This window comes from Nakamurella sp. GG22, from assembly GCF_052976845.2.
In genome coordinates, this window is record NZ_JBRIIO020000024.1 from 56,618 (window position 1) to 101,089 (window position 44,472).

The 44,472-nt window shown below is 69.6% G+C and carries 43 protein-coding genes and 1 pseudogene (1 of these 44 running past the window's edge); 32 read left to right on the forward strand and 12 right to left on the reverse strand.

Annotation, left to right across the window (positions count from 1 at the left end; all coding sequences use genetic code 11):
- The 13 genes from ACVBEQ_RS21170 to ccsB form a co-directional block, all read left to right on the forward strand.
- On the forward strand, window positions 1–1,718 hold the 3' portion of the coding sequence (locus ACVBEQ_RS21170) for a class I adenylate-forming enzyme family protein (protein ID WP_447155382.1). 121 nt of this gene lie to the left of the window's left edge; the window shows 1,718 of its 1,839 coding nt (coding positions 122–1,839); the start codon falls outside the window, past its left edge; its stop codon occupies window positions 1,716–1,718.
- A 115-nt stretch (window positions 1,719–1,833) separates the two neighbouring features.
- Window positions 1,834–3,069, forward strand: coding sequence for an acyl-CoA dehydrogenase family protein (locus ACVBEQ_RS21175; RefSeq protein ID WP_447155383.1), 1,236 nt, complete (start codon window positions 1,834–1,836; stop codon window positions 3,067–3,069).
- A 1-nt stretch (window position 3,070) separates the two neighbouring features.
- Window positions 3,071–3,310 (forward strand): glutaredoxin family protein, encoded by a 240-nt coding sequence (locus ACVBEQ_RS21180; RefSeq protein WP_447155384.1) that lies wholly within the window; start codon window positions 3,071–3,073, stop codon window positions 3,308–3,310.
- Between the two features lie 203 nt (window positions 3,311–3,513).
- Window positions 3,514–4,281 carry a redox-sensing transcriptional repressor Rex gene (locus ACVBEQ_RS21185; RefSeq protein WP_447155385.1) on the forward strand — a complete coding sequence of 256 codons (768 nt, stop codon included), beginning with the start codon at window positions 3,514–3,516 and terminating at the stop codon, window positions 4,279–4,281.
- Between the two features lie 187 nt (window positions 4,282–4,468).
- A complete protein-coding gene (locus ACVBEQ_RS21190; protein WP_447155386.1) occupies window positions 4,469–5,989 on the forward strand; it encodes a bifunctional uroporphyrinogen-III C-methyltransferase/uroporphyrinogen-III synthase in 1,521 nt (506 codons plus the stop codon).
- A gap of 136 nt (window positions 5,990–6,125) precedes the next feature.
- Complete coding sequence (locus ACVBEQ_RS21195) at window positions 6,126–6,989, forward strand: hypothetical protein (RefSeq protein ID WP_447155387.1); 864 nt, start codon at window positions 6,126–6,128, stop codon at window positions 6,987–6,989.
- A 124-nt stretch (window positions 6,990–7,113) separates the two neighbouring features.
- Entirely contained in the window at window positions 7,114–7,761 is a 648-nt protein-coding gene (locus ACVBEQ_RS21200; protein WP_447155388.1) for a hypothetical protein, read from the forward strand.
- Window positions 7,758–8,297 (forward strand): hypothetical protein, encoded by a 540-nt coding sequence (locus tag ACVBEQ_RS21205; RefSeq protein ID WP_447155389.1) that lies wholly within the window; start codon window positions 7,758–7,760, stop codon window positions 8,295–8,297. Before ACVBEQ_RS21200 ends, ACVBEQ_RS21205 begins: the two co-directional genes overlap by 4 nt.
- Window positions 8,298–8,390: 93 nt before the next feature.
- A complete protein-coding gene (locus ACVBEQ_RS21210) occupies window positions 8,391–9,053 on the forward strand; it encodes a histidine phosphatase family protein (protein WP_447155390.1) in 663 nt (220 codons plus the stop codon).
- Window positions 9,053–9,688, forward strand: coding sequence for a TlpA family protein disulfide reductase (locus tag ACVBEQ_RS21215; protein ID WP_447155391.1), 636 nt, complete (start codon window positions 9,053–9,055; stop codon window positions 9,686–9,688). The genes ACVBEQ_RS21210 and ACVBEQ_RS21215 overlap by 1 nt, the downstream gene beginning before the upstream one ends.
- 12 nt (window positions 9,689–9,700) lie before the next feature.
- Window positions 9,701–10,543, forward strand: coding sequence for a cytochrome c biogenesis CcdA family protein (locus ACVBEQ_RS21220; protein ID WP_447155392.1), 843 nt, complete (start codon window positions 9,701–9,703; stop codon window positions 10,541–10,543).
- Window positions 10,540–12,303 carry a cytochrome c biogenesis protein ResB gene (gene resB, locus ACVBEQ_RS21225; protein WP_447155393.1) on the forward strand — a complete coding sequence of 588 codons (1,764 nt, stop codon included), beginning with the start codon at window positions 10,540–10,542 and terminating at the stop codon, window positions 12,301–12,303. Before ACVBEQ_RS21220 ends, resB begins: the two co-directional genes overlap by 4 nt.
- A gap of 97 nt (window positions 12,304–12,400) precedes the next feature.
- Window positions 12,401–13,513: a c-type cytochrome biogenesis protein CcsB gene (ccsB, locus tag ACVBEQ_RS21230; protein ID WP_447155394.1), complete on the forward strand. Its 1,113-nt coding sequence runs from the start codon at window positions 12,401–12,403 to the stop codon at window positions 13,511–13,513.
- Window positions 13,514–13,950: 437 nt separating this feature from the next.
- Here the strand turns inward: ccsB and ACVBEQ_RS21235 are convergent, their stop codons facing one another.
- Together ACVBEQ_RS21235 and ACVBEQ_RS21240 are read right to left on the reverse strand one after the other, a co-directional pair.
- The gene (locus ACVBEQ_RS21235; protein WP_447155395.1) at window positions 13,951–14,166 is read right to left on the reverse strand and encodes a hypothetical protein; all 216 of its coding nucleotides are present in this window, start codon (window positions 14,164–14,166) and stop codon (window positions 13,951–13,953) included.
- A gap of 349 nt (window positions 14,167–14,515) precedes the next feature.
- Window positions 14,516–14,713: a BldC family transcriptional regulator gene (locus ACVBEQ_RS21240; RefSeq protein ID WP_447155422.1), complete on the reverse strand. Its 198-nt coding sequence runs from the start codon at window positions 14,711–14,713 to the stop codon at window positions 14,516–14,518.
- 345 nt (window positions 14,714–15,058) lie between these two features.
- Here ACVBEQ_RS21240 and ACVBEQ_RS21245 point away from each other — a divergent pair, with 345 nt between their 5' ends.
- From ACVBEQ_RS21245 to menC, 5 genes are all read left to right on the forward strand, one after another.
- Window positions 15,059–15,523 carry an Lrp/AsnC family transcriptional regulator gene (locus ACVBEQ_RS21245; protein ID WP_447155396.1) on the forward strand — a complete coding sequence of 155 codons (465 nt, stop codon included), beginning with the start codon at window positions 15,059–15,061 and terminating at the stop codon, window positions 15,521–15,523.
- 68 nt (window positions 15,524–15,591) lie between these two features.
- Window positions 15,592–16,173 (forward strand): DUF4229 domain-containing protein, encoded by a 582-nt coding sequence (locus ACVBEQ_RS21250; RefSeq protein WP_447155397.1) that lies wholly within the window; start codon window positions 15,592–15,594, stop codon window positions 16,171–16,173.
- Window positions 16,174–16,251: 78 nt separating this feature from the next.
- Window positions 16,252–17,418, forward strand: coding sequence for a M20 family metallopeptidase (locus ACVBEQ_RS21255; RefSeq protein WP_447155398.1), 1,167 nt, complete (start codon window positions 16,252–16,254; stop codon window positions 17,416–17,418).
- Window positions 17,415–18,362 carry a GNAT family N-acetyltransferase gene (locus ACVBEQ_RS21260; protein ID WP_447155399.1) on the forward strand — a complete coding sequence of 316 codons (948 nt, stop codon included), beginning with the start codon at window positions 17,415–17,417 and terminating at the stop codon, window positions 18,360–18,362. The genes ACVBEQ_RS21255 and ACVBEQ_RS21260 overlap by 4 nt, the downstream gene beginning before the upstream one ends.
- A gap of 3 nt (window positions 18,363–18,365) precedes the next feature.
- Complete coding sequence (gene menC / locus ACVBEQ_RS21265) at window positions 18,366–19,514, forward strand: o-succinylbenzoate synthase (protein ID WP_447155400.1); 1,149 nt, start codon at window positions 18,366–18,368, stop codon at window positions 19,512–19,514.
- Between the two features lie 79 nt (window positions 19,515–19,593).
- Here menC and ACVBEQ_RS21270 read toward each other — a convergent pair whose 3' ends face one another.
- The 7 genes from ACVBEQ_RS21270 to ACVBEQ_RS21300 form a co-directional block, all read right to left on the reverse strand.
- Window positions 19,594–20,238 carry a hypothetical protein gene (locus ACVBEQ_RS21270; protein ID WP_447155401.1) on the reverse strand — a complete coding sequence of 215 codons (645 nt, stop codon included), beginning with the start codon at window positions 20,236–20,238 and terminating at the stop codon, window positions 19,594–19,596.
- A 71-nt stretch (window positions 20,239–20,309) separates the two neighbouring features.
- Window positions 20,310–21,188: a 1,4-dihydroxy-2-naphthoate polyprenyltransferase gene (locus ACVBEQ_RS21275; RefSeq protein ID WP_447155402.1), complete on the reverse strand. Its 879-nt coding sequence runs from the start codon at window positions 21,186–21,188 to the stop codon at window positions 20,310–20,312.
- 11 nt (window positions 21,189–21,199) lie between these two features.
- Window positions 21,200–21,772 (reverse strand): mismatch-specific DNA-glycosylase, encoded by a 573-nt coding sequence (locus ACVBEQ_RS21280; protein WP_447155423.1) that lies wholly within the window; start codon window positions 21,770–21,772, stop codon window positions 21,200–21,202.
- 173 nt (window positions 21,773–21,945) lie between these two features.
- Window positions 21,946–23,436, reverse strand: coding sequence for an AMP-binding protein (locus ACVBEQ_RS21285; protein WP_447155403.1), 1,491 nt, complete (start codon window positions 23,434–23,436; stop codon window positions 21,946–21,948).
- 6 nt (window positions 23,437–23,442) lie between these two features.
- Window positions 23,443–24,387 carry a 1,4-dihydroxy-2-naphthoyl-CoA synthase gene (locus ACVBEQ_RS21290; protein ID WP_447155404.1) on the reverse strand — a complete coding sequence of 315 codons (945 nt, stop codon included), beginning with the start codon at window positions 24,385–24,387 and terminating at the stop codon, window positions 23,443–23,445.
- 119 nt (window positions 24,388–24,506) lie between these two features.
- Window positions 24,507–25,850, reverse strand: a complete 1,344-nt coding sequence (locus ACVBEQ_RS21295) for an HNH endonuclease signature motif containing protein (protein WP_447155405.1) — start codon at window positions 25,848–25,850, stop codon at window positions 24,507–24,509.
- 119 nt (window positions 25,851–25,969) lie between these two features.
- Window positions 25,970–26,620, reverse strand: coding sequence for a TetR/AcrR family transcriptional regulator (locus ACVBEQ_RS21300; protein WP_447155406.1), 651 nt, complete (start codon window positions 26,618–26,620; stop codon window positions 25,970–25,972).
- A gap of 90 nt (window positions 26,621–26,710) precedes the next feature.
- Between ACVBEQ_RS21300 and ACVBEQ_RS21305 the strand changes: the two genes are divergently transcribed.
- The 5 genes and pseudogenes from ACVBEQ_RS21305 to menD form a co-directional block, all read left to right on the forward strand.
- Window positions 26,711–28,045: a glycosyltransferase gene (locus ACVBEQ_RS21305; protein WP_447155407.1), complete on the forward strand. Its 1,335-nt coding sequence runs from the start codon at window positions 26,711–26,713 to the stop codon at window positions 28,043–28,045.
- Window positions 28,046–28,338: 293 nt separating this feature from the next.
- Complete coding sequence (locus ACVBEQ_RS21310; RefSeq protein ID WP_447155408.1) at window positions 28,339–29,292, forward strand: NAD-dependent epimerase/dehydratase family protein; 954 nt, start codon at window positions 28,339–28,341, stop codon at window positions 29,290–29,292.
- A gap of 557 nt (window positions 29,293–29,849) precedes the next feature.
- Window positions 29,850–30,800 carry an o-succinylbenzoate synthase gene (locus ACVBEQ_RS21315; protein ID WP_447155424.1) on the forward strand — a complete coding sequence of 317 codons (951 nt, stop codon included), beginning with the start codon at window positions 29,850–29,852 and terminating at the stop codon, window positions 30,798–30,800.
- Window positions 30,801–30,902: 102 nt separating this feature from the next.
- Window positions 30,903–31,325, forward strand: coding sequence for a pyridoxamine 5'-phosphate oxidase family protein (locus ACVBEQ_RS21320; protein WP_447155409.1), 423 nt, complete (start codon window positions 30,903–30,905; stop codon window positions 31,323–31,325).
- 251 nt (window positions 31,326–31,576) lie between these two features.
- A pseudogene (gene menD / locus ACVBEQ_RS21325) lies at window positions 31,577–33,259 on the forward strand (2-succinyl-5-enolpyruvyl-6-hydroxy-3-cyclohexene-1-carboxylate synthase); the annotation flags it as partial.
- Window positions 33,260–33,376: 117 nt separating this feature from the next.
- On the opposite strand, the gene ACVBEQ_RS21330 reads toward menD, so the two are convergent.
- A complete protein-coding gene (locus tag ACVBEQ_RS21330; RefSeq protein WP_447155410.1) occupies window positions 33,377–34,027 on the reverse strand; it encodes a TetR/AcrR family transcriptional regulator in 651 nt (216 codons plus the stop codon).
- An 82-nt stretch (window positions 34,028–34,109) separates the two neighbouring features.
- Between ACVBEQ_RS21330 and ACVBEQ_RS21335 the strand changes: the two genes are divergently transcribed.
- On the forward strand, window positions 34,110–35,441 hold the full coding sequence (locus tag ACVBEQ_RS21335) for a glycosyltransferase (RefSeq protein WP_473163197.1): 1,332 nt from the start codon (window positions 34,110–34,112) through the stop codon (window positions 35,439–35,441).
- Window positions 35,442–35,526: 85 nt separating this feature from the next.
- Here the strand turns inward: ACVBEQ_RS21335 and ACVBEQ_RS21340 are convergent, their stop codons facing one another.
- Window positions 35,527–35,961, reverse strand: coding sequence for a CBS domain-containing protein (locus ACVBEQ_RS21340; protein WP_447155412.1), 435 nt, complete (start codon window positions 35,959–35,961; stop codon window positions 35,527–35,529).
- Between the two features lie 587 nt (window positions 35,962–36,548).
- Between ACVBEQ_RS21340 and ACVBEQ_RS21345 the strand changes: the two genes are divergently transcribed.
- Window positions 36,549–37,049, forward strand: coding sequence for a hypothetical protein (locus ACVBEQ_RS21345; RefSeq protein ID WP_447155413.1), 501 nt, complete (start codon window positions 36,549–36,551; stop codon window positions 37,047–37,049).
- A gap of 21 nt (window positions 37,050–37,070) precedes the next feature.
- Here ACVBEQ_RS21345 and ACVBEQ_RS21350 read toward each other — a convergent pair whose 3' ends face one another.
- Window positions 37,071–38,324, reverse strand: a complete 1,254-nt coding sequence (locus tag ACVBEQ_RS21350; RefSeq protein WP_447155414.1) for an isochorismate synthase — start codon at window positions 38,322–38,324, stop codon at window positions 37,071–37,073.
- 126 nt (window positions 38,325–38,450) lie between these two features.
- On the opposite strand from ACVBEQ_RS21350, the gene ACVBEQ_RS21355 reads away from it, so the two are divergent.
- From ACVBEQ_RS21355 to ACVBEQ_RS21385, 7 genes are all read left to right on the forward strand, one after another.
- Window positions 38,451–39,020 (forward strand): DUF3592 domain-containing protein, encoded by a 570-nt coding sequence (locus tag ACVBEQ_RS21355; RefSeq protein ID WP_447155415.1) that lies wholly within the window; start codon window positions 38,451–38,453, stop codon window positions 39,018–39,020.
- A 95-nt stretch (window positions 39,021–39,115) separates the two neighbouring features.
- The gene (locus ACVBEQ_RS21360; protein ID WP_447155416.1) at window positions 39,116–39,811 is read left to right on the forward strand and encodes a demethylmenaquinone methyltransferase; all 696 of its coding nucleotides are present in this window, start codon (window positions 39,116–39,118) and stop codon (window positions 39,809–39,811) included.
- Window positions 39,812–40,045: 234 nt separating this feature from the next.
- Window positions 40,046–41,338: a geranylgeranyl reductase family protein gene (locus ACVBEQ_RS21365; RefSeq protein ID WP_447155417.1), complete on the forward strand. Its 1,293-nt coding sequence runs from the start codon at window positions 40,046–40,048 to the stop codon at window positions 41,336–41,338.
- 48 nt (window positions 41,339–41,386) lie between these two features.
- Complete coding sequence (locus ACVBEQ_RS21370; protein ID WP_447155425.1) at window positions 41,387–41,752, forward strand: NADH-quinone oxidoreductase subunit A; 366 nt, start codon at window positions 41,387–41,389, stop codon at window positions 41,750–41,752.
- Window positions 41,753–41,940: 188 nt separating this feature from the next.
- Window positions 41,941–42,555: a NuoB/complex I 20 kDa subunit family protein gene (locus ACVBEQ_RS21375; RefSeq protein ID WP_447155418.1), complete on the forward strand. Its 615-nt coding sequence runs from the start codon at window positions 41,941–41,943 to the stop codon at window positions 42,553–42,555.
- Between the two features lie 311 nt (window positions 42,556–42,866).
- Window positions 42,867–43,547 (forward strand): NADH-quinone oxidoreductase subunit C, encoded by a 681-nt coding sequence (locus ACVBEQ_RS21380; protein ID WP_447155426.1) that lies wholly within the window; start codon window positions 42,867–42,869, stop codon window positions 43,545–43,547.
- Window positions 43,544–44,472, forward strand: a 929-nt coding sequence (locus ACVBEQ_RS21385; protein WP_447155419.1) for an NADH-quinone oxidoreductase subunit D, incomplete at its 3' end; no start/stop codon positions are given. The genes ACVBEQ_RS21380 and ACVBEQ_RS21385, both read left to right, overlap by 4 nt.

Below are 44,472 nucleotides of genomic sequence, written 5' to 3' on the forward strand. Positions count from 1 at the left end.
AGCTGGACGCGGCGGCCGACGCGGGTGTCGCGGCGCTCCGCGGACTCGGCGTCAGCGCCGGCGAGCGGGTCGTCATCGCGCTCCCGACGGGTGCGGACCTCGCCGCATCGCTCTTCGCCACCGCCCGGGCCGGGGTGATCGCAGTACCGATCGGACCGTCACGCGGCGACGTCGGGGCCTTTGCCGACCGGGTCGGGGCGATCGCGGCGATCTCCGGTGACGACGACCACGGGCTGCCGATCTCGATCGGGCCGGACCGGTTGGCGCAGTGGTGGACGGCCGAACCGGCGACGGGTCGACCCGCAACGGGCGGTGCCGAGGACCTCGCGCTGCTCGCCAGAGTGCGCGAGGACCGCGCCGTCATGCTGTCGCACCGCGCGATCCTCGCCGCGGTCCACGCGATCGGCGAGTTGGGCAGCTTGAGACTCAGCGATGGTGAACGGGTCCTGCAGGTGCTGCCGATGTACCACCTCGCCGGCTGGGTCGTCGCCTTCCTCCCGCTGACGCTCGTCGGCGGGGCGAGCGTGCTGCCGGACATCGGTTTCGATGCGCGGACGGTGGGTGTCGGCGGCGGGGCGATGCTGGACGGTGCCGGATCGTCGGCGGGCCGGCGGGCGACGGAATCGGCGCTGCAGGCGGCACACGACCACCGCGTCACGGTAATCCCCGGAGCGCCGGGTTTCTTCCATCATCTTGTCAAGGTGCCCGGCGCCGAGCGGTCGTTGTCATCGGTCCGGCTGCTGACGTCGGGCACCGCGCCGCTCGAACCCGATGACTTCACCCAGGTCAAGAGCCTGCTCGGGCAGCCGGTCTGGGAGGGCTACGGGCTGTCCGAGTCGGCGTCGGTGGTGACCAGCTCGCTCGCCACCAGCAAGCCGCACCTCGGCTCGGTCGGCAGGCCGCTGCCCGGCATCGAATTGCGGCTGATCACCCCGGAAGGCACCGACGCGGTCCCGACGGTGGGGCCGCCGACCGCCGACGAAGCGGCCGTCAGGGACAGCTTCGACGTCGCGGAAGCCCCCGACGCGGGCGAGGTCGGGCGTATCGCGATCCGCGGCGACACGCTGTTCTCGGGCTACTGGCCCGACGGCGGTGGAGGCCCGGGGGCGGACGGCTGGTTCGTCACCGGCGACATCGGTTATCTCGACGACGCGGGGGAGTTGCACCTCGTCGACCGGGCGGCGGAAACAGTGACGGTGGCGGGATTCACGGTGTACCCGCGGGAGGTGGAGGACGTGCTGGCCGGCCACCCGTACGTCTCCGAGGTCGCCGTCATCGGGTTGCCCGGCGGCGACGGGCACCAGCGGGTGGTGGCGGTCCTCGTTGCCCGACCGGGGACGCGGCCGACCCAGGATGACCTCAGCGAGTACGTCAGCGAGCGGCTGCCGCCGTTCAAGCGGCCGGGCGCCTACCACCTGGTCGAGGTGCTGCCGAGAACAGAGGTCGGCCGATTGGATCGGGCGTCCGTCCAGCGCCGGTACGCGGCGACGGTGGGCGTGCCCGATCGATCGGCGCAGCCTGCCAGGCTGGCCTCGGTACCGGCCGGCGGGGACGAGATCGCTGACGCCAGAGCAGCTTTCGACGCACCCGTCGAAACGGAGGAACCGGACGTGGCACCTGAGGAGGCCGCGGGTCTCGACGAACTCGGAACCAGGCTCCCCGGTACCGGGGACCGGGTCGAGCGTGGGGACCAGGACACCGACGAGGACCTGTTCTGACCTCCGGCGCCGGCCGCGACCGGCAGAGAGCAAGGCCGGGCGCAACGCCGGTGTTCGAGCAGAGATCCGAGCAGCGAACAGCCGCAGGACCACCATCCAGAGGAGCAACCACACCATGACCGGCACCGTCGTCGACCGCGAGTTACCCACCGCGGAGGCCGCCGACCTGCTCGAACTGACCAGGGAGCTGGTCGTCAGGGAACTCCGGCCGCGGGCGGACAAGTCCGAGGCCGCGGGCTCGTTCCCGCGCCAGCTGTTCAGCCAGCTCGGTGAGCTGGGGCTGCTCTCACTGCCCTATCCGGAGGAATTCGGCGGCGGCGGCCAACCGGCGTCGGTGTACCTGCAGGTCCTCGAGGAACTCGCACGGGGTTGGGCGACCGTCGCCCTCGGCACCAGCGTGCACGTGCTCGCCTGCAGCGCGGTCGCCGACTTCGGCAGCCGCGAACAGCAGGAGCGGTTCCTGCCCGAGATGCTCGGCGGCGGCACGATCGGGGCGTACTGCCTGTCGGAGTCGCACGCCGGCTCCGACGCCGGCGCGATGCGGACCAGGGCGGTCCGGGACGGCGGCGACTACGTGCTCACCGGCGAGAAGGCGTGGATCACCCACGGGCCGGTCGCCGACTTCCTGCTGGTAGCCGCCCGAACCGGCGACGACGGCGCCCGGGGCATCAGCACGTTCCTGGTTCCGGCTTCGGCCGAGGGGGTTAGCACCGGAGCACCCGAGCGGAAGATGGGCTTCCGGGCCTCGCCGACGACACCGGTGCTGTTCGACGGTGTGCGGGTGAGCGCCGACCGGCGGATCGGTCACGAGGGTCAGGGTTTCGGCATTGCCATGGCCGCTCTCGATGCCGGCCGGCTCGGCATCTCGGCCTGTGCGGTGGGTCTTGCCCAGGCGGCTCTCGACATCGCCGTCGACTACGCCGGGCAGCGGGTGGCCTTCGGGCGGACCATCGACGAGTTCCAGGGGGTGTCCTTCCTGTTGGCCGATGCGGCCGCCAGGATCGCCGCCGCCCGCCAGCTCTACCTGTACGCGGCCCGGCGCAAGGACGCCGGCAAGGCGTTCTCCACCGAGGCGGCGATGGCCAAACTGATCGCCACCGACATGGCGATGGCCGTGACGACCGACATGGTGCAGGTGCTCGGCGGTGCCGGATACGTCGAGGACCATCCGCTCGAGCGCTACATGCGGGAGGCGAAGGTGCTACAGATCGTCGAGGGCACCAACCAGATCCAGCGGATGGTCATCGGCCGTTCGCTGAAGCACTCCACGCTGAAACCCGCCACGTCGAAACCCGCCGCGTTGAAACAAGCCGCTTTGAAACACGCCGCAAGCCAGACGGCGAGGTCCTGAGATGACGCACCTGGTCACCGTCTACACCCGTGTCGACTGCTCGCTCTGCGCGGAGGCGATCGCCCAGGTGGAGGCGATTACCGCAGAAACCGGTGCCGAGTGGACGACCGTCGACGTCGATGCGGACCTCGACGACCGTGCCGAATACGGCGACCGGGTGCCCGTCATCCTGGTCGACGGTGTCGAGCACGGCTACTACCGCGTGGAGCCGGACCGGTTGCGCAGGGCCTTGCTCGGCTGAAACTGCCCATTCCGCACCACATGGGCCCTGACCTCCCGTGACTGCAGTCACCTTCGCGTGTGTCGTCCCAGATGGTGGGATCGAGCTCCCATCACGACTTTGTGCACGCCTTCACGAGTGGATAGGCTGCGCGCACCGGGGACCTACCACATGTGGGTCGCCACGGCGTGGGTGGGGTCCGGGTCCCACTCTGGAGGCAACGGGTGACAGCGCAGGTCGGCGGGGCTCGGGAGAGCGGCCGTGCGCGCACCATCCCGGAGGCCACCGTCGCCCGGCTCGCGGTCTACCTGCAGATCCTCACCGGACTCCTGCACGGCGACGGAGAACAACCCCTGACCGTGTCCTCGGAAGAACTCGCCGAGGCCGCAGGGGTCAACTCCGCGAAGCTCCGCAAGGACCTCTCGTTCCTCGGTTCCTACGGCATCCGGGGCGTCGGATATGACGTCGGGACGCTCATCGAGGAGATCAGCCACACCCTCGGCGCCCACCGCGCTCACCGCGTCGCGCTCGTCGGGCTCGGCAATCTCGGGCAGGCGCTCGCCGGTTATCCGGGGTTCGCGGGTCGCGGGTTCGTCATTTCTGCGCTGTTCGATTCCGACCCAGCGAGGGTCGGCAGGGACGTCGCAGGCCGCACCATCCAGCACATCGACACCGCTGTGGGCGTCTGCCGCGGCCTCGGCGTCACGATCGGCGTCATCGCGACGCCGGCCAGCGCCGCGCAGGCCGTCGCGGACACCCTGGTGTCGGCGGGTGTCCGCTCGATCCTCAACTTCGCGCCCGGAGTCCTGGCCGTGCCGGCCGACGTCGACGTCCGGCAGGTCGACCTGTCGCTCGAGCTGCAGATACTCGCCTTCCACGAATCCCGTCGCACCGGTGCCGCCGCGGACGACAGCGCGCGCAGCGACCCGCCGCAGGCCGTGCAGCCCTACCGCCCGCCAGGAATGCCGGAGGCGGTGGCGGTGACCTCATGAGCGGCGGCCGTTGGCACTCCCACCTCACCGGTTCCCACGTCACCCGTTGTGACGCAACTTATTTCCCCACAAGAAGTGGCGACCCGTCGTTGGTCGCAGCCGATCGCGGGTACTCCGTGATGGCAGTCCACTGGTCGGCGATGCAGACCCTGCACGCCGGCGCACCTCCACGCGCAAGGAGCACGTCATGACCCGTGCACGCAGAACCGTCGGCCGGATCGCGTTCGTCGGCGCCGGCCCGGGCGACCCGGGTCTGTTGACCATGCGGGCCGCAGAGGCCCTGAGAGCGGCATCCATCGTGGTGACCGACCCGGACGTCCCCACCGAGATCACCGCGCTCGCGGTCGAAGCCGAGCTCAGGCCGGCGGTCGGTGAACCGGCCGAGGTGGCGAAAACGCTCATGGCGGCGGCGAAGTCGGGTCAGAACGTCGTGCGACTGGTCGCCGGTGACGTGCTCACCGCCGATCCGGTGATCAAGGAACTGCAGGGCGTCGCCCGCAGTTCGGTGCAGTTCGACGTCATCCCCGGTCTGTCCGCGGCGGCCGTCGCGTCCTACTCCGGTATCGCGGTCGGATCGGTGCACACCATCGCCGACGTGCGGTCCACTTCGGACTGGTCCGGACTGGCCGCCGCCCCGGGGATGCTGCTGCTGCAGGCCGCAGCCGGTCATCTTGCCGACACCGCAACGCTTCTCGCCCAGTCGGGCATGGCGGGTGACACGCCGGCATCGGTCACCTGCGGAGCGACGCTGCCGACGCAGCGGACCGTTGACGGCACCCTGGCCACCCTCGACGGGATCGGCGGGGACATGGTCGGTCCGCTGGTCGTCACCGTCGGGGCGGGTACGTCGCAACGCGGTCGGCTGTCGTGGTGGGAATCGCGGGCGCTGTACGGCTGGCGGGTGTTGATCCCGCAGACCCGGGACCCCGCGGAGGGCATGCTCGACATGCTGCGGATGCACGGCGCGATCCCGCAGCGGGTGCCGACCGTCGCAGTCGAGCCGCCCCGCACGCCGGCCCAGATGGAGCGTGCGGTCAAGGGTCTCGTCGACGGCCGTTACCAGTGGGTGGTCTTCACCTCCACCAACTCGGTGCGTGCGGTCTGGGAGAAGTTCGTCGAGTTCGGGCTGGACGCGCGGGCCTTCTCGGGCGTGCGGATCGCCTGCGTGGACAGCGCTACCGGTGACGCTGTCCGGGCCCTCGGCATCATCCCGGAACTGATCTCCGACGCCCAGCAGTCCTCGGTCGGTCTGCTCGCCTCGTTCCCCGACTACGACGACGTGCTCGACCCGGTGGACCGGGTGCTGCTGCCGCGCGCGGACATCGCCACCGAGACACTCGCCGAGGGTCTCCGCGAGCGCGGCTGGGAGATCGACGACGTCACCGCCTACCGCACCGTGCGGGCGGCGCCGCCGGCCGCGCCGATCCGCGAGGCGATCAAGACCGGCGGCTTCGACGCGGTCTGCTTCACCTCCGCCTCTACCGTCCGCAACCTGGTGGGCATCGCCGGCAAGCCACACTCCCGCTCGATCGTCGCCTGTCTGGGGCCGCACACCGCCGAGACCGCGCGCGAGTTCGGGCTCCGGGTGGATGTGCAGCCGGAGGTGGCCGAGATCGGCGCGCTGATCGACTCCCTCGCCGAGCACGCGACCCGGCTCAGGGCCGAGGGTGCACTGCCGCCACCGCGGAAGTCGCCCCGGCGGCGCTGAGCTCCCCGGTCCTGCCGAACCAGCCGGCGCTCAGGTGATGGGGTCGATGGCGATCAGCGGCCCCACCTGCACGGATCGGTGATCTTTTCGGAGCGTTACCGGCAGTTTCGGCGGCCCCGCGCGCTACCGTTTGCGCATGAGTACTCCTGGCTATCCCGGTAACCCTTCCGACCAGCCCGATCAGGCCGGACCCGGCAAGCCCGGCGACCCCTTCGCGGCAGGCCCGCAGGGATATCCGGGTCAGGGTGGGTCGAGTTATCCGAGTGCGCCTGGTGGCTATCCCGGCCAGTCCGGCTACCCGTCCGCACCCGGCGGCTATCCCGCCCAGCAGGGCGGTTATCCCGCCCAGCAGGGCGGCTACCCCGGTCAGCAGGGCGGATACCCGAGCCAGCAGGGCTACCCGCCGCAGGGCGGATATCCGCCCCAGGGTGGCTATCCCGGTCCCCAACATGGGTACGGCGGTTACTCCGGCCAGTACCCCGGTGGGGTCGCGCAGGGCACGCCGCCCGTCCGGCCGATCACCGTCACCGCGGCGTTCTGGTGCTGGATCGGGACCACCGTGGTCTCGCTGATCTCGCTGATCGTCACCCTGAACAGCTCGGTGTGGGACCAGGCGCTACAGGCTGGTGTAAGGCAATCGGGAGAGACAACGATCGACGTTCAATCCCTTGTGAACGGGGTTCGCATCTTCGCGATCGTGGTGTTTCTCATCTTTGCCGCGGTGTACCTGCTGTTCGCGTTCAAGATGTACGCCGGCCGAAACTGGGCGCGCATCGTCCTCACCGTGTTTGGTGCGTTGAGTGTGTTGAGCGCGCTCACGCCGACCACGAGCTCTGTCACCGTTAATGGGGAGACCTACTCATCGATGAGCTCCGGTGCATCATCGATCGTTCCGTGGATCAGCGCGTTGATCGCCATCGCCGGCATCGTGTTGATGTACCTGCCGCAGTCCAACGAGTACTTCAAGCAGTCGAAGGCGTTCCGGCAGTACCCGCGCTGACCATTCGCTCAGCCCCAGTTGGTCCTGCCGCTCACACCACGCTGACAGGAGATCGCCCCCGGAGACGCCGCCGCCGGTTCTGACGTGCACCTGAACCCACCGGATGCCCGGTAGGTTCAGGTGCATGAGTTTCGGCTCGGGTGATCCCCGCAAGCGCCCCGGTTTGTTCGAATCGTTCCGCGCGGCCATGACGCCGCCGCCGCTGCCCGTGGACGACGGTCAACCGCTGCGGCCACCGCGCACCGTCATCGCGGCCACCGTGATGTCGATGCTCGCCGGCGTCGTCTTCCTGTTCATCGGCGGCGTCTCGTTGGCGACCACAGACGCCCAACTCGACAGTGCCGTCAAGGCCTACAACGACGCCATTGCGGAATGTGTGACGGACTTCGGCGGGATCGGTGACGCCGTCGTCGTCCCGGCCGGCGCCACCACGGACGATACGAGCCGTGCCGAGTCCTGCAAGCAGTACCGGCCGCTGACCGACGAGACGATCTCCGCGGCCAGGACGCAGAACATCATCATCAGCGTGATCATCGTCGTCATCGGGCTCATCGCCGCGGTGGGCGGCTGGTTCCTACGGTCCGGGACCGGATGGAGCCGGCTGACCGTCGCCGGCGCCGTGGTGCTGTCGATCATCGTGACCCTGTTCTTCCAGGTCTCGAACCTCTTCACGCTCGTGGCAACCCTGATCCTGATCATCGCGGTCATGCTGAGCTACATCGGCAAGGGTGGCGTCTACTTCGCGCAGCTCAAGGCCAGGCGCAAGGGGTGACTACAACGGGGGCCGGTGCCGAGAACGGGCTGATGCCGGCGCGGCCGGTCGATCCCGCGACGCCGGAACTCGCCGACGTGGCCACCCGGGTTGTGGCCCCGGGGCATGCGGCCCCCGGGCATGCGGCCCCCGGGGATGTGGCCACCGGGGCCGTTGCCACCGACGGTGTTGCCACCGAGGCTGTGGCCAAAGGAGCTGTTGTCACCGGGGCCGTTGCCACCGGGGGTGTTGGCGCCGAGGCTGTTGCGACCGAGGACGGGTCCGGACGGGCCGGCTCCGCGCTGCGGGCCGGTGTCGCTTTCGTGGCGAGCATCGCGTCCGCTGTGTCGGCGCTGCTGCTGGTACGCAACGGGATCAGGACGGACGAGTTCCCACCCTTCCTGCCCGGCACGACCGAGACGCCCATCACCCGCTACTCCGGCCCGTGGATCACCGCCGGTGCGGGGGCCGCCCTGCTCGCGGTGCTGTTCCTGCTGTTCGCGGTCGCCGACATCGTTCGCTGGTCGCGTTCACGCCCGGGAGGCACCGCGACGTGATCGGGCCGACATGGCCGTGAGCACCGAAGCCCGCCGAGCCTGGAACAATTCAAGTGTGCCCACTGCCCTGCTCGCCGCCGCCGGTCGGATCCGGTGAGCGCGACCGTCGTCCACCTGCTCCGTCACGGCAAGGTGCACAACCCCGGCAACATCCTGTACGGCCGGCTGCCCGGGTACAGGCTCGCGGCGTCCGGCCAGGCAATGGCCGCCGGGGTCTCCGATCACCTCGCCGGGGCAGACATCACCTATCTCGCTGCCTCCTCCCTGCAGCGAGCGCAGGAGACGGCGGCGCCGCTCGCCGATCGGTTCGGGCTCTCCGTCGTCACCGATGATCGGGTCATCGAAGCGGCGAACGTCTTCGAGGGCAGGGAATTCGGATTCAACCGGTACACCCTCGGCCCGCAGAGCTGGACGAAGTTCCGAGACCCCCGGCTGCCCTCGTGGGGGGAGCCCTACCTGGAGATCGCGCACCGGATGCTCGCCGCCATCTACGACGCCGTGCACGCGGCGGAAGGGCATCAGGCGGTGCTGGTTTCGCACCAGCTGCCGATCGTCACGGCCCGCCGGTATCTGCAGGGCAGCCGGCTCTGGCACGACCCCCGGCACCGCAATTGCACGGTGGCCTCGCTGACGTCGATGTCCTTCACCGATGGTGTCTTCACGGGCGTCAGCTACTCCGAACCCGTTCGGCACATCGCGGCCGTCAACGATCCGGACGTCGAGATGCTCGTGCCGCCGCCGGTCGGGCAGGCGTGATGGCGGGCGTGACCGCGGGCTCGATCGCGGACCGACAGCGCCGTCCCTGGCTGCACCGGTTCGTCGCCGCAGCGGCTGTCGCGGTGCTCGCATCGGGTGTCGCCGCGTGCAGCACCGGCAACGACGCCACCGTTTTCGGCGGCTCCTTCACCTTCGTCTCGCCGGGCGGCAAAACCGAATTCGCCTACCCGGTCGCCGAACGCGGCACGGTCGGTGAGCTGTCCGGACCGGACCTCACCGGTGACGGCACCATCGCCCTGGCCGATTACGCGGGCAAGGTCGTCGTGCTGAACTTCTGGGGATCATGGTGCGGGCCCTGCCGGGCCGAGGCTCCCGACCTCGAGGAGGCGGCGACCGCGCTCGCGGGCCAGGGGGTGCAGTTCCTCGGCGTCAATGTCAAGGACACCAGGGCGGCCGGCGCCGACTTCGTCACCAGCAAGGGCGTGTCCTACCCGTCGATCTACGACCCGTCGATGCGTACACTGCTGTCCATCCGCGGCTTCCCGACCGGATCGATCCCGTCGACGATCATCATCGACAAGCAAGGTCGGGTCGCGCACGTCTGGCTCGAGGAGATCACCGACTCCGCGCAGCTCGTCGACACGGTGTCTGCGATCGCGGCCGAGAGTGCCTGAGCGGCAACGGGAATGACGACACTGACGGACACCGTGATCTCCGGGCCGTATCTGCTCGCGGCGCTGCTAGCACTGGCGGCGGGTGCCGTCTCGTTCGCCTCGCCGTGTGTGATCCCGCTCGTTCCCGGCTACCTGGCCTACCTCGCATCCCTCGTCGGCGCGGAGGCCGCCGTCCCCGTTGTGTCGGGCGCCGGCAGCGCGTCCGGTGCCGGGCCCGGGTCTGGTTCTGGCTCCGGTGCCCGGCCCGAGGCGCGGGTGCCCATCGGCGTCCGGAGCAGGGCGGTCAGCGCCACGGCACTGTTCGTGCTCGGGTTCACCGTCGTCTTCATGGCGCAGTCCGTCGCGGTGATCGGGTTCTCCCGCGCACTGCTGGTCAACAGCGAGACGCTGATGCGGGTCGGCGGGGCGGTGACGATCGTGATGGGTTTCGTCATGCTCGGCCTGATCCGCCCGCTGCAGGCCGAACGCCGGTTGCATGTCCGGCCCAAGGGTCGGGTTCTCGGCGCGCCGTTGCTCGGCGCGGTGTTCGCCTTCGGCTGGACCGTCTGCCTCGGGCCGACACTGGTGGGCGTGCTGTCGCTCGCGAATGCGTCCGACTGGGGCGGATCGGCGTGGCGGGGGCTGTCCCTCGTGCTGTTCTACTGTGCCGGGCTCGGCATCCCGTTCCTGCTGCTCGCGTTCGGCGCCAGCTGGGCGACCAACGCGATGGGCTTCCTGCGGCGGCACAGCAGGACGATCCAGGTGATCGGAGCGGTCAGCCTGATCGTCCTCGGCACGCTGATGCTCACCGGTGTGTGGGGCACGTTCATCGCCTGGCTGCAGGGCCGCTTCGCCGGAATCGAGACGCTACTGTGACCGTCCGGGACACGACGCACGTCGGCTCCGGCGGCCTGCTCGACGCCGAGCCCGACGGAACCGCGCCCGCCGCCGACGGCTCAGCCGGCCCGCGGGTGCGACGGCAGAATTCGCTCGGCCGCGCGGGAGCGATGGTCCGGAACCTCTGGCGTCAACTCACCAGCATGCGGACCGCACTGATCCTGCTGTTCCTGCTCGCCCTCGCGTCGCTGCCCGGGGCGTTGCTGCCGCAGTGGTCGCTGAACTCGGCCAAGACCGGGCAGTACATCCTCGATCACCCGACAATCGGGCCGTGGCTCGACCGGTTCGGGTTCTTCGAGGTCTTCGCGTCCCCCTGGTACGCGGCCATCTACCTGCTGCTGTTCGTGTCGCTGATCGGGTGCCTGCTGCCGCGCACCATCGAGTTCGCCGGCCAGGTGCGGATGCCGCCGGTGGCGACCCCGCGCAACCTGTTCCGGCTGCCCCATCACTACGGCGCCGAGGTCGCGGGCTCGCCGGGCGAGGTCGCCGATCGGATCACCACGGGCCTCCGCGGCTGGCGGATCGCCCGGCGCACCGAGCAGCGGCCCGGTGCCGGGGGTGACGCCGGTGACGGGACGGTCCTCACCATCTCGGCCGAGAAAGGTTACCTGCGCGAGGTCGGCAACCTGGTCTTCCATCTGTCCCTCGTCGGCCTGCTCGTCGCAATCGCCGTCGGCAAGCTCGTCGGTTACGAAGGCTCCGTGATCGTCAACGTCGGGTCGCAGTTCTGTTCGACGTCACCGGCGTCCTACGACAACTTCCGGCCCGGACTGCTCGTCGACGGCACCCAACTCTCGCCGTTCTGCGTCGATGTCGAGCAGTTCACCGCCAGCTATACCGACGCCGGCCAGGCCAGCGGATTCCTCGCGAAGGTCCGTTCGCAGAGCGGCGCCGACGCCGGGAGCGACCGGTGGCAGTCGGCCGATCTGCAGGTGAACGACCCGCTGCGGCTGGACGGCGAGCGGCTGTACCTGCTCGGTCACGGATTCACCCCGCACTTTCGGATCACCTACCCGGACGGCACCGTCAGGGACTACTCGCAGCCGTTCGCGCCCGCCGCGAACGACCCCAACTTCACCTCCGAGGGCGCCGTCAAGGTGCTCGACCCGCCCGGCGCGACCGGTGACGAGGTCCGCAAGCAGCAGCTGGCGATCGTCGGCATCTTCGCCCCGACCGCGACGCTGCACGGCGGCATCATGACGTCGTCCTTCCCGGCCCCCGACAACCCGGGGGTCGCCGTGGACATCTACCGCGGTGACCTCGGCATGGAGGGCGGGCGCTCGCAGTCCGTCTTCTCCATCGACACCGCCCAGGTTGATCGCGGCCTGTTGACGAAACAGGCGCGGACGAACCTGACGGTCGGCGAGTCGGTGACCCTGGACGACGGCACCTCGATCACCTTCACCGGCTTCAACGAGTGGGTGTCGCTGCAGACCTCGTTCGACCCCGCGCAGGTCTGGGCTCTGGTTTTCTCCGTCACCCTGCTGGTCGGATTGATGGTGTCGCTGATCTGCAAGCGCCGGCGGGTGTGGTTCAGGTTGCGGCCCGCCGGGGGCGCGGTCCATGGTGCGGGTGCCGGCGAATCGGATCGTGCCGGCGGTGGAGTCGGGGTCCGCGCGGACCGTACCGTGGTGGAGATCGGCGGCCTGGCCCGCACCGATCAAGCCGGGTACGGCGAGGAGTTCGAGAAGCTCGCCGGCCTGGTCGAGGCACCCGACACGGCCGGTCGCCGTCGATGAGGTTCTCGATACGCGGTGGTTGGGGCGCGACGGGAGTCGCAGCCGGAGTGGGACAGCGGGCGCACGCCCGGCACGCGCAGGAAGAGGAAGCGACGTCATGAACGAAACCTGGGCACAGATCTCCGACCTTGCCTTCGAGGCGGCACTCGCCGGCTACGTCGTCGCGCTGGTCTGCTATGCCATCGAGTTCGCGTCGCGCCGCGGCGGTGACGTTCCCGCGGACCAGGTCGGGTCCGCCGTCGGCGCCCGCTCGGCCTCGGCCGCTGCAGGACGGGGGGCGACCTCCACCCTGACCCGACCCGGCGGCCCCGACCCGGCCGTCATCGGAGCGCTGCCCGCGCGCGAGCGCGCGCCGTGGGGCGAGCGGTTCGGCCGCGCCGCCGTCGTCGTCACCACGGTTGGACTGTTGGCCAACCTGCTGTCGATCGTCGCCCGCGGCATCGCCACCGGCCGGCTCCCACTCGGGAACATGTACGAGTTCACCTCGGTCATCTGCGCCGCCGCCGTGCTCTGCTGGCTCGTCGTGCTGGCCCGCACCGGCGCCCGGACGATGGGGATGTTCGTCCTGCTCCCGGTGGTCGTCCTGATGTTCGTCGCCGGCACCGTGCTCTACGTGCCGGCAGCGCCTCTGGTCCCCGCCCTGAACTCCTACTGGAAGTGGATTCACGTCACCACGGTCGCGCTCTCCTCGAGCGTGCTCATGGTCAGTGGCGCTGCCTCGGTGTTGTACCTGCTGCGTGGCCGGGTGGACCGTCGGGCGAGCGATGCGCTGGCGGTCCAAAAGCCCGCGACCGGTACTCAGACCGGGCGGGCCACCGATTCCGGGGCCCAGGTTGACGCCTCCGTTCCGGTGCTCAGCGCCCCGGCCCGCCAGTCGGTGTTCGGTCGCCTGCCGTCCACCGCGACGCTGGACCGGATCGCCTACCGCACTGCGATCGTGGCGTTTCCCGTCTACACCTTCGCGGTCATCGCCGGTGCGATGTGGGCAGAGGTGGCCTGGGGGCGGTACTGGGGCTGGGACCCGAAGGAGACCTGTGCCTTCATCACCTGGGTCATCTACGCCGCATACCTGCACGCCCGTTCGACCGCCGGATGGCGCGGGCGCCGCGCCGCCTGGATCTCGGTCGTCGGGTTCGCGTCCATCCTGTTCAACTTGTTCTTCATCAACATGGTGGTCTCGGGCCTGCACTCCTACGCCGGCCTGAATTGACCCGGGGCGCTTTGAAGGGGCACTCCCGCCGTCCGATACAGCAGCAGCCCGGCCACCCGGCCGGGCTGCTGTTTGTTGTGAGATTGTCTGCCCTTGATCGGGGCTGTCGCGGGCTGCCGCGCCGGGCGGTGCCTGCGCGGTGCGCGTAGCGGGCTTGTTTAGGCCCTTGGCCTATCGCGCTGGGCCCTTGAGACGGTGAGGCAGTGGACGGTGAGGCAGTGGACGGTGAGGCAGTGGACGGTGAGGCAGTGGACGGTGAGGCAGTGGACGGTGAGGCCCTGGAGGGTGAAGCCGTGGAGCGTGAGGCCGTGGGCCGTGCGGAAGCCTGGGCTCCGATGTGCTCGAGCCGGGCACTCTGGCAACACGGAAGCCGATGTTGTGCGTATCGCTCAGTGTTGACGTGGTCGGGCAGGTGGGATCGCCCCGCTCCGGAAAGATCAGCCCGACTTGTCCTCGCCGCGCAACTTCCGGTCGATCTCGTTGAGGAACTCCGGATCGTCGTCGGGTGCGAGGGTGCGGGTCGGACGGGACGGGCGCTGGGGCCTGCTCAGGCCGGGACCGGAAGAGTCGCCGCCAGGGGTCCGTGCGCCGATACCGCGCCAGGCCAGCGCGATCACCAGAATCGTCACGGCAATCGCCACGAGCATGTACATCGGCCACCTCCTTCTCTGCTGATCAGAGTACGCACATCCCGTGCCGATCGACTGGCCCAATGTGGGTGACTCGTTCCGCACCGGTCAAGGACGGTGCGACAGGCGGTCATCGAAGATCCACTTGGCCGGCGGCTCACAGACCGGCCGGTGATCAGAACCCTCGGACAGCGCAGCGCCCCGGATCGCCGAGGCGATCCGGGGCGCTGTGTCAGTGCTGTGGTGTCACGCGTGGTGCTGCCAGGGCCACGCCCTGCTCACCGTGCGGCAGTACCGCGCGAGCACGTTGCACGGCCGAATGGTGCAGGCCGATGCCCGTGATGCGCGCAGAGCGCACCACGCTGCAGCAAGATCAGGCTGTCGAACGCGAGGCATCGACAGTGAGGTCTGCAAGCAGAGCGCTCACCTCCGACTCGCGAAATCTGCGATGTCCACCAGGAGTCCTGATCGAACCGATACGACCGGCGGAAGCCCACCGGGTCACGGTCTTGGGATCTACCCTGAACATCAGGGCAACCTCTCCTGGGGTCAGCAACCTCTCAGAATCCATGGTCACGTGCCACCTCCTACTCGGGCCCCGACTGGCCTCGTCCGCCGGGTCGGCGTTTGTCCATTGTGCGGCATTCGATGCGATTTGTGCGGACAATCTTTGTGTACTTCCGGCTGCCGCACGACGGCCTTGGTACGTGTTGCCCGATTCTACGTTGACAAGTGCCTTAGTAGGGATCGGGTTTCGCAGACCTAGTTACCCCTGCCGAGAACCGGCTAAACACCCCAATCCGACGAGAGTTTCTTTTTTTCCTGGGGCCGGCGGGGGCCCGGGAGGTGGGTGCCGGATGTGCGCCGGTCGCGGCTACGGTTGCGTTCCGGATCCAAGGGGGAAGGCGGTGCCCAGGTGGACGCGGTGGATCGCCGGTTGGTCGACGCCCTTCGTCGGGACGGCCGCGCCAGTTACGCGGAGCTCGCGAGGCTCGTCGGGTTGTCGTCGTCAGCTGTGCACGAGCGCGTCAGCAAGTTGGAGTCGACCGGGGTGATCACCGGTTTCCGGGCGATCGTCAACCCACACACCATCGGTCTCGGCGTCACCGCGCTGGTCGGCATCGAACCGGGGGAGTACGGCCGCGACGAGCTGATTGCCGCGGCACTCGAGGCCATTCCCGAGGTCGAGAGCTGCTATGGCGTTGCCGGTGACGAGGCCTTCGTCGTCCAGGTGCGGGTTGCCAGCGTCGACCATCTGCACCGGTGCATCGGTCAGTTGCGGGCGATCGACGGGGTCGCCCGTACGAGGACGACAGTCGTGTTGGCCACCCGCTTCGAGCACCGTCCGACCGGCGACAGCGCGGTCACCGAGGAGCGGTGATCCCGGCGCTCGCCGCGCGGTGGTCCGCGCCCGGGAGCGCAGTTCGCGCGGCTCGTTACCCTGGGGCCGTGGATGCAGCAGCGAGGGGCGCGGTGCCCGACAACCCGGTGCCGAACGATCCGAGCCCGGCCGTTCCGGATCCGACGGGTGCGCGGCTGTCTGCCGACGACGGCGTTGCCACGGCTGGTCCGGCTGCAACCGGTGCAGGTGCAGGCCGCGCAGCTGCGGATGGTGTCGTTGCGGGTGATGTCGTTGCGGGCGGTGTCGACGAGGGAGTTGCTGAAAGCGGCGATCCCGGACGTGGTGATCCCGATAGTCGCACTCCCGGCGGTCGCACTCCCGGCGGTGAGAATGCCGACCGCAGCAGTCTCGGAAGCCGAGCGGGAACGTCATCGCTGTTCGGTGCGATCGCCCTCTACAGCGTCCTGCGAATCAGCCTGGTGGTCGTCCTGACCGCGGTGCTGATGATCTTCATGCCGCTGATCGTCGCCCTGATGTTCGCCATCATCGTGCAGTTGCCGCTCGCCTGGCTGTTGTTCTCCGGTCCGAGGCGCAGGGTGAACGAGGCGATCGCTCTCGCGTCACAGCAGCGGCGGGCCGAGCGGGCTCGGCTGCAGGCAGCGCTCACCGGCGACGACGTCATCGAGTGATTCCGCCGACACGGCGCGTTCTAGGCTGAGCAGCATGACTTTCGCCGCCCCGGATACCGCCGACCGGGCGCACCCGCAATGACCGCAACCCATCCGGCGGCGGTGTCCGTCCGGCTGCCTCATCTGCTTGCCGACCTCGAGGCGCTCGTCCGCTGCGAGTCACCGTCGGCCGATCTCGCGGCCGTCCGGCAGAGCGCCGACCTGATCGCCGTCATCGGCGCCGACCGGCTCGGCGTGGAGCCCGACCGGATCGAGGTGGACGGCTGCAGTCACCTGCGCTGGCGGTTCGGGCCGGGACCGAACCGGGTCGTCATCCTCGCTCACCACGACACCGTGTGGCCGCTCGGCTCGCTCGCCGGCCACCCCTGGTCGGTCGACGGCGCTGTGGTTCGCGGGCCGGGCACCGTCGACATGAAGGCTGGTCTCGTGCAGGCCCTGCACGCGCTCGGCGTGCTCATCGACCGCGATGTCCCGCTGGACGGTGTGTGCCTGCTGGTCACCGGGGACGAGGAGATCGGCTCACCGACGTCGCGCGCGCTGATCGAGGAGGAAGCCCGTGGCTGCGAGGCGTGTTTCGTCCTCGAGGGCGCGGGACCGGGTGGGTCGCTGAAGACCGGCCGCAAGGGCACGTCGCTGTACCGGGTCGACATCGCGGGCCGAGCCGCCCACGCGGGCGGGGAGCCGGAGAAAGGCATCAATTCGTCCGTCGAGCTCGCCCACGTGATCCTCGCGACGGCCGTTCTCGGGGACCGCCGGCTGGGCACCAGTGTGACGCCGACCGTCGCGGCGTCCGGCACCACCACGAACACCGTGCCGGCGGCCGCGCACCTCCAGATCGATGTGCGGGCCAGGACGGTGGCGGAGCAGTGGCGGGTGCACGAGGCGATGCAGCAGTTGCGGCCGACCCTGCCCGGTGCGGTGCTCACGGTGCACGGCGAGCCGAATCGCCCACCCATGGAGCCGACGTCGGGTGCCGCGCTGTTCGAGCGGGCACGGCTGCTGGCCCTGCGGGACGGCCTCGGGCACTTGACGGCGACGACCGTCGGCGGCGGATCGGACGGCAACTTCACCGCGGGCATCGGGGTGCCGACGCTGGACGGACTGGGCGCCGTCGGCGGCGGGGCGCACGCGGACAACGAGCACATCCTCGTCGATCATCTCGTCCCCCGAACCGCCCTGCTCGCGGCGTTGCTCGAGGATCTGCTCGTCGGGGGCCGATCGGGGAGCGGATCGGCGTCGGCATGACCCAGCAGGTCCCGGTCCGGACAGCCCGCGAGTTGCTCATCGGCGCAGCGACGACGGCTTCGGCCACCGCGGACCGGGCCGGCATCACAGTGCGTCCGCTGGAGACGCTCGAGCAGATGACCGCGGCGTGTGCGCTGCTCGGGCGGGTCTGGGGGATCGGGCCCGGGCAGGCGTTCGACCTTCAGCCGCACCTGCTCCGCGCGCTCGGGCACGGCGGCAATTATCTGGTCGGCGCGTACCGGACCGCGGACGACCGGCTCGTCGGGGCCAGTGCGGCGTTCTTCACCGAGCCACTCGGCGCGGCGATGCACTCACACATCACCGGCGTCATCCCTGGGGATGCCGGCCGCGGTGTCGGCGCCGCCCTGAAGTGGCACCAGCGGCAGTGGGCGCTGGAGCGTGGCCTGACCCGCATCACCTGGACCTTCGACCCGCTGATCGCCCGCAATTGCTTCTTCAACATCACCAGGCTCGGTGCACGCCCCGAGACGTACTTCGTCGACTTCTACGGGGCGATGGAGGACGCGTTCAACAAGGGACAGCCCAGTGACCGCATCGAGGTGGTCTGGCATCTCGGGTCGGCGACGACCTTGGACGCCGAGTCGGTGGCGCGGCAGGGGGCCGTCGGCTCGGACCCCGTCATCGGACCCCATGTCCCCGGCGCGCGGGCCGGCGGCGCCGCGGTCCTGCTCTCCGTCGGGCCGGACGGCGGTCCTGCCGCCGGACGTGGTCCCGGAGACGTCGAGACCGCGCTGATCGGGATCCCGGCCGACATCGAACGCGTTCGGCGGACGGAACCGGGCCTCGCACTGCGGTGGCGTTACGAGTTGCGTGCCGCGCTCGCCTTCCTCATGGCCGACAGATGTTGGACAGTCACAGGTTTCACCCGGGATGGTTGGTACCTGCTGGAGCGGACACCGCCCGGCGATGTGCGAAGGAGCTGATCGATGAAGATCACCGGTGTCGAACTCCGGCGGATCCGGATGCCGCTTGTCAGCCCTTTCGAGACCTCGTTCGGCGTCCAGCACGAGCGGATTGCCCTGCTGATCAGGGTGGTCGGTGAGCAGGCGGAGTACGACCGCTCGCCGATCGCCGTGCTCGGTTGGGGTGAGTGCGTCGCGATGGAGATGCCGATCTACAACTCCGAGTACATCGACGGCGCGGCCGATGTACTCCGGCGATTCCTGATCCCGCTGTTGCTCGCCGAGTGCGCCGCCGGCCGGGACGTCACCGCCGAGCTCGTGGAGCCGCTGCTCGCTCCGTTCGTCGGCCACCGGATGGCGAAGGCGGCGCTGGAGATGGCCGTCCTCGACGCACAGCTCCGCGGTACCGGCCGATCGCTCGCCTCGTACTTCGGGGCGACGCGGGCCTCGGTGCCGTCTGGTGTGTCGGTCGGGATACAGCCGTCACTCCCGGCTCTGCTCGACGTCGTCTCCGACTACCTCGCGCAGGGCTACGTGCGGATCAAGCTGAAGATCAGGCCCGGTTGGGACGTCGGCCCGGTGGAGGCGGTCCGCGAGCGGGTGGGTTCGCTCGTCGAGCTGCAGGTCGATGCCAACGCGTCCTACACCCTCGCGGATGCCCGGACCCTTCGGACGTTGGACGCGTTCGATCTGTTGCTGATCGAGCAGCCGCTCGCCGAGGACGACCTGCGCCAGCACGCCGAGTTGGCCCGGCTGATCAGCACGCCGATCTGCCTCGACGAATCCGTCGTGTCGGTTCGCGCGGCCGCGGACGCGATTGCGATGCGCGCCTGCCAGGTGATCAACATCAAGGCCGGGAGGGTGGGTGGCTACCTCGCCGCCCGACGGATGCACGACCTCTGCCGCGCCAACGGGATTCCGGTGTGGTGCGGGGGAATGCTCGAGACCGGTCTGGGACGTGCGGCGAACGTCGCACTGGCCGCACTGCCCGGATTCACCCTGACCGGGGACGTGTCCGCCTCCGATCGGTTCTTCACGAAGGACATCACCGAACCCTTCGTCCTCGACGACGGCCGGATCGACGTCCCGACCGGGCCCGGGCTGGGGGTGGAACCGATCCAGGACGCGCTGGACGAGTTCACCGTCGAAACGGAGTGGATTCAAGGCGCCTGACGGCTCGCCGTGCGCGCCACGACCGCCGCCCTCTGCCGCTTGTGAGCTTCGTCGGCGCCCTCACCGGCGCCGGCGCTGCTCAGGTCAGCGCGAGGATGCGTGGCCGCAGCCAGTCCACGGCGTTCTCCCGATCCGCGATCAGGTGTCTGGTCAGCAGCAGATGGTCCGGCGCGAGCACCCAGGCCCTCTTGGTCTGCACACCGACCACGGTGATCTTCAGGTCGAACGGCCGTGGCCGCCGCCCGAGCATGTCCGGGAGATCACGCACCAACGCGTTGAGGCCGATGGCCGGCGCCGACTGGGCGGCTCTCACCCGGGGATCGTCGTTCAGTCCGTCGGACCAGAGGCTCGCGTTGTAAAAGTGCCGCTGCATCAGCGCGCGCAGGTCCGGCACCTCTGACAACGCGACAAAAGCGGGTGGCCGAAAATCGTCGATGGCGCTCGTCCCGACCTCGAGCGCGTGCCTCCACCAGCGCGCCCACTGGCCGGCTGCGATCTCGAGATCGATGTCACGGCCGCCGAGCAGTCGCAGGCCGCCCGAACTCTGCACTTCGACGGGGCGGCGGGACCACACCGGCCAGACGTCGGCCGGTGGATCGAGGGGCGGGATCTGAGGTTCCGTCACCGGTTCGAGCCCTGCGACGTCGCGGACGTACAGCGCGATACGGAGCGCCTCCGGTTCCGCGATGGTGATCTTCCACCGCTGTGTTCCCGCGATGAACATTCACCCATGGTGCCAGCCGGGCCGTAACCGGTGCAGGGTCGGGCAGGCCCCTTCCGCCCTGTGACCGCCGTTCAGACCCAGATTTCGAGCGCGAATCCGAGCCCGAGCAGGACGGCGTAGACGAACTCCAACCGGCCGGTGGCGCCGAGTACCGGGATCAGCGCACCGCCCCGAGCGCCGCCGAGGACCTGTCGGACCGGCGGCACCGCCAGCGGCAGCGGCAGCAGCGCGAGGAAACACCACGGCGAGGTCACACCGACGGTCGCGGCGGCGACGAATGCTCCGGCGAGCATCAGGGCGAAAACCCGCCGGCTCAGCGGCTCACCGAGCAGGACTGCGAGGGTCCGTTTGCCGGCCGTGACGTCGGTGTGCACGTCACGCAGGTTGTTCGCCATCAGCAGCGCGCACGCCAACAGTCCGATTCCGATGGCCGCGATCAGCGCCCCGAGGGAGAGGTCCTCCGCCTGTACGTACGTCGTTCCCAGGACAGCAACCAGGCCGAAGAACACGAAAACGAAGATCTCGCCGAAGCCCGCGTAACCGTAAGGGCGCGGCCCGCCGGTGTAGAACCAGGCCGCCGCGACGGAGGCAACTCCGACAGGGATCAGCCACCAGGTCGTCAGGGCCGCGAGCACCAGTCCCGCGACGCCCGCAACGGCGAAACACCCGAAAGCGGCCAGCTTCACGGTGGAGGGTGTCGCGAGGCCGGAACCGACGAGCCGCAGCGGGCCGACCCGATCCGCGTCGGTGCCGCGAATGCCGTCCGAGTAGTCGTTCGAGTAGTTGACGCCGATTTGCAGCGCGAGCGATACGACAAGCGCAAGGCCGCCGCGCAACCAGGAGAAGCCACCGAGCGAGATCCCGGCGCCGGTGCCGACGAGCACGGGCGCGACCGCGGCCGGGAGTGTCCTGGGCCGGGCGGCCGAGAACCATTGCTGTGCAGTTGCCACGTGCAACGACCCTACTGTTCCGCAGCAGGTCCGCTGACAACGAGCGGAACGCCGGCCGCGACTGCCGCGGCCCGGTAGGCGGCCGCCAACGAGGCCGCGGTCTGGTGCGCGTTGAGTCCGCTGGGGTTGGGCAGCACCCAGAGCTCGGCGCCGGCGAGCGTCGACTCCTGCCGCCCCTGCTTGGCAGTGCGGTCGCCGAACGCCAGTCGGTAGGCCGAGACGCCGAGCACCGCCACGACTGCCGGTTCGTACCGCTGAACCAACGCGGTCAGCGGTCCGGCTGCCTGCCGGAGTTGATCGGCCGTGAGCTCGTCGGCCCTCGCGGTCGCGTACGGCACGAGGTTGCTGATCCCGATTCCTGCCCGCAGCAGTTCGTCCCGGTCGGCGGGCAGCAGGCCGCGGCTGGCATCGATCCGGTGGGCGGTAATGCCGGCGAGCTGCAGTGCCGGCCAGAACCGATTGCCGGGACGGGCGAAATGCGCATTCACCGCGGCCGTCCACAGACCCGGGTTGATCCCGACGAACAGCAGCTTCATGCCTGGACCGACGAGGTCGTCCACCTTGGCGCCGTGGAACGACTCCAGTTCCGCCCGGGTGAACCGGCGGGTCTGCCGTCCTGCCGCGGGCTTCCGTCCTTCGGCGGGCTTCCGTCCTTCGGCGGGCTTCCGTCCGCCGGCGGCCTGCGGTCCTGCGGCGGTATGCGGTCCTGCGGCGAGCTGCCGATCCGGACCGATGCCTGACCCCTCGAGGGCCGCCATCAGAACGCGGGGTCCTGCTGCTCAGGCGACGGCTCGACCGCGGGGCCGGGGCGGGTCAGAGGCGGTTCCTGGACACGAGGCGTGGGCTGCCGGGGCGCGAGTTCGCTGGCGTCGAGTTCCCGGGCGTCGAGCTCTGGTAGCGCGAGTTCGCGGGCGTCGAGCTCCCGGAGCGCGAGCTCGCGGGCGTCCAGCTCGCGGAGTGCCAGTTCGCGGACGGCCGACCGGTCGGGCTTGCCGGGCCCACGATGCGGCAGATGGTCGACGAGAACCAGGTGCTTCGGGGCGGCGGCCGGGCCCTGCGCGTAGACGGCGGCGGCCCGTAACGTCGCGAGGTCCGGCGTCATCCCGACTTCCGGCTGCACCACGGCGACGACGGCCGTGCCCCACTCGTCATCGGGCACACCGGTGATCATGACCTGGGCCACCCCGGCGACCCGGAACAGCACGGTTTCGATGACGGCCGGGTCCACCTTGACGCCCCCGGTGACGATGACGTCGTCGATCCGCCCGACGATCCTGAGGTGACCGGCATCGAACACCGCGAGGTCGTCGGTGACGAAGGTGCGGTTGATGTCGCCGGGCCGTTGCCAGAACGACGGGTGCCGCGGCATGTCCCGGTACCCCCGCGCCACCATCGGCCCGCTGATCGAAACCCTGCCCGGGCGGCCTTCGGCGGGGTGCGAACCGTCGGGCCGGATCCGGTCGGTGGGGCGTTCGTCGTGGTCGACACTGACTGCGACCTGATCGAGCGGCACCCCGTCGTACACGCACCCCCCGCAGGTTTCGCTCATCCCGTACGTGGTGATCACTGGAACGCCTGCCTGCCGGGCGTCGTCGACGAGCGCCCGCGGCGTCGCGGCACCGCCGACGAGCACGGCAGAGAAGGTGGCCAGCGCGGCGGTCGCTTCCGGATCGGCGAGTATGCGGTGCAGCTGGGTCGGCACGAGCGACACGAATCGACGGCCCGCGGGCATCGTCGACACCGTGCCGGTGAAGGCCTCGGTGGTGAACGGGCGGGCCGTGTCCATGATCGCCGGGGTGGTCCCTTCGGCGATCGCGCGCAGCAGCACCTGGAGTCCGGCGATGTGCTGTGCGGGCAACGTCAGCAGCCACGTGCCCGTCGGTTCGGGTGGGCGTCGAGGGCCGTTCGTCCGGTGCGGGTGTAGGCCGCCTGTGCAGGTCAGTGCACATCGGGTGGCGTCGGCGGACGCGACGAGCGCCGAGACCGGCAGCAGCGCGCCCTTCGGAGTCCCCGTCGACCCGGAGGTCGCGACGACCACCGCTGTGGGGTCGCTGGGGTCGTCCTCGATGTCCGCGAGGGCCGTCCCGCCGGCGAGTCCGGTGATCAGCCGACCGGTCTCGGCGGGCTGACCTGCCGGCACCGGCAGGATCGCATGTCCCTCACCGCGCAGTGCCGCCTGCAGCCGTGGCAACAGGTCGAACAGCTTCTCGCCGGTGGGGAACTCGAGCACTTCCAGGAGGCGGGGCATACCGGATCAGTACGCCCAGGGGTAGGGGCTGAAATCGGGGGAGCGCTTCTGCAGGAAGGAGTCTCGACCCTCGACCGCCTCGTCCGTGCCGTAGGCGAGCCGGGTCGCCTCGCCGGCGAACAATTGCTGGCCGACCATGCCGTCGTCGGTGAGATTGAACGCGTACTTCAGCATCCGCTGGGCCGTGGGCGACTTGCCGTTGATCTCCGCTGCCCACTGCAGCGCGACGGTCTCCAACTGCGCGTGCGGCACCACCTCGTTGACGGCCCCCATCGCGTGCATGTCGGCGGCGGTGTACTCGCGGCCGAGGAAAAAGATCTCCCGGGCGAACTTCTGCCCGACGAGCCGGCTGAGGTACGCCGATCCGTAACCACCGTCGAAGGATCCGACGTCGGCGTCGGTTTGCTTGAACCGCGCATGCTCCGCGCTCGCGAGGGTGAGGTCGCAGACGACGTGCAGCGAGTGCCCGCCGCCCGCCGCCCAACCGGGAACGACCGCGATGACGATCTTCGGCATGAAGCGGATCAGCCGCTGGACCTCGAGGATGTGCAGCCGTCCGGCGCGGGCAGGATCCACCGTGTCGGCGGTGTCGCCGTCCGCGTACTGGTAGCCCGAACGACCACGGATCCGCTGGTCCCCGCCGGAACAGAACGCCCAGCCACCGTCGCGGGGGCTCGGTCCGTTGCCGGTGAGCAGGACGCAGCCGACGCTGCCGGTCATCCGTGCGTGGTCGAGTGCGCGGTACAGCTCGTCGACCGTGTGCGGGCGGAACGCATTGCGCACGTCCGGCCGGTTGAATGCGATACGCACGGTTGGCAGATCGACGTCGGTGCCGGCAGCGCCGGGGCGCGGTCCGATGTGCCGGTGGTAGGTGATATCCGTGAAGTCGAAGCCATCCACCTCGCGCCAGCTGGTCGGGTCGAAGATCTCGCTGACGGGGGCTGCGCTCATGACGGTCACCTTACGAGCGGTCGCCCGGTCGTTCGATGACGGTGCACGCGAGAACGCGATCCCCGGCAGGCAGCTCACCGTTCACGGCGGGTCCCTGAGGCCCGTGCCGGCGAGCCAGGTCAGCGGCCGAAGAGGCCCTTGATGTGATGCGACGTGTTCCGCCGCGGGACCCGAGCCGGGTCGATCCACGCCGGCGGCAGGAACTCGGGTATGCCGTCGTCGGCGAATTGGATCTCCCAGTTCCCGCGGTGTACCTCACTGTGATGGTGCCGACACAACAGACAACCGTTGCGATAGCTGGTTTCTCCGTGGTCGGCCCAGAAGACCACATGGTGCGCGTCTGTCCAGGCCGGTGGTCGGTCGCAGCCCGGGAACGCGCATCCCTTGTCCCGCAGAACGAGTGCCCGGCGGATCGCGATCGGGAACAGCCGGCTCGCGGAGCCGACGTCCAGCACCTGGGAGGGCGAGCCGAGCACCGCGGGCACGATCATCGCGTCACACGCGAGTGTCCTCGCCTGCGCGCCGGTGATCGGGCCGCCGAAGTCCAGAAGCCCCATCCCGCCGGCACCGAGCGCGCGGTCGCCGCCGGGCGCTGCCCGAAGGTCGTCGAGCGTCATGGTGACCGTGATGTGCGGGCGTTCACTGCCCTGTGTCGGGGCGTCGCCGAGATCGAGATACCGCCTGAGGACCTCCAGCAGGGCATGCCCGCGGCGGGTGGCGGCCGGCCGCGGATCGGCGACACCGGCGTCGGGTCCGACCGGCGTGGACAGACCCCCGATCGCCTGGTTGACGATCTCCACCCCGAGGTCGTCCAGTTGGCCGGAGACCCTCGTCAGGCCGGTGTTCGCGTTGCGGGTGCCGAGGGAGAACTCGACGTGATCGGCGGGTGGGTCGTCATCGAAGTCCTGTCCCTCGTCGAGGGCGATGAGCACCGCTCGGGCGAACACCGCGAAGGGGGCGGGTTCGGTGATCCGGCCGTGGGCGACGAGTTGTTGCTGACACAGCAGCCGGGTCTCGTCGTCGACGCGGCCCGGCAGCTTGGCCATCGTCGTCACGATCGTTCGCGTCTGCTCGGCCCCGATCGCTCCCTCGTGTAGGGCGTCGGCGAGCAGTGGCAGCACAGGTGCGAGCTCTCCGCCGGACGGGATCTCCTGCGGAAGGACGGCAGCGGCGGTGCGGACCATCGACGCGGCGTCGCTGTGGGAGACGCCGAGGGTGTTGCGCAGCAGCGCTGCCGTCGATGCCGCGCCGTGCGTGCCGGCGAGGCGCCGGGTGTCGACTTCGCCTGCGAGGTGCACCTGTGCGGTGAAGACCAACCGGCCCAACGCTTCCAGGTCCCGCGCGAGCAACAGCAGGTCGGTGTCCGGCACCTTCCAGAACTCGGTGTCCCGCAGTTCCGTCAGCGCCTGCCGCGCGTCGCCGACAACCGCGACGGCGGCATCGAGAACGCTCACTTCGGACACGTTCGAACCGTAATCCGGGCCGTCGGCTGCCGACCGCAGCGGCGACACAATGTGGACAACCTCAGTCGCGCACGCTGGCCAGGCGGAATCCTCGGCCTCTGCCGAACGGGCGCCGGCACCTACTTGTGGGCCGGCGCCAGCAGCATGTCGGCGAGCGATCGCGAGAGCCACCGCTGGTAGTCGGCCATCCGCCAATGCCTGCGGCGGACAAGCATCTCCCAACTGGGCAGCCCGTTCATCATCCAGATGATGTCGCGCGCCTGCTCGGTCGTCATGCCATCCCGCAACGCGCCGAGCTCGGCCAATCGGCCGGCGATCCCGGTGGTACCGATGAGCCGTTCGGCGTCGGTGGTCTCGAGTAGTGCGACGAGGTCGGGGTCGCCGGCCGTGGCACCGGCGACGATGACCGCAAGGAGCGGCCCGAGGCGCTCGAACAGGGCGGTGCCGAGCGCGGTGTAGCTGTCCAGCAGCGCGCGGGGGTCGGTCAGCGCCATCATCCGCTGGACCTCCGGCCTCTGGGCGAGCGGCACGGGCGCGTCGTCGCCGACGAGGCGAACGTCGTACAGCCGCTTGAGCAGTTGTGCTTTCGAGCCGCACGAGTTGTACACGGTCTGTTTCGACACCGCGGCCGTCGCTGCGATCATCGCGAGAGTCGTTGCGGGATAACCATGCTCGAGGAACAGCTGTTCCGCTGCCGCGAGGATGCGACGCTCGGTGACGATCGCAGCCTCTTGGCGGAGGGGGCTCGAGTAGGACCGCGAGATATTCACTGGACTCCTGGTCAAATGGTTGTATCTTCAGTCTACTCAATCGGTCGGCCCGACCGGACGAACACATCCCCGACAGCCGAGAGGTGCCACGTGAGCACGTTCCTTTTCGCCAGCATTCCCGTCCCCGCGCATACCGCGAATCCGATGCCGTTCGCCGCCCGGTTGATCGAACGCGGACATCGCGTCCTCTGGTATTCCGGGTCGGCGTTTCATCGGCAACTCGCATCCATCGGGGCGGAGCCCCTGCCCTACGTCGCCGCGGAGGACTTCGGCGGCATGGATCTGACGGAGCACTGGCCGCAGTACCGGGACATGGCTCCGATCAAAGTCATTCGGCACGTGTTCGCGGAAGTCTTCGTCGGCCACGCCCCGCAGCGGGTCGCGGACATCCGCGGGATCCTCGCCGATACACACATCGACGCGATGCTCTGCGACGAATTGATGTTCGGCGTCGGCCTCGCAGGAGAGCTGGACTCCGTGCCGTGGGCGACCTTCGGGGACGGCCCGCTGCCGTTCGAGGAGCCCGACACGCCGCCCTTCGGGCCCGGGCTGCAGCCGATGCGCGGACCCATCGGTCGCATCCGCAACGCGCTGGTCCGAGCCGCCGGCCGACGGCTGATCTTCGCCGATGCCGATCGTGTGCACCGGGAGACCAGGGCGGCGTTGGGACTGCCTGCGCCGTCGAGGTTCGTCCTCGAAGAGATGTCGTCGCCGTTCCTGCACATGCAGGGCTGCACGCCCGGATTCGAGTACCCGCGCAAGGCGCTGCCCGAGCACGTGCACTGGGTTGGCGCCCTCCGTCCGGACCCGCCGGTGCACTGGGAGCCGCCGCCCTGGTGGCCCGAGGTGACGAGCACCTCGCGACCCGTCGTCGTGGTCAGCCAGGGGAGCATCCGTCCCGACCCCACCGAGTTGTTGGTGCCAAGCGTCAGGGCGCTGGCCGACGAGGATGTGCTCGTCGTGGTGACGACCGGTCAGGGCGATCCGAGTGGCCTGGTCGAAGCGTTGGGCGGGGCGCTGCCGCACAACGTCCGGGTCACCAGGTTCATCCCCTACGACCTGCTGCTGAGGCACGCGGCGGTCTTCGTCACCAACGGCGGGTACACCGGGGTGACCCTCGCACTGGCCAACGGTGTCCCGTTGGTGCAGGCCGGTACGACGGAGGAGAAGGCGGAGATCGCTGCCCGCATCCGCTACACCGGCGTGGGCGTGACCCTCGGTGCGTCACGGCCGACCGCCGAGGCCGTCCGGCGTGGCGTGCGAAAAGCGTTGGACAACAACAGCTACCGTGCCGCGGCCGGCGTGATCCGTACGGAGATGGCGGCGCACGACGCCGGCCGGGAGGGCGCCGATCTGCTCGAGCGGCTCGCGGCCACCCGCCGTCCGGTCCGGCGCAGCGAGCTCTCCGGGGCGATCACCGGTTGACCGCGTTCCGGCGGTCCGACTTCAGCACAGTTTGGCGATGACCGCCGTGGCGGGGTCTGCACAGCCGTCCCGCCGGTACGAACTGGACGTCGGTGAACGGACTTGCCGATCAGTGCCGTCAGTCGGACCGATCCCTCGCTGGCGCTGTGGCACGGGAACCCGACGGTCACGGAATGACAGTGATGGCCGCCCGCAGAGCGGGCAGGAGTGCTCACTCCGCCAGGCATCCGTTCACTGTCCGCAACCAGTATTTGGCGCGCGGACTGCAGCCGGGCCCTGATAGACAACCCGGCATGCAGATCGTGGTCACCGGCAGCGCCGGACATCTTGGCGAGGCGTTGATGAGCACCTTCACCGAGGCCGGTCACGAAGTGGTCGGGATCGACGTCCTGCCATCGCCGACGACCGAGATGCTGGGCTCCATCACCGACAGGTCCTTCGTCCGCGCCGCCCTGCGGGACGCGGATGCGGTTGTCCACGCGGCGACGTTGCACAAGCCACACGTCCGATCCCACCCGCGGCAGGCGTTCGTCGACGTCAACGTGACGGGAACGCTGGTCTTGCTCGAGGAATCGGTGACGGCGGGCGTGGGACGTTTCGTGTTCACCAGCACGACGAGCGCCTTCGGGCGTGCGCTGACCCCGGCGCCGGACGCGCCGGCCGTCTGGGTCGCCGAGGACCTGCACCCGTTGCCGCGCAACATCTACGGCGCGACCAAGGTGGCGGCCGAGGACCTGTGCGAACTGGTGCGCCGGGACCACGGTCTTCCCTGCGTCATCCTGCGCACCGCCCGGTTCTTTCCGGAACCGGACGACACCGCCGCCGTCCGCGACCGGTACTCGACGGCGAACGCGCAGCTGAACGAATTGCTGTACCGCAGGGTCGACATCGCTGACGTCGCGCGGGCACATCTGCTCGCGGTCGAGCGCGCCGACGCCGTCGGGTTCGGCCGGTTCATCGTCAATGCGACCACACCGTTCACAAGGGCGGACCTGTCGGACCTGCGGCGCGACGCGGCGTCCGTTGTTGGCAAACACTTCCCTGGGTTCGAGAAGGTCTATGCCGACCTGGGGTGGCGGATGTTCCCGGTGATCGACCGGGTGTACGACAACGCACGGGCACGAGCCGCGCTGGGCTGGGCGCCCCGGTACGACTTCGCGAGCGGACTCGAGCGGGTTGCTGCGGGGCTCGACCCGCGGAGCGCGTTGGCCGCTCGGATCGGTGAGAAGGGCTACCACCGGTCCTGACGGCGGCCGGGTTGGCGCGGTGGAGGATCCCGTGCGCCGGTCCTGACGGCGGCCGGGTTGGCGCTGCGGACGATTCGGTGCGCCGGTCCTGACGGCGGCCGGGTTGGCGCGGGGGACGATTCGGTGCGCTGGTCCTGACGCGTTCGTGTCGTGACGGGCGTTCGTGACAAGCGTTCGTCACAGGGCATTCGCGACCGAGCGTTCGCCACGGGGCATTCGTCAAGAGCCGGTGGCCGCTCCGGGACGGCCCCGACGGCATTGTCAGGACCGCCGCGGCGGACTCTACCGTGGAGCGAGGTAACCGCCGGCCGCTCTCGCGTCCCGAGGAGCGACGGGTTACAGGGCGTGCGGGCGCCGGGGTCAACGTCACCGATGGATAAGCCAGCCCGAGCCGGGCGGAAAGGACGGGCGGAAAGGACGGGCGGAAAGGACGGGCGGGGAAGGATGGGCAGGTGCCCGCCGACACCGACCCGATCGATCCGATCGACCCGTCCGCATCGCCGCACCCTGACGATCTCCGGGCGCTGCTCGCGACCGCCGCCGTTTTCGCGCTGCCGATGGTCGAGCGATTCCGCGGGATCACCGTGCGGGAGGGGGTGCTGCTGCACGGGCCGGCCAGGTGGGCCGAGTTCGCACCCTTCCGCGACTATGACGACCGGCAGTGCGTGCCGTGGCTCCGCGCCGCGATCGAGTCGGCGACGCTGCCCTGGCCGGAGCCGGTACGCAGCGGGGTGGAGGTCAACACGACCGTCCCGGTGGTGGGTGCCGACCGTGCCGCGGAGTTGGTGCTGGCCTCCGGGTGCCGGACCGCGAAGGTGAAGGTCGCCGATCCGGGGGTCGACCTCGCTGCCGACGTCGAGCGGGTCGCCGCGGTGCGCGAGGCCCTCGGCCCGACCGGACGCATTCGGGTCGACGCGAACGCGGCCTGGACGGTGCATGAAGCTGTGCCGGCCATCGAGGCACTGGACGCCGCCGCAGGCGGCCTGGAGTACGCGGAACAACCCTGCCGGACCGTTCCGGAGCTCGCCGAGGTGCGGCGCCGTGTGCAGGTGCGGATCGCCGCTGACGAGTCCATCCGGCACGCCGCCGATCCGGCCAAGGTGGCGCTGGCCGGCGCGGCGGACGTGGCGATCATCAAGGTCGCACCGCTCGGCGGGGTTCGCGCGGCGCTCCGGATCGCCCGGGCGGCGGGCCTGCCGGTCGTCGTCTCGTCGGCGGTGGACAGTTCGGTCGGGTTGGCCGCGGGACTCGCGCTCGCAGCCGCGTTGCCGGATCTGCCCTACGCCTGCGGACTGGGCACAGCGGATCTGCTGTCGGTCGACGTGACGTCCGCGACCCTGGCGCCGGTCGGCGGGATGTTGGCGGTGCGCCGGGCATCCCCCGATCCCGACCGGCTCAACGCCGTTGCCGCCGACACCACTGCCACCCGGTATTGGCTGGACAGGCTCAGCAGGGTCGCGGCGCTGCTGGACACGAAAGACCGCCCGGCCACGGACGTTGACGGCTGATCCCACTCCGAGCGGCCGTGCGACGCAAACCACCTGCGACACCGGATTCGGTAGGGACTTTGGACTCTGGCCCGGCCGATTAGCCGCGCACATGATCGCATCATGGTCGAGACATCCACCCCAGTCAGCACCCTGACCGAAGCCGAGAGCTGGGCCCTCCTGAACTCCACCGAGTTCGGCCGCCTCGCACTCAGCGTCGCCAATCAGCCAGAGATCTTCCCCATCAATTACGCCGTGCAGAACGGCACTCTCGTGTTCAGGACAGCGCAGGGGACCAAGCTCGCCGCGCTGACGATCAACGAGTCGGTGGCCTTGGAGATCGACGGTTATGACGGCAACGGCGGGTGGAGCGTCGTCGTCAAGGGGCAGGCGCACGCCGCCGAATGGGGTGACGACTTCGACGACGCCCAGGTTTCCGGACTCCGTCCCTGGGTGGCCACGATCAAGCCGGTGTTCGTCCGGGTGATACCCGCGGAGGTCACCGGTCGGCAGTTCATGTTCGGGCCGCCGCCCGACGAACTCTGAACCCTGCCAAGTCTTGGAACCGACCCGGGTCCTGAAACCGACGACCTTTGACAAGGCCGGGTCTAAGAGCCGACGGGCTCAGGCCTGCCGGGTCATGAAACCGACGGGCGCCTGAAACGACGCGCGCCTGAAACCGCCTGAAACCGACGGGCGCCTGAAACCGACGGGCGTCTGCAACCGACGGGCGTCTTAAACCCGCCGAGTAACGCGACCTGCCGGCACAGGGCCGACCGACAGCGACAATGGCGGGCGTGAACCCGTCGACGGCATTGGCCAGTGTCCTGGTGGACGAGATGGTGGCCGGTGGGGTCACCGACATCGTGCTCGCCCCGGGGTCGCGCAACGCTCCGCTGTCCATGGCAGTGCACGCCGCCGACGCTGCGGGCCGGGTGCGGCTGCACGTCCGGATCGACGAGCGGACCGCGGGTTTCCTGGCTTTGGGGTTGGCCCGCGGGTCGGGCCGGCCGGTCGCCGTCATCACCACCTCCGGTACCGCGGTGGGCAATCTGCACCCGGCGGTTCTCGAGGCCCATCACGGCGCGGTGCCGCTGCTGGTGGTCTCCGCCGACCGTCCGCCGGAACTCCGTGACGTCGGAGCGAACCAGGTTGTCGACCAACGCACCCTGTTCGGTCGGGCGCTCCGGTTCTTCCATGAGTTCGGTGTGGCGCAGCGCGTCCCCGGGCAGAACGCCGGCTGGCGGGCGATGGTCTGCCGCGCCCTTGCGTCGGCAGCCGGGGCCGGCGGACTCGCCGGGCCGGTGCACTTGAACGTCGCCCTTGCCGACCCGCTGATGCCCGATCCCGCGCTGATGCCCGATGCCGCGCAGACGGCTGGTGCCGCGCGACCAGCCGGCGCGGCGCGGACAGCCGGCGCGGCGCGAACAGTCGGCGGGACACGGACAGCCGGCGCGGCGCGGGTCGCGGGTGTCCAGCTCGAGGACTGGCCGGAGTCGTTGGCCGGCCGGGACGGCCCGTGGACCACGGTCACCGGCGCGGACCCCGCGCTCGGGCCAGCCGTGCCGGCGACCGAGCCGGGTGAACGCGTGCTGTTCCTGGCCGATCTGACGCATCCATGGGCGGGAACCGTCGCCCGCACGGGTCACCTGGTGATCTCCGAGGCCGGCGGTGCCGCCGGCTCCGCGGTGCTCGGCGCCGGTCTGCACCTGCTGTCCGCCGGTGATTGGCTCGAGCAGGAGCGCCCGGACCGGGTGATCGTGCTCGGCCGGCCGACCCTGTTCCGCCCGGTACAGCGGCTGCTCGCCGATCGGCGGGTGACCGTTGACGTGATCGCCCATCCGGCGAGCTATGCGGACCCCTCCGGTGCGGCGAGGTGCGTCGCGGCGGGCTGGCCCGATCTGCGCGGCGCTGCCGATCAGGACTGGTCCGCCCGGTGGCGCGGAGCCGATGCCGCAGCAGGCCGCGCCGTCCAGAAGGTGATCGACGAGCTGGACATCAACGCCTCGCCCCGGTTGGCCCGCGATCTCGTCCGGGCGTTGCCTCCGCGCGCGACGCTGCTGCTCGGCTCGTCACAGTCGCCCCGAGATGTTGCCCTGACGGCCGCCCCGAGGGACGGTCTGCGGGTGCTGGCCAACCGCGGCGTCGCGGGTATCGACGGCACCGTCTCGACGGCGGTCGGGGTGGCTCTCGCCGCTCATCCGGAGGACTGGCCGACGGTCGCGTTGATCGGCGATCTCACCGCTTTACACGACATCACAGGCCTGATCATCGGTCCGCACGAGCCGCGGCCGGACCTCGTCATCGTGGTGAGCAACAACGACGGGGGCGCCATCTTCTCCACCCTCGAGCCGGGGGAGCCCCGTCACGCACGGGCGTTCGAGCGGGTCTTCGGAACACCGCACGGCGCGATGATCGGCGGCCTGGCGGAGGGTGCCGGCGCCGAGCACGTTCTGGTCTCCACGGCCGACGAACTGCCCGACGCCGTCGCCGATCCGGGCGGCATCCGGGTGGTGGAAGTACCGACGTCGCGCACCGACCTCGAGTCCACGTTGAATCGGATGACGCAGGCGGTCCGCGACGCGCTCTGAGGCGCGTCAGAGCAGCAGCGCGCGCAGCGTCCGGGCGAGCCACGCGCGGTACTGCGCCGGCGTCCAGCCCGCTTCGTGCACCAGCCTGAGGTAGTGCGGGGCGGCCAGCACGAACCACAACTCGTCACCGACCTCGTCGATGGGCCGGCCGGAACTCAAACCCCCGAGGGAGGCGATCAGGGCGACCCCGGTCCTGGTATCCGTTCTGGCCCGTTCGCCGAGTTCCCGGCGCACCGTCGCGATGCGCGGGTCCGACAGTGCCGCGGCCTCGAACGCGGCGGCGAGCGCGGCGCTCCGCGCATTGGCCGGGACCATGAAGTCGACGAGCGCATCCACGAGGGCGACCGGGTCGGTCTGCTCGACGACATGACGGAAGGACTCCCGCTCCAGCAGGGACGTCCGCCCCTCGTCCCCGGTGAAGGCTTGTTCGTACGCAGCGAGAAGCAGGTCGGCCTTGGGCCCGCTCTGTTGCACGGTTTCGACGGACAGCCCCGCCCGTGCAGCGATGGCCTTGAGCGAGGTTCCGGCGTAACCGTTGTCGGCGAAGCACTCACCGGCGGCGGCGAGTAGTCGGCGACGGGTCGCGGCAGCCTGCTCGGCACGAACAGGGGACCGGTAGGCGCGCTTGGCGTGCAAAACAGGTTGCTCAACATTCATTGCGTTGGCACCGTATCAAAATCGCGTGGCCCGCTTCCTGATCAGAGTCAACCTGCCCCTCACCCCGCTGGAGTTTGCTGCAATGAGTTCGTTCCTGCTGTGCGCGACACCCGTCTACGGTCACGTCGCACCGATGATCACCATCGGCCGTCATCTCGTCGATGCCGGCCACCATGTCCGCATGCTCACCGGCAGCCGCTTTGCCGGTGCCGTCACCGCTGCCGGTATGGAGCACCTCGCGCTTCCGGAGGCGGCCGATTACGACGACCGCGACGTCGCAGGCGCCTTTCCCGGCGGCGAGGAAATGACCGGTGTCCGCCGGATTCGTTTCGACGTCGAGAACAACTTCGTCGCCGTGATGCCGCACCAGTACCTGGGAATCCGGTCGGCGCTGTCGCGGGGGCCGGTGGACGCGGTATTGAGTGAGACGGCCTTCACCGGAGTCCTGCCGCTGCTGCTCGAGGAGGACGGGACACGGCCGCCGGTGCTGATCTGCGGCGTGCTCCCGCTCCCGCTGTCCAGCCGCGACACCGCGCCGTTCGGGCTCGGTCTGCCACCGTCAACAAGCGTGATCGGCCGGCTCCGCAACCGTTCGCTGAACAAGCTGGTGTCCCGGGGGATCTTCGGGCGCGCCCAGCGGCTCGCCCAGGGTCACCTGCGCGACCTCGGCGTCGCAGCGCTGCCGTGCTTCGTCCTGGACTTCAGTTGCCTTTCCGACCGGATCCTGCAGCTGACGGGCCCTGGCTTCGAGTACCCACGGAGCGACCTGAGGACGGGCGTCGACTTCGTCGGTGCCGTGCTACCGGCCCTCGATGCGTTCGACGCCCCGTCCTGGTGGGGCGAACTGGACGGTCGTCGACCGGTCGTCCATGTCACCCAGGGGACGATCGCCAACGACGACCCGGGGGCGCTCCTGCTGCCGACGATCCGGGCGCTCGCCGGCGACGACGTTCTCGTCATCGCCACCACGGGGGACGAGGCGACCGCCCACGCACTCCGCCAAGACCTGCCGAGCAACGCGAGGGTGGAAGCCTTCTTGCCGTACGACCGGCTGCTGCCGAAGGTCGACGTGATGGTGACGAACGGCGGTTACGGCGGCGTCCAGTTCGCGCTCTCCAACGGTGTCCCGCTGGTCGTCGCCGGCGACACCGAGGACAAGCCGGAGATCGCCGCCCGGGTGGCCTGGTCGCGCGCCGGGATCAACCTTCGTACCGGCCGACCGACCCCCGAGGCCGTCGCCGGCGCGGTTCATCGGATTCTGGGCGAGCCCGGATTCCGGTCGGCGGCCGAGCGGCTGCGTGACGAGCTCGCCGCTCGCGATCCGCTGGCGGCGATCACGAGCGCACTCGAGAACGCTGCGGCTGCCCGGAGTTCAGCCGCGAGCAGCGGACCGGACGTCGCCGTCGTTCGCTGAGCCGGCCGGGCAGGGCCCGGGGCTCAGCACAGTGGAATCGGCACAGTGGAATCAGCACAGCGGAGACACCACCAGATGGGGGACGTCAGCCGGCGGACGAGATGTAGCCCATCAGCTGCTGCTGTTCGGTCTCCAGCTCGTCGACCCGGATCTTGACGATGTCGCCGATGGACACGATGCCGGCGAGGACGCCATCTGCAACGACCGGCAGATGGCGGAATCGCCGCTGTGTCATCGTCGTTGCCAGTGAACGGATCTCGTCGGTCGGCGAGCACGTCTGCACTTCGGCGGTCATCACCGTCCGGACCGGCACCGTCAGGATCTCCACCCCGACGCTGTCCAGGCCGTGGACGATGTCGCGCTCGCTGATGATGCCGTCGATGGTCCGCCCGTCCTTGGTGACAACCAGTGCTCCGACCCGATGCCCGGTCAGCGCGCTGATCGCCGCACCGACGGTGGCCTCCGGATCAATGGTCGCGACGGCGTCGCCTTTGGTCGCGAGAACGTCTTTGACGCGCATGGCACCCCTCCCACCACGCCGGGTTCGCCGGACCGCGGACACCGTCAGGCGCCGACGTGCACATCGAAGGATAGTCCGGTCCATCTCGACTGAGCGGGATCTGCGCTGTTTGTTCGGATCGGATTGGACAACGAGCAGTCAGTCGGCGCGGAAATGCGGTATAGGTCAATGGCCGGAGGCTGTCTCTGGTGTAAATGAAACCTCTCGACGGAGATGTGCCGACAGACTCGTCCTTCTTTTCCGGGTCGAGTCCGTCAGGGGGTCGCTCGAGAATGGCGACGGCCTGTCGGTTCGTGGCTCGGGGAGAACGCCGAATCAATTCCCGAAATGACAAATAAAGGTCAAGTCGGCAGCGTTGGTGCGCTGGGCGCAACCCAGTGCTGCGTCCCAGTTCAGGCGCAGATCCGCGGGCGGGACCGTTATCGAGACGGGCGAGGTCCGCATTTGTCACGCCGATCTAGGAGTGATCTGGCACTCACTGAGAAACTCATTCGAGCCACTGTGCACCAGTGGGTGAAATACCATCTTCGTCAAATGGGAAAATGTCACTCGCGCGTAGCGTCAGGGTGACGAAAGAAGGTATTCCCATGAGGTCGAGAATTGTTGCCCTTGTGATGTTGGCGGGACTGACGCTGGCCGGTTGTGCCGCTCAGCCGGCGCCGGTGACGGGCGTCGGGCAACCCGCACAGGGCGCATCGAACGTGACCGCAGCAGCCAGCAGCGAACAGTCGGACGCCGTGCAAACCGTCGTCTCATCGGCTCCACCGACGGTGACGGTGACGGCCGCTCCTCCGGTGACGGTCACGGCCCAACCCCCGGTGACCGCGCAACCCCCGGTGACTGTGGTGGCACCCGCGCCGCGGACCGTGACGGCTCCCGCCCCGGATGTGGTCGTCGTCCCGGCACCGAATCCGTATCCCGGCTATTACTACGCAGGGGTGAGCGCCCTGCCGTCGGGGCTGTACTGCAAGGACCTGAAGGCGCTCGGGTACAACTGGGCCGACGCAACCGAGTACTGGCTGATGTGGGGCGCTCCGGACAACATGGATGCCGACCTGAACGGTATTCCGTGCGAGACCGTCTACTAACCTTTCGCCCTGGTCTGGGTGTCAGACCCGCGACTCGAGCGCGTCCCTGATCGGGATCATCTTGATCTGCGCCTCGCGTGCCTCGATCTCCGGCTGCGAATCGGCGACGATCCCGCAGCCGGCCATCAACCGCACGCTCCGGCCGTAGATCTGGGCGCAACGCAGCGCGATGGCGAACTCGCCGTCACCGCGGCTGTCCATCCATCCGACGGGTGCCGCATACCGGCCCCGGCTCATCGGCTCGAGTTCCCGGATGACCTGTCGCGCAACGGCTGTCGGGCTGCCGCCGACCGCCGCGGTGGGGTGCAAGCGGGCCGCGAGATCCAGCGCGGTCGGGGCTCGCTGGTCGAGCCGGCCGACGATGTCGGTGGACAGGTGCGTGAGGTTGGCGAGCTCGAGCGGTACCGGGCTGGCCGGTACGTCGAGCTCCTCGGTGGCCAGAGCGAGGATGTCCGCGACGGACCGCACGGCGTACGCGTGTTCGGCGATGTCCTTCGCGCTGCCGAGAAGTCCCGCTGACACGGCGTCGCCGCTGTGTTCCTTCCAGGCGGTACCCGCGAGCACCCGCGACGCGACGAACGCGCCGCTGCGGCGGATGAGCAGTTCCGGGCTCGCGCCGACGAGTCCGTCGACAGCGAAGGTCCAGCAGTCCGGGTAGGCGTCCGCGAGCCGGCGGAGCAGGAAGCGCTCGTCGACCGGGCGGGTCGTGGTGGCCTCGAGATCGTGCGCGAGCACAACCTTCTGCAACTCACCGGCCCGGATCCGGGCGGTGGCCGCGCTGACCGCGGAGGTGAATCCGGCGACCGAGAGGTCGGCGTCGGCGTAGCTGACCCGGCCGGGGGCGCGCACCGCGGCGGGGCGCCCTGTCCCGAGCCCGGTCACGAGCCCTGTCCCGAGCGCCGGCCCGATGGTGGTCCTGAAGGTGATCTCGCCGTCCCTGCCGAGCACCGTGCTCGGGACGACGGCGACCGAGACGTCGTCGTCGTCGAATCCGAGCGAGACGAAGGCAATCGGCCCACTGCCGCGAACCCCGACGGAATCCTCGATCCGCAGACCTGCGCAGACCTCTGCGAACCAGTCCTGGATCTGTTGCGCGGCGTCCGGACCGGTGGTGGTGAAACGCTGGTACTCGCCCCACCCGACGAAGCCCGTCCCGCCGTGCACGAAGCACAGCGTGCCGTTCGGCCGGGGGAGCGCATCGATCAGTTCGGTGTCCGGATCGACCGATTCGGAGACCGCATTCAGCGCCAGACGAGTGGTCGGCACGGCAGTCACGAGCGCCAAGGGTAGTCGTCCGGCCCGCCCGGCCCGCCCGGTCCTCGCGTGATGATCGCAACGTCCGCCGATTCCCGACAGCTCCGCGCAGGTGGATGGGCCCAGCAGCGGCCATAGACTTTGCCGGTGACGGCCGAGGCGCACTCCGCAGCCGGCCCCGTACCGGGCGGTTCCTCGACGCGGGCCGACGAAGGCAGGCGCGGCCGCCTCGGATGGCGTTGGGCGGCCCGCGGCGTGCTGCTCGCGGCCGTCGCCGTCACGGTCATGATGATCGCCCTCGCGATCGCGATGCGGGCGAACGACAACGCGATCGACGACCATCTCGGCAGCGCGACGGCCACCGTGCTGTCGGTCTCGCCGCTGCGGACCGGGATCGAGTTCGTCGACGCGACCGGCGCGACGATCCGGCCGGAGGGCGGCGTTCTGTATCCCGGCCTGCTCTCGCTGGGCCAGCAGTTCGTCGTCGAGTACTCCCAGCAGGACCCGCAGATCGCCCGGGTGGCCGGCCGGACTGCCGCGGTCGGCACGCTGTCGATCGGCCTTGTCACCGTCGTCACCTGGCTGGTCGCCGTGCCGGTGATCTGGTGGCTGATCCGGCGCGCCCGGCTGCCGCTGTTCGGAACCGCCCGGGGTCCAGGGCATGCCGCGAACCCACCATCGCAAGGTCCGGCGGAGCAGTCGCCCCGGTCGCCGTGACGGCCCTGGGATCAGGAGCGACGGAGGTCACTGCGGTGGCACGACGGGGCCCGTTGCTCGGTAGGCTGCCACCTCATGGGCTGGGGTGAAGTGCGATGAGCAGGGCGGGTCTGGAGAAGGAACCACGACAGGTCGCCGCCATGTTCGATGCGGTCGCCGAACGGTACGACCGCACCAACACCATTCTTTCCGGCGCGCAGGACGGCCGGTGGCGTCGGCACACCGTCCGCGCACTGCAGTTGCTGCCGGGTCAGAAGGTCCTCGACGTCGCCGCCGGGACCGGCGTGTCGACCCGGGCGCTGGCCGGGACCGGGGCGTGGTGTGTGGCCACCGACTTCTCGGTCGGGATGCTGTCCGCGGCGAAGCCCGAGTTCCGGTTGCCCAGGGTGGCCGGCGACGCGCTGCACCTGCCCTTCGCCGACCACTCCTTCGACGCCGTGACGATCTCGTTCGGCCTGCGCAACGTGGAGGATCCGGCCGCCGCGCTCCGCGAGTTCGCGCGGGTGACCAGGCCAGACGGTCAGCTGCTGGTCTGCGAGTTCTCCCGTCCGCGGCCGGCGCCGATCCGCTGGGTCTACCGGTGGTACCTGCGGAACGTGCTGCCGAAGTTGGCCCGCCGGGTGTCGTCGAACCCCGAGGCCTACACCTACCTGCAGGAGACCATCGACGCCTGGCCGGACCAGCCCTCGCTGGCCAGGGTGATCGCGAGATCCGGCTGGACTGACGTGGTCTGGCGCAACATGACGTTCGGCGTCGTCGCGCTGCACCACGCCGTGCGCAGGCCCGACTGACCGGTGACCGGCGAGCCGGCCCGGCGGCGCGCGGTCTGCGGACGACCCGCGCCGTGCGCACCGGATGGCGCATCAGCGTGGCGTTCGGCGCCCTTGGTGTACGAGGTTCGCGACGAGTCCTACACTGAGGGCGAAGTGCGCTCGTGAACGTTTTCACAAACTCGCTTGCCTGCCGTAAGGACCGCGTCGCAGCCCTTCCAGGCCCGACTCCCAACGGTGTGCAGAGAGGTCGCGATGAGCCTGTCGAACGCGGTGAGTGACTCGGACCGGACGGCGGATGTGATCGTCGTCGGTGCCGGCCCTGCCGGGTCCACCGTCGCGACGTATCTCGCCCGCTCCGGCGTCGACGTGCTGCTGCTGGAGAAGTCGACCTTTCCCCGCGACAAGGTGTGCGGCGACGGTCTGACCCCGCGCGGCGTCAAGCAGGTGCTCGCCCTGGGTGTCGATGTCTCCGGACCGGACTGGATCAAGAACAAGGGCCTGCGTGTCGTCGGCGGTGGCACCAGCCTCGAACTGCCCTGGCCGGTCCTGCAGGACTTTCCAGACTTCGGCGTGGTCCGCCCGCGCCGTGATTTCGACGAGATGCTCGCCACCCTCGCGGTCAAAGCCGGCGCCCGGATGCGGGTGGCCACCACCGTCACCGGGCCCGTCCGCGACGAACGCACCGGCCGGATCACCGGCGTGCTGGCGAAGACGCAGGACGGCCCGACGGAGTTCACCGCGCCGCTGGTCCTGGCCTGCGATGGCGTGTCGGCGCGCGTCGCCCTGGGCATGGGCATCAACAAGCGCGACGACCGGCCGCTCGGGGTGGCCGTCCGGCGCTACTACAAGAGCCCGAGCCGGACGAACGACGACTACCTCGAATCGCACCTCGAGCTGTGGGATCGCTCCGACCCGGCGAAGGCCAAGCTGTTGCCCGGTTACGGCTGGATCTTCGGCTTGGGCGACGGCACTGTGAACGTCGGTCTCGGCATGCTCAACTCGTCCAAGGCGTTCGGCAAGACGGACTACCGCGCTCTGCTGCGGACCTGGCTCGACGGCACCCCGGAGGAGTGGGGCCTGCGCGAGGAGAACGCCCTCGGACCGATCGGCGGCGCGGGCCTGCCGATGGGCTTCAACCGCACGCCGCACTACGCGGACGGGCTGCTGCTCGTCGGTGACGCGGGCGGTGCGGTCAACCCGTTCAACGGCGAGGGCATCGCCTATGCGATGGAGTCGGCGGCACTCGCCGCCGAGTCCGTCCTGCAGGCGCTCGGCCGGCCGGATGGACCCAGCCGGGAAGCGGCGCTGCACGGGTACGAGACGGCCATGAAGGACCATTTGGGCGCTTACTACCGCCTTGGCGGTATCTTCTCCACGCTGATCGGGAAGCCGGCAGTGATGAAGACGGCAACCCGATTGGGGCTGCCGCGCAAGGATCTGATGTACCTGGTGCTCAAATTGCTCGCCGGGTTGTACGACAGCCGGGACGGCGACTGGGCCGATCGCATCGTGCGGTCGCTGACCAGGATGGCGCCCAGTGTCTAGCGTGTGTTCGTGCCGGCGTCCGACTAGCCCGGGGAGGGCTCTGCCGTGCTGAGTGCTTATCTGCCGATCATCATCCTGTTGATCCTGGTGACCGGGTTCTCCTTGACGATGGTCACCGTGGTCAGCGACAAGCTCGGCCCGCACCGTTACAACCGGGCAAAGCTCGACGCGTACGAATGCGGCATCGAGCCGACCCCACTTCCGGCAGGCACCGCCGGCCGATTCCCGATCAAGTTCTATCTGACCGCAATGCTGTTCATCGTCTTCGACATCGAGATCGTCTTCCTCTACCCGTGGGCGCAGTCGGCCGTCCAGCTGGGAGTGCTCGGCCTGGTGGAGATCCTGCTGTTCATCGTCACCGTCGGTGTCGTGTACACCTACGCCTGGCGCCGCGGCGGGCTCGACTGGGACTGACGACACGCGCGCTGATCAAGACGCGGACCGTCCCCTGTGCTGAACTGACCGACGGTGGCACGGATCGGCGGCCCCGCAAGCGCACTACGCAACACCGGCACGCACCACAGGCACCACCAGCACCACGTAGGCGGCATCACAAGTGTCCATCCGTATCCGCTCATCAGGCGAAGAAGGGAGCAGTGCTCATGGGCCTGGAAGAAAAACTTCCTAGCGGTGTGCTGTTGACCAGCGTCGAGAAATTGGTCAACTGGACCCGCAAGGCATCGCTGTTCCCGGCCACCTTCGGCCTGGCCTGTTGTGCGATCGAGATGATGACGACCGGTGCTCCCCGGTACGACCTGGGCAGGTTCGGCATGGAGGTCTTCCGGGCCTCCCCGCGACAAGCCGACCTGATGATCGTCGCGGGCCGGGTGAGCCAAAAGATGGCCCCCGTCCTGCGGCAGATCTACGACCAGATGGCCGAGCCCAAGTGGGTGCTGTCGATGGGCGTCTGTGCCTCATCGGGCGGCATGTTCAACAACTACGCGATCGTCCAGGGCGTGGATCACATCGTCCCGGTGGACATGTACCTGCCCGGCTGCCCGCCGCGCCCCGAGATGCTCATCGACGCGATCCTCAAACTGCACGCGAAGATCATGGACGAGCCGCTGGGCGCCAAGCGGGCGGCCGAGAAGCTCGGCCAGCGCACCGATCTGGTGGCATCCTCGGTCCGCTACGGCAAACTGCCGGCCCCGGTCGGCACCCCGCAGGTGAACATCGACGCACTGGCCGCCAAGGAGATCGGTGCGGGGCGGTCATGACCGAACCGCGCAACACCGGACCCCGCGACCAGAACTCCCCCGAACCGCAGGCAGAGAAGTCGCCGCCGAGCCGGCCTGAGCAGGACTCACCGGCCGCGTCCGGCGGCGTGGGACGCACGTCGACAGGCGGCAACGATTCCGCGGAGGGTGGCACCACCGCCGCCGGCGGCCACAGCTCGGTCGACACCCCGGGTGAGAAGGCGACCGGCACCACGGACGACGCGTCCGCGAAGGGCACCGACTCGACAGCCGTTGCCGAGCAGGGACTGCAGGACCCGAGCTCACCCGCCGGACTGTCCGGGCGGACCGGGATGTCCGGGGCGCCGGTGGGCGTGCCCGCGACCGGCGTCGAGCGCACTGGCATGTTCGGTGTGCACGGGTCCGGCGACACCTCGGGTTTCGGGCTGCTGGTCCGGCAGCCGTACACGCCTGTGCCGGCGGAGCGGCCCTACGGCGCCTACTTCGATGAGGTCGCGGACGCGCTGCTCGCGGCGATGGCCAAGCGGTCGATCCCACCGCAGGCCCTGTTGCAGACAACGGTCGCCAACGGCGAGATCACCTTCTACGTCGCCCGCGACCACCTCACCGCCCTGCTCTGGGCGGTCCGTGACGACGAGTCGCTGCGCTTCGAACTGGCCTCGTCGATCTCCGGCGTCGACTACGGCGAGAACGTCGCCCGCCGGCTGCATGTCGTGTACGAACTGACGTCGATGACGTACCGCCGGCACATCCGGCTCGAGGTGGCCGTCGATGTCACCGACGCCAACGTGCCGAGCGCGGTCGGCATCTACCCGACGGCCGATTGGCAGGAGCGGGAGATCTGGGACATGTTCGGCATCAACTTTCCCGGTCATCCCGGCCTCACCAGGATCCTGATGCCGGACGACTGGCTCGGGCATCCGCAGCGCAAGGACTACCCGCTCGGCGGGATCCCGGTGGAGTACAAGGGTGCCGAGATTCCTTCGCCGGACCACCGGAGGACGTACTCATGACCGAGAACGACGGCCGGGCAACCGGTTCGGCGACCTTCGCCGAGGACTACCTCGACACCGATCTGCAGGACTCGGCGACCCGCCGGCGCAGCGACGAGAACCTCCGCAGGGCAAGGGGAACCGACACCACCGAGGGTCGGATGTTCACCGTCACCGGTGGCGACTGGGACGAACTGCTCGCGACGACCGAGTTCGAGAACGACGAACGCATCATCATCAACATGGGCCCGCAGCACCCGTCGACGCACGGCGTGCTGCGGCTGATCCTCGAGCTCGAGGGTGAGACCGTCGTCCAGGCGCGGTCCGTCATCGGCTATCTGCACACCGGTATCGAGAAGTCCTGCGAGTACCGGACCTGGACGCAGGGTGTCACGTTCGTCACCCGCGCCGACTACCTCTCGCCCGCGTTCAACGAGCAGGCGTACTGCATGGCCGTCGAGAAGCTGCTCGGCATCGAGGTTCCGGTCCGCGCCCAGGTGATCAGGGTGCTGCTGATGGAGCTGACCCGGATCTCCTCGCACCTGGTGGCGCTGGCCACCGGCGGCATGGAACTCGGCGCGCTGACCGGTATGACGGCCGGCTTCCGGGAGCGCGAGGAAGCGCTGCACCTGATGGAGTTCCTCACCGGGCTCCGGATGAACATGGCGTTCATCCGGCCGGGCGGGGTCGCGCAGGAATTGCCGGAAGGCTCGATCGACCGGATCAACCAGTTCATCAAGGTCATGGAGTCACGGCTCCCCGAGTACGACAAACTGCTCTCCGGGCAACCGATCTGGAAAGCGCGGATGGTTGGGGTGGGGATCCTGCCACTCGAGGCATGCATGCAGCTCGGCGTCACCGGACCGATCCTGCGGTCGGCCGGTCTGCCCTGGGACCTGCGAAAGGTCATGCCGTACAGCGGCTACGAGGACTACGAGTTCGAGGT

Bases quoted from the DNA above. Each gene is read 5' to 3' on its own strand.
- ACVBEQ_RS21175 (WP_447155383.1), top strand. From the start codon at position 1,834: ATGACCGGCACCGTCGTCGACCGCGAGTTACCCACCGCGGAGGCCGCC.
- ACVBEQ_RS21180 (WP_447155384.1), top strand. From the start codon at position 3,071: ATGACGCACCTGGTCACCGTCTACACCCGTGTCGACTGCTCGCTCTGC.
- ACVBEQ_RS21190 (WP_447155386.1), top strand. From the start codon at position 4,469: ATGACCCGTGCACGCAGAACCGTCGGCCGGATCGCGTTCGTCGGCGCC.
- ACVBEQ_RS21195 (WP_447155387.1), top strand. From the start codon at position 6,126: ATGAGTACTCCTGGCTATCCCGGTAACCCTTCCGACCAGCCCGATCAG.
- ACVBEQ_RS21200 (WP_447155388.1), top strand. From the start codon at position 7,114: ATGAGTTTCGGCTCGGGTGATCCCCGCAAGCGCCCCGGTTTGTTCGAA.
- ACVBEQ_RS21215 (WP_447155391.1), top strand. From the start codon at position 9,053: ATGGCGGGCGTGACCGCGGGCTCGATCGCGGACCGACAGCGCCGTCCC.
- ACVBEQ_RS21220 (WP_447155392.1), top strand. From the start codon at position 9,701: ATGACGACACTGACGGACACCGTGATCTCCGGGCCGTATCTGCTCGCG.
- ccsB (WP_447155394.1), top strand. From the start codon at position 12,401: ATGAACGAAACCTGGGCACAGATCTCCGACCTTGCCTTCGAGGCGGCA.
- ACVBEQ_RS21235 (WP_447155395.1), bottom strand. From the start codon at position 14,166: ATGTACATGCTCGTGGCGATTGCCGTGACGATTCTGGTGATCGCGCTG.
- ACVBEQ_RS21240 (WP_447155422.1), bottom strand. From the start codon at position 14,713: ATGGATTCTGAGAGGTTGCTGACCCCAGGAGAGGTTGCCCTGATGTTC.
- ACVBEQ_RS21255 (WP_447155398.1), top strand. From the start codon at position 16,252: ATGACCGCAACCCATCCGGCGGCGGTGTCCGTCCGGCTGCCTCATCTG.
- ACVBEQ_RS21260 (WP_447155399.1), top strand. From the start codon at position 17,415: ATGACCCAGCAGGTCCCGGTCCGGACAGCCCGCGAGTTGCTCATCGGC.
- menC (WP_447155400.1), top strand. From the start codon at position 18,366: ATGAAGATCACCGGTGTCGAACTCCGGCGGATCCGGATGCCGCTTGTC.
- ACVBEQ_RS21270 (WP_447155401.1), bottom strand. From the start codon at position 20,238: ATGTTCATCGCGGGAACACAGCGGTGGAAGATCACCATCGCGGAACCG.
- ACVBEQ_RS21285 (WP_447155403.1), bottom strand. From the start codon at position 23,436: ATGCCCCGCCTCCTGGAAGTGCTCGAGTTCCCCACCGGCGAGAAGCTG.
- ACVBEQ_RS21290 (WP_447155404.1), bottom strand. From the start codon at position 24,387: ATGAGCGCAGCCCCCGTCAGCGAGATCTTCGACCCGACCAGCTGGCGC.
- ACVBEQ_RS21310 (WP_447155408.1), top strand. From the start codon at position 28,339: ATGCAGATCGTGGTCACCGGCAGCGCCGGACATCTTGGCGAGGCGTTG.
- ACVBEQ_RS21315 (WP_447155424.1), top strand. From the start codon at position 29,850: ATGGTCGAGCGATTCCGCGGGATCACCGTGCGGGAGGGGGTGCTGCTG.
- ACVBEQ_RS21320 (WP_447155409.1), top strand. From the start codon at position 30,903: ATGGTCGAGACATCCACCCCAGTCAGCACCCTGACCGAAGCCGAGAGC.
- ACVBEQ_RS21330 (WP_447155410.1), bottom strand. From the start codon at position 34,027: ATGAATGTTGAGCAACCTGTTTTGCACGCCAAGCGCGCCTACCGGTCC.
- ACVBEQ_RS21335 (WP_473163197.1), top strand. From the start codon at position 34,110: ATGAGTTCGTTCCTGCTGTGCGCGACACCCGTCTACGGTCACGTCGCA.
- ACVBEQ_RS21340 (WP_447155412.1), bottom strand. From the start codon at position 35,961: ATGCGCGTCAAAGACGTTCTCGCGACCAAAGGCGACGCCGTCGCGACC.
- ACVBEQ_RS21345 (WP_447155413.1), top strand. From the start codon at position 36,549: ATGAGGTCGAGAATTGTTGCCCTTGTGATGTTGGCGGGACTGACGCTG.
- ACVBEQ_RS21360 (WP_447155416.1), top strand. From the start codon at position 39,116: ATGAGCAGGGCGGGTCTGGAGAAGGAACCACGACAGGTCGCCGCCATG.
- ACVBEQ_RS21365 (WP_447155417.1), top strand. From the start codon at position 40,046: ATGAGCCTGTCGAACGCGGTGAGTGACTCGGACCGGACGGCGGATGTG.
- ACVBEQ_RS21375 (WP_447155418.1), top strand. From the start codon at position 41,941: ATGGGCCTGGAAGAAAAACTTCCTAGCGGTGTGCTGTTGACCAGCGTC.
- ACVBEQ_RS21380 (WP_447155426.1), top strand. From the start codon at position 42,867: ATGTCCGGGGCGCCGGTGGGCGTGCCCGCGACCGGCGTCGAGCGCACT.